This is a genomic window from Sediminibacterium sp. (genome assembly GCF_051861365.1).
GTDB lineage: Bacteria > Bacteroidota > Bacteroidia > Chitinophagales > Chitinophagaceae > Sediminibacterium.
On record NZ_JBHYCW010000008.1, the window covers coordinates 1 to 57671 of the forward strand.

The window sequence follows — 57671 nt, forward strand, 5'->3', positions numbered from 1 at the left end:
TTCACTACAATCCTTCGGTATATGCAATGATAATACTTCAGCACTGAGTAGGCGAAGAACTTCATTGAGCCGATTTAAACGATGATTATACGCCTGATAAGACGGGAGAAGTGGAAACCAACTGCGCAAATGCCTACTGGCAAAGCGGTGAATATCTTTGATCGTATGACGACCCTCTTCTATGGATACGTATAGGTATATCGTCAGAACCTCCTCATCGCTGAAGACTGGTTTACTATTATTACTATAACGTTGACAGTGATATTTTAACTCTTTGTCGTACTTTTCGCAAATGTAAAAGTAGAGAGCTATTAGTTTTGCTTCGAACACATTACTAAAACGCTCTTTGCTTTTACTTCATTTTACCCAATTTGACCATTTTCAACCCTTGATTCGCATTATTTACTTATGAAAACGAGTCCACTTGTTATTTTAGGATTACTACTCTTTGTTTATACTGCAAAAAGCCAATCTCGGTTTGGTGTAAAAACAGGTTTGAACCTAGCCAATCAAAGCAAAACCATCTCAATTCCTCAACTACCAAGCATTCAACAAAATACGAAGACATTGATTGGCTATCAATTCGGAGTTTTCTATAAGTCATTATTGTCTAAAAATTTATCTATTTCAGTCGAACCGGCCCTTTCTGTAATAGGTTCAAGTATGACCCTGATAGGTTCTGATGGTGATAGCTACGATACAGATGAAAAGCTAGGATACATAGAATTACCATTGACATTTCAATATGCGATTAAAAAACTTTATTTCGGTCTAGGTCCAAGCATGGGACTTAAACTGTTTTCCAAACTCTCAGGTTTTGAAAACAGAACTTTCGATATCACAAATTACAAGTCTATGGATGCAGCAGGGAATATTTTGGTAGGATATAGTTTATCAGATAAAATAGACCTCAATGCTCGATATAGCCACGGTCTTATAAACATTATCAAAAACATAGGCTACGCTGAGACAAAGAATAGATTTTTCAATTTCTCGGTTTTATTTTACTTGAAATGATCGATCATCAACTTTAGAAAGTTTTAAAAGTTCTCATACGATAAGCCAATGAAGACTCCTCTAATCATCATAGTTATCTTATTTACACTGACAATATCTGCAAAAGCACAAAAACGGATTTCGTACGCATATACAGAAATCACGAAAGTGCAATATGACACTTGTCGTCAGACTATCTATTTAGCAGTCAATAGAAAGATAAAGAAGCAAGCAGATCAACTCATCATTCCGATCATCGGAAAATCATCAATAGTTTTCAAAGACAATACATCAGATGAGAACTTTCATGAGTTTTCGTATTCTGGTGATATTATTGGAACTATGCTCTCGATGGTCAAGCGCATAGACCATCATAAAGAAGAACTTTACCTCATTAATCGTTCTACTGGAGCTGTTGACACCTTAATCGGAGAGCCTGTTTTTGCTGAAAACATGAAAGACTTTGTCTGCATCAGCAATCGGGGAACAGACGAAAAACAATACATACAAATCTGTGAATTAAGAAATGGCTCCATGAAGAAAAGGATATTACTGCCTGGTAAGCCGGATACTTTTTTTATGAACATTGGTTGTGTCAACCGGAACTTTTTTTCGGTAAAAGATAATAAGGATAGGTATTGGAAGTTAGACTTCAAAATTAGCGGCGAGTAGTAACGTGTCTTGACTATCAATATTTGGGAAGTTTTAAAAATTTCCAAATGTTCCAATATGAATAATAGTGAGTCATCACATAATAAAAGTTATCTTAAAGTATTCTTTATAGAAAACAGATTCACATGTCACAAGTAATTACTAGTATTTTAATACTACTCTTAATGACTGCCAGCGCGGTTGTAGCCCAACCCGATAAACGATCTCCCCTCTTCCTTGAACTCAAACAACAAGACAGTCTCTTCTTTGAACGAAGCTTCAATCAATGTGATATCGCTTATTTAGAAAGTCGGATGGCACAGGATCTCAAATTTTATCATGATCAAAGTGGATTTCAGGATAGAACAAAATTCTTCGAGAACATCCAACAATACATCTGTACCCCATCAAGTAAAAAACCTATTCGGAAAGTGGATGTAAACAGCTTGGAAGTATATCCACTAAATAACAACGGAAAACTATATGGTGCGATTCAAATGGGTATTCATCATTTTTATATCAGAGAACAGGGCAAAGAGGATATACATACCAGTACTGCCAAATTCACCCATGTATGGTTAATGCAAGAGGGTATTTGGAAATTGAGTGAAGTGTTGAGTTATGATCATCATGAGCCCAATAGTCATTAATTTTACATTATTATAAAACTTCATATTCTTGAAAACAGCTTAGGAAATGAAACAGACTATTTACTTGTTGATCAGTTTACTACTATTCTCTACTGATCTCTTCTCTCAAATCAATAACTGCAACTGTCTTGAAAATTTAAACCAAACGGTTCGTAAGACGGAAGAAAATTACGCCGGTTTTCCTGCCAAAGTGAATAAGAATACGCAATCTGCATATCAAGCGCTGGTTAATTCGCTTGAGAAAAAAGCTTCCAAGGAAACAAATCCAAAAGCTTGTTTCTATTTGCTCAAAGAATATATCAGGTTCTTTAAAGACAAACATTTTATGTTACGTTACATAAACGCCGATGACTATGATAGAGAAATGATTACTTTCTCGGATAAGTATTTTCAAGAGAAACATTTGAAGAAAGAACTATCTAATGTAGAAGGCATTTGGATCAATGCTGATAGCTCATTAAAATTAGCGATACAAAAAACACAACCGAATATTTATAAAGGGATTGTAATCGCTTCAAAAGATCCAAATATCCCTATTGGCTTGGTTTATCTGACTTTGAGCACATCTAAAAATGGCTTTATTGCAAAAGAGTACAACTACTTTATTACTACAGATATCCCTGCAAAACAAAAAGGCAACTTATTGCAAATATGGAATCAAAACATGTTTGGAAAAATTTATCCTACAGTATTAACAGAAGCAGAAAAGAAAGAATTGAATACCTGGCTCAATGATAACAATGGCCTCGATTTTCAAAAGCTATCTTCTAAAACAGCCTACTTAAAAATTCCAACTTTTTTGAATAATGATAATAAGATCCAACAATTGGTTACAAAAAATGATTCAATCATAAAAGCCAGTGATTACTTAATCGTTGACTTAACAGGAAATGGTGGTGGTAACACAGGTTGGGTCTCATTTTTATCTTATTTCATGACAAACCCCATTCTTCAATATGATACCTATCTACGTGTTACGCCTGAAAATGTACAGTTGAAGTTAAAAGATCTAGAACCCTACGTATTGACCCCTATACCAGATGAATATAAAAAATACTTCCCTGATGAAACGATTGCAGCTTATAAGAAAGCCTATCAGGAGCTTCCTACAACAAAGAAAACATTTTATCCTATTCCCGGTGTAACGTTTCCACTAGATTCGATCTTACAAAGACCTAAGAAAATAGCCCTGATCGTAGATGATCTTTGTGGTAGTTCCACCGAATATTTTTTCCATATCAGTAAACAAAGTAAGAAAACAACTACCTACGGTATTCCTACCATTGGTATGATGGATTATGAAGGCATGTCGATCCCAACTGCTTTGCCTTATGATAAATATTTTTTAACCATCCCCATTGTGAAGTCAAGTTGGACAGACAAAAAACCAATCGATCTAACCGGATTTCAGCCGGATATTCTGTTGAATAAAATAGAACAGAAGAAATGGGTTGAGTTTATTAGAAGAGATTTAGAAGGTCAATAGCTAACCGTTGTTATGAATAATCATCGACTTTTGGAAAGTTTTAAAACTTTCTAAAAATCAAGCACAATGACTGTTGACTATTCGAGCAAAAAATTAATCGTATATTTACTTAAAATGGTTCAAAATGGTTTTAGTCTTAAAAAAGGGCGCATCTAAAAAGCAGATAAAATTGCTTGAAAAAAAAATCAAGCTAAAAGCAGGTGTAGATGTCCTGAAATATTGCGGAAGCATCAAGCTAAAAACTGACGCGTTGGAAATACAAAAGAGTTTACGCAATGAATGGCAATAAACTCCTGTTAGATACAAACGCAGTTTTGTATTTATTAGGTGGCGATGAAACACTAGCCACTTTCCTTAACGGAAAAGATCTTTACTTATCCATCATCTCAGAGCTAGAACTTCTCTCTTACAAAAAGATCAGTCTGCGAGAGCAGAAAATCATTACTTCTTTTTAAGCTGAATTAAAAATTGAAAACATAACTGAGGAAATTAAAAAGAATACAATTGAAATTAGAAAGAATACAAATCTTAAATTACCTGACTGTATTATTGCAGCCACCTCTATAACACTTGATATTCCACTTATTACCTCAGACAAGCAGCTGAGTAATTTACACGGATTGAATATTATCCTATATGAAAAGTAAAAACAGATCATCAACTTTTCAAAAGTTCACAACATAAAAAAGGGAGATGATCACTCATCTCCCTTACTATAAAAATCTGAATTGAATTAACCTAAAGCCACACGCTTAAATCCGGTAACAGTTATATTACCTGCATTTTTCAGGTAAGCTTCTACGGTGATGCTACCATCTTTTACGAAAGCCTGTGCCAACAAAGTATTCTCTTTGAAGAATGCATTCAGTTTACCTTCTGCGATCTTAGCGATCATATCATCGGGTTTACCTGCCATTTTAGGATCTGCTTTCATGGTATCTACCACAATTGCTCTTTCTCTTTCAATGGTTTCAGCAGGAATGCTATTCGCATCTACCGCCAATGGATTCATCGCAGCAATTTGCATCGCCACATCTTTACCAGCCTCAGCAGCTTCGCTGCTTAAGCCAACCAATACACCCATACGGTATGCACCATGGATATAAGATGCTACATAAGGAGCTTCTACTCTTTCAAACTTGGCGATACCGATTTTTTCACCAATAGCAGCCAGTTTATCATTGATCATGTCCGCTACTTTAGAACCATTGATCACTACTTCACTCAGTTCTTCCGCACTTTTTACATTGTTAGCAACAGCTGCATCAGCAATGGTCTGTGCAAATGCAACGAAATCTGCATTCTTAGATACGAAATCTGTTTCGCAACTAATACAAACCACAAAACCGGTTTTGTTATCAGCTGAAGTTTTAGCGATGATCACACCTTCTTTTGCTTCACGGTCGCTACGCTTAGCAGCAACTTTCTGTCCTTGCTTACGCAACCAGTCGATCGCAGCTTCGAAATCACCATTGGTTTCAGTCAAAGCTTTTCTGCAATCCATCATGCCGGCACCTGTGGCCTGGCGTAATTTGTTGATATCAGCGGCTGTAATTGTTACAGTACTCATGGTATGTTGAATTTTGAATGTTGATTGAAATGTATCTGATGACGCGCAAAATTATGGGCTGTATCAGAACGCTTATTTTATGAAATGATGAACAAGTATTGTCAAATACGATGCCTGATCATCAAAAGACTGAAGTGTATATATAAATTGGGTCATTATGTCACTATCTGGAGAGATAATGACGCAATGACCCAATCTGATTACTTCATTATCTGCTTCCACCGCCACCGGCTGGACGACGGCTTCCCGGAACACGACGCTTAGGAGCTCCACTTCCTTCACCCGCACCAGCACCACCACGGCGACCACCACGTGCAGCTTCGGCTTGTGCTTCAGCTTCTAATCTGCGTGCTTTTGCTTCGTTCTCGTTGTTGCTATCTTCTGTTTCTTCTTCATCTTTTGAAGCCTGACGTTCAGCCAAACCTTCTGCAATAGCAGCTACGATATAGTTAGTGATGATGGCAATAGACTTAGTAGCATCATCATTCGCAGGAATAGCAAAATCTACTTTATTAGGATCGCAGTTGGTATCAACCATACCAAAAGTGGTAATGCCTAAACGCTTCGCTTCCGCCAATGCGATATGCTCATGACCGATATCAACCAAGAACAATGCTGCCGGTAAACGACCCAACTGCGCGATACCACCCAACACTTTCTCCATTTTGTCTTTATCACGACTCAATGTCAATCTTTCTTTTTTGGTCAGGCTTTCAGCACTGCCATCCGCCAGCATTTTTTCGATGCTCTGCATTTTCTTCACGCTCTTACGAACGGTGTTGAAGTTGGTCAACATACCACCTAACCAACGTTCTGTAGCGAAAGGCATGTTCACACGCTTAGCGCATTCACTCACGATTTCTTTCGCTTGTTTTTTGGTGGCCACAAACATGATCTTCTTACCGCTCTTCGCGATCTGCTTCACAGCCGCCGCAGCTTCCTGCAGGTGATCAACAGTTTTATTCAGATCAATGATGTGAATACCTTTCTTCTCAGCAAAGATGTAAGGCAACATCTTGGGATTCCACTTCTTTTTCAGGTGACCAAAGTGTACGCCGGCCTCCAGAAGTTGTTGCTGTAATGAAGTGTTATTTTCCATCTTGTATGATTATAAAATTTTAATTTTTTTTTGTTGTCCATAGACCATAGTCCATGGTCCATACCGATTGATAACCATGGACCATTGACTATGGACCATGGTCCGTTATTAACGCTTACTGAACTGGTAGCTTCTACGTGCTTTCTTGTGACCGAATTTCTTACGTTCAACACCACGTGGATCACGCTTCAGTTGTCCGGCTGCCTTCAATGAAGGACGGAAATCAGCGCTGATCTCTAACAATGCACGAGCAATACCCAATTTGGCTGCTTCAGCTTGTCCTTTCAGACCACCACCTTGTGCATTGATCACTACATCATACTTACCCAGTACTTCTGCAGTTTTTAAAGGAGCTTCTACCTGATTCTGCAGGTATACCAGCGGAAAATATTCTTTATAATCTTTATCGTTTACAGTGATCTTACCATCACCCTTGCTAATGAATACACGGGTAACAGCTTCTTTACGGCGACCAACTGCGTTTTTTTGTTTTTCCATTTATCAGGAATTTGTAATTAGCTAATTTGTTGTTGATTAGAACTTTAGTTCTTTAGGTTGTTGTGCACTGTGCGGATGTGCAGTACCTGCATACACAAACAATTTCTTGATCATTTTACGACCCAAACGATTCTTAGGGAGCATACCTTTTACAGCTCTCTCCATAATGACTTCCGGACGACGCTTGATCAGATCTTGTGCAGCTTCTTCTTTCTTACCACCTGGGTAACCGGAGAAGTTGATGTATTGTTTGTCTTCGAATTTGTTACCCGTGAAAACCACTTTTTCAGCATTGATAACAATTACGTAGTCACCACAATCAACGTGCGGTGTGTAATAAGCTTTGTTCTTACCACGAAGAACAGAAGCAATCTTAGAGGCAATACGTCCTACGGTTTGATTAGTACCGTCCACAACGTACCAGTTGTGCTGTACGGTAGCCGCATTCGCATGCTTCGTAGTGAAATGAAGTTTACTCATAATATTTCTTTTTAAGTGAACCCGGCGCTATCCCACCGGACTTATAATGATCCCAGAATTTGGGACGGCAAAGGTAGGTCTGATATAGATGATTTTCCAAAGAAATTGGGATGTATTTTTAATCGAACCTTTGTAATTAATTGATTTTCAATAAAAAATTTGGTTGAAAATTTCTATTGATGAAAAAATAAGCCACAGATGCACAGATTATAGAACAATAATCTGTGCATCTGTGGCTTATTATAACACTACTTTATCTCATTTCAATACAAACGACTTGTAGCTTGAACCTTGCAGCTTATAGCCTATTTCTTTAAAAAGCCCTGATACTCCATCCAAGCTGCAAGCTGATCAGCCCAAGCATCGGAAGGCTGTTGCTGCTTGCGGATACCAAAACCATGTCCACCTTTATTGTATACATGCAATTCAGCAGATCGTTTTGCATTGTTCCATTTCGAATACAACGCTACACTATGTGTTTGCAGACCGATCTGATCATCTGATGCCACTGCAATAAACATGGGGGGCGCATCCCCCGCGACCGTTCCTTGCATTTCCGGAGGTAGAAAAGCATAAATGGGTGCCACAAAATCAGGTTTATTTTCTGCGTTATATCCAAAACCCGCTGAACCGGCCACAGTTCCACCTGCAGAAAAACCCATGATGCCTATTTTATTTGGATCAACACCCAATTGCGCTGCATTTTTTCTGACATAAGCTATTGCCTGCTTTCCATCTGCAATCGCCATAGGAACAGATGCCATTTGTTTGGCCTGTAAATCCTTATCACCAAATGAGGCGTTGAAATCTTTGATCGGGTCATCGCCTGATGCTTTTGCCAATCTGTATTTTAACACAAAACAGGTAACGCCTTTTGTAGCCAGCCATCTTGCAACACCCAATCCTTCGTTTTCTATGGATAAAGCAAAGAAGCCTCCGCCCGGACAAATGATTACCGATGTCCCATTCGCTTTTCCTGCTTCCGGCTTGATCACTGTTAGCGTGGGCTCTGACACATTAAAAACCACCGGTGTATTCCATGCAGTCTTTTCGATATAAGCTTCAGACCATGTCCAATTTTCAGAACCTGGGGCTTTACCTTCGTAAATTTTGATCACTTCTTGCGCATTTGTAAACGAGCAACAGATCAAAAAGAGCAATGCATTGAAAATTGACTTTATCATTGTATTCAATATTTATTTGTTACAGATTAGATATTAACAAAGTTTCTCAGCCATTGTTGGTCATAAATCAACAGCATCATTTGTTTGAAAGAGTAACCAACACTTCACAGGGGGGTTCACAAAGGGTTCACTAAGGGTTCACTAGGGGTTCACCTATAGTTAACCTTATCCACATTTTAATTCAGCCATTGTTGATTGCCGGTCAATAGCATCACTAATTTATTTCCTCACGCAACATTTACACCAAACAAGTAACCTACCAATGCCGAAAGACCCATTGCAATAGTTCCCCAAAAAGTAACTCTTATAACCGCTTTCATAACTCCTGAGCCACCAGTCTTAGCCGCTAATGCACCAAGAATGATCAAAAAAATGATCGCTGATCCATACAATGTATACCTTAATGACTCCAAAGGAAGAAACAATGTAGCGAACAAGGGTAATACACCACCTGCAGTAAAAGCCGCACCTGATGCCAACGCAGCTTGAATAGGATTGGCCTGACTGATTTCATTCAATCCCAATTCATCTCTTAAATGTGCGCCCAATGCGTCATGTTCTGTAAGCTCTTTAGCAACCAACATCGCTGTTTCTTTTTTCAAACCTCTTTGTTCATAGATCTCTGCCAATCTCTGTAATTCCAGCTCGGGCATTTCTTCAAGTTCTTGCTTTTCACGAATAATATCTGCTTTCTCCACATCGGTTTGTGAACTCACGGAAACATATTCACCGGCTGCCATAGATAATGCACCGGCCACCAAACCCGCTACTGTTGCCAATACGATTGGGTCTCTAGTAACACTGGCAGAAGCTACACCAATGGCAATACTTGCAGTAGATAATATGCCATCATTGGCTCCTAAAACAGCCGCACGTAACCAATTACTTCGATTGATATAATGTGGCGCGAGATAATCATCCATGTGTGCTGACATAACTATATTTTTATCTTGACTCCTGTTCAAGTTACTAAACTATTGTAATAGAAGAACGAGTTATACAATAACTTAGCAATCGTAAAATGGCTTATAAAAAATTCAATGCTTCGCAACTTTTTACCGGCAAGGAAATGCTGGATGAAAATACTGTACTTATTACTGATACCTCAGGTAATATTGAAGCCATTGTTGTCAAAGAAGAAGCCGGAGAAGATGTACAAACGCTAGAGGGAATTCTCTGTCCCGGTTTTATCAATGCCCACTGCCATTTAGAACTAAGCCATTTAAAAAGCTATATTCCTGAAAAAACGGGTTTGGTAGATTTTGTTTTACAGGTGGTACAGCAAAGACATTTCCCTGATGAAGAAATATTAGCTGCCATCAGCAAAGCAGAAGATGATATGCTAAACGCAGGTATTGTAGCAGTAGGAGATATTTGCAACAACACCCACACTCTCTCACAAAAGAAGTTACAACGGTTACAATACCATCATTTCATTGAGATCAGTGGTTGGAATCCTGCTATTGCAGGAATCAGAATGCAGAAATCATTGGATTATTTCAAAGAGTTTCATACTGTATTTCCTGACCGGTCCAGTATTTCGCCTCATGCACCTTACTCTGTTTCCACTGCATTGTGGCAGGAAATGCAACCTTACTTTACAGATCAAATCATTACCATCCACAACCAAGAATCAGCGGCAGAAAATGAATTATTCAAATCTGATAGTGGCGATTTTAAAAGATTGTATCAATTGATGCAAATCAGTAATCCTTCTTTTACTGCTACCGGAAAAAACAGCTTGCCTTCGGTATTTCATTATCTCGAAGCAGCCAAGCATGTATTACTAGTGCATAACAGCTTTACCGAACAATCGGATATTGATTTTATCCGATCATCAAAAGCCCCTGTATCCTTTTGTTTATGCCCAAACGCCAACTTATATATCGAACAAATATTACCACCCGTTGATCTTTTTGTGAAAAATGATATCACATTGGTTATCGGAACAGATAGTCTTGCCAGTAATCATCAGTTGAGTATACTGGATGAATTGAAAACCCTTCATCAGCATTTTCCCCATCTCTCACTTTCTCTTTTACTGAAAGCCGTTACATACAATGGTGCTACAGCATTAGGAATAGAAAAAGAGTTAGGCAGTTTTGAAAAAGGAAAAAAACCGGGTGTTTTGTTATTGAAGGATATTGCAGATAAGATTACTGCTGATACTTCTGTTCAACGAGTATTATGAGACAACTAACTCAATATCTCCTGAAGAATAGCCAGTGTTTTCAACTCCCCAAAATCGGCAATATGCAATGCCATGTAATTTTGATACGATTCTAATAAAGCTCTTCTGGCAGAACGATTCAGTTTTAGATTCTCAAGCTCATTGTAAAAAGAAAGATCAATCAACTGCGAAGTCAATTCAGCCATTTGTCCATCTAGAAAATACGGATGCTGAGGTAAAGTATTCACAAAAACACCTTCTTGCAAATCCAATACCGCCGTATCCTTACCAAACTTTCCTTGTGGACGAAAACCCAATTCCGATGCAAGGTGTAGAACAAAATACAAAGGCAGATTCGCCGTTAAAGTTTCATTGCCTTTATCGAGCTGTTTCAAACTGTCTTCAATCAAATAAAACAATTCAGGATTGGCTTCCGGTTGTTTCAAACTGTGTTGTACCAGTTCAATCATATACATAGCAACAGAGTGCTTCACTACATCCGACAACACATGTTCATACAAATAACTCCACCGATATTCCTTCACAAATTGTAATTGCTTCAATTCATTGTGATACACTTCCATATCCAACAATGCAGAAGGCTGAAAATAACCCGCTTTACCTGCTGAAGTTTTGGTAGACTGTCGAACCCCTTTTACCAAATAACTCTGAATGCCAAACAACTCCGTATACACGGTTGTGATGACACTCGTATCACCATACTTAACCGTTCGCAGTACTATGCCTTTTGTGGAGTGGATCATGTGAGAGCAGTCCATGGTCCATAGTCCATGGTGAATGGTGGTTTAATTTTATGATGCAAATAACTTCCAAGTCCACAATACCATGGACCATGGACCCCAATCACACCGCCCCCGTAAACTGTTTCAAAAACCTTACATCATTCTGTGAGTAAAGGCGCAGGTCGTTTACTTGGTATTTTAATTGTGTAATTCTTTCTATACCCATACCAAAGGCGAAGCCGGTGTATTTATTGGAATCGATACCAAAGTTTTCCAGCACTTTCGGATGCACCATACCACTACCCAATATCTCTACCCATCCTGTATGTTTACAGATATTACAACCATCACCACCACAAATCTGACAGCTGATATCCATTTCAGCACTGGGTTCTGTAAAAGGAAAATAGCTCGGTCTGAAGCGCACTTTTACATGTTTACCAAATAGTTCTTGTACGAAAAAGTATAAGGTTTGTTTCAAATCAGCAAAGCTTACATTTTCATCGATGTATAAACCTTCTACCTGATGGAAAAAGCAATGTGCTCTAGCACTGATGGTTTCATTTCGATACACACGACCCGGACAAATCACACGGATCGGTGGTTTTTGTGTTTCCATCACTCGTGCCTGTACACTGCTGGTATGTGTACGCAATAACCAATCAGGATTCTGACTGATATAAAAAGTATCCTGCATGTCACGCGCAGGATGATCTTCTGGAAGATTCATGGCTCCGAAATTATGCCAGTCGTCTTCAATCTCCGGACCTTCCGCTACCGCAAAACCCAAACGACCAAAAATGGAGACAATTTGATTGCGAACAATATTCAATGGGTGTCTGGTACCCACAGGAAAGACTTCTCCGGGTAAAGTAATATCTCTTTGCTGATCACCACCAGCGGCTACACCTTCTGTTTGCTCTTTTAATGCAGTATATCTCGCTTCTGCAAACTCTTTGAACTCATTGAGTATTTGTCCGAACACCTTTTTTTGTTCATTCGGTACATTTTTCATCTCTCCCATAACAGTCTTTACCAAGCCCTTGGTTCCAAGGTACTTGATGCGAAAAGCTTCTACCTGAGCGGGGGTGGTAGCTTCAAAAGCCTGCATTTCCTGTTTGTATTGCTCAATTTGTTGCACAATCTGTTCCATATTGCGAAGATAAACAGCGTAGGGGAGTGATGAAAAAATGATTTGTTGAAGGCAATAACGTTAAAATACATCCTGAAAAGCCCTAATTACTTACATTTGTTCTCTTACTTATTATCGTTACATGGAATATAATACTTCGAGAAGTTATCTGGGAATGCGTGAATATGGTCGTCATGTACATAAAATGGTGGACTATTTACTGACCATTGAAGACCGCGACAAAAGACAGCAACAGACACAGGCTGTTATAGAATTGATGGGCTTTTTAAACCCACATTTGAAGAATGTGGAAGATTTCAGACATAAATTATGGGATCATCTCTTTTTTATCAGTGATTTTAAACTGGATGTGGATAGTCCGTACCCTATTCCTACCAAAGAAACCTATAAACTGAAACCTGATCCCTTACCTTATCCTAAAAGGCATCCTAAATATGCACACTTAGGTAAGAACCTGGAAGTGGTGATTGATAAAGCATTGAAAGAAGAAGATCCGGAGAAGAAAGCAGGTTTTGCGCATGCCATTGCTTATTATATGAAACTGGCATATAGCAACTGGCATAAAGAGTTGGTGCATGATGATGCCATTAGAACCGAACTCAACAGCATCACCGGTGGAGAACTGGAATTCAGCAATACTCCATATATCAAACATCGCAATCAGAATTTTGAACGTGATGAATATAGTAGTGGTGGTCGTGGTGGTCGCTGGCAGCAAAATTTTGGCGGACGTAACAATCGCAACAATAGTGGTGGCGGTGGACGCAATAACGGCGGCGGTAGAAACAATAACAACCGTAATAATGGCGGGGGAGGCAGAAACAATAATAACCGCAATATCAATGGCGGGGGCCAATTCAAAAAAAGATACTAATCAGATCTTCCAATATAGAGAAAGTCCACCAAGTGGACTTTTTTTATGGCTATCCATCAGACAATAAAAAAAATCACGGCGGCGTTTTATTACATTCGTGTCAACAAGCAATCAAACCAATTGTATGAGTTCCTTTGAAGTTCGCGGTGGTAATCGTTTACAAGGTGAGATCATCCCACAAGGTGCTAAGAATGAAGCATTACAGATTCTCTCTGCGGTTTTATTGACCGACGGAGAGATGATCATTTCCAATATTCCGGATATTTTGGATGTGAATCTGCTTATAGAACTACTGAGTGATATGGGCGTAAAAACCGCTCGTATCAACGATGATACGTATAGCTTTCGCGCAGATGATGTGAATATTGATTATTTATCTTCAGCAGAATTCAGAAAAAAAGGAGGAAGATTAAGAGGTAGTGTGATGTTGGCGGGACCGATGTTAGCGCGTTTCAAAAAAGCCTATATACCCAAACCCGGTGGTGATAAAATTGGAAGAAGAAGATTGGATACCCATATCATTGGATTTGAAAAACTGGGAGCCCAATTTGAATTTGATGAAGACAATAGTTGCTTCAAATTAACAGCTCCATCTTTACGCGGCACTTATATGCTATTGGATGAACCTTCGGTAACAGGAACTGCAAATATTGTAATGGCAGCTGTATTGGCAGAAGGTACTACACAAATTTACAATGCAGCCTGCGAGCCATATCTTCAACAATTGTGTACCATGCTCAATCGAATGGGCGCTAAGATCAGTGGTATTGGAAGTAATTTATTAATCATTGAAGGAGTTACTACATTAAATGGGACTGCGCATCGCATGCTACCCGATATGATTGAGATCGGTAGTTTTATTGGTTTGGCTGCCATGACACAAAGTGAACTCACCATTAAAAATGCAGGTGTGGATCATTTGGGAATCATTCCTGAAAAATTCGGACAACTAGGCATCGCTTTAGATATTCATGGAGATGATATCCATGTACCACAACAGGATGTATATGAAATACAAACTTATCTCGATGGTGGTATCCTCACCATTTCAGACCACCCCTGGCCCGGTTTTACGCCTGATCTGTTGAGCATTGTTTTGGTAGTAGCCACACAAGCAAGAGGTAGTGTATTGGTGCACCAGAAAATGTTTGAGAGCAGATTATTTTTTGTAGATAAACTCATTGATATGGGTGCACAGATCATTCTTTGTGACCCACATCGTGCAACTGTAATTGGATTGGGCAGAAAAAATAATTTGAGAGGTATTACTATGAGCAGTCCGGATATTCGTGCCGGACAAGCATTGCTGATTGCTGCTTTGAGCGCAGAAGGTAAGAGTACCATTCAAAATATTGAACAGATCGACAGGGGCTATCAAAAAATTGATGAAAGATTGAGAAATATCGGTGCCGATATTCGAAGAATTATATAATACTATTTAGCGTGAAGGTAGTTTTACAATCGATATCCAATATTCTTCAATGCTGCGTATCACTTCCATAAACTTATCCAAATCAACCGGTTTGATGACGTAACTGTTGGCATGATTCAAATAAGATTCTTGCACATCCGATTCTGCAGATGAAGTAGTGAGCATAATGACAGGAATGCTCTTTAATATGGGATCATTTTTCAATTCATGTAACACTTCTTTGCCATCTACCTTGGGCAAATTGATGTCCAGCAAAATGATATCCGGTGTCTGCACATCTGCATATGCTGCTTCTTTTTTCAAGTAGGCCAACGCTTCTTCCCCATCTCGCACCACACGTATATGATTCCTGATCTTAGCTTCTTTAAAAGCTTCAATGGTCAGTCGAATATCCCCCTCATTGTCTTCAACGAGAAGAATTTCCAAGTCCTCAAACGCAGACATATCTTTTTTATTTAAATGTTTGATATTTTAGGTAAGCTGAAATAAAAAGTACTTCCTTTTCCTTCTTCAGAAGCTACCCATATTTCACCATGATGCCTTTCTACGATCTTTTTACAAATGGCTAGTCCAATTCCTGTGCCGGAATAATTATCAATCGAATGTAAGCGTTGAAAAACTACAAAGATCTTTTCAAAATACCTTGGATTGATGCCTATTCCATTGTCTTTAACAAAGAAGACAAATCTGTTGGCTTCTTCTGTACATCCAATTTCAACGACCGGGGGTTTGTCGCTTTTATATTTCAATGCATTACCAATCAGGTTTTGCATCAACTGCTGTAACTGAGATGTATTTCCCTGTATGCTAGGTAATTGATCTACACGTAAAATTATCTTTTCTTTTTCAAATCTGGACTCAAATATTTGTACTACATTTTTTACCAAACCGTTCATATCCACCAGCTGAAACGGCTCATTTACGGTTCCTACTCTTGAATAAGAGAGTAAATCCAGTATCAAACGTTTCATTCTCTCTGCCCCACCTACCGCAAAATCGATATACTCTCTGGCTTTTTCATCCAGCCCTGCTGAATATTGGCGATCTAACAGTTGTAAGAAACTACTTACCATCCTCAAAGGCTCCTGCAAATCATGTGACGCTACGTAGGCAAAGCGCTCCAACTCTCTGTTAGACGTCATGAGTTCAGTAGCTCTTTTTTCCAATACCTGGTTTAACTCCTGTAACTGCTGTTCTGATTGTTTTAATGCAGAGATATCTTGTGTAGAACCAATCATGCGAATAGCGATGCCTTCTTTGTTCCTGATTACATAACCCCTGTCATATACAAAAGCATAAGAGCCATCCATTTTTTCAAACCGATATTCATCTTCCCAAAATTGATCTCTGGTTTCTTCTAATAGCTTTCTTCTTTTTTCAACTACTCTTTCTACATCTTCCGGATGTACATGCTTACGCCAAAAGTCATTATCATTAGAAGCTTCTTCTGTATTATATCCAAATAGTTTTTGTAACCCATCTCCTGAACGTACTACAACATGTGTACGCATGTCCCAATCCCAAATAGCATCGCTGGTGGCTTTAGCAACCAATTCATAACGTTCATTCGTTCTTCTGATCAGCGTTTCAGATTTTTTTCGTTCTGAAATGTCTCTGATGAATGCACAAAAGAATTCTTCACTTTCCTGTTTAATGGGTAATACAGTGAGTTCTATGGGAAACATGGTTCCTTCTCGGTTAATGGCATTCAACTCTAACAAGACATTCAATGCCGGACCATTTCTTGTTACCTTATATTGTTCCATTCCATGATCATGCATATGCCGATAAGGCTCAGGAATAATAATAGACGATAATCTTCTGCCCATTACTTCTTCCTGCTTCCAACCAAATATCTTTTCTGCCTGAGGATTCCAGAACGTAACCATTCCTTCAGGGTCAATACAAATAATGGCATCCAATGCAGCATTCATGATCAGCCTTCTCTTCTCCTCACTATCCCGCATCAAAGCATCTGTCTTCCTTCTTTCACTTACATCTCTTTCAATAGCTACCCAATGGGTATACCACCCTGATTCATTGGTAACCGGGGCAACCGTAAAATTGTTCCAAAAAGGCTCTCCATTTTTTTTATAGTTCAACACTTCTATTTCACAAGGTTGCCAATTTTTTAAAGCGTCTTTTAAACGAGCTAATTCATTTTTATCGGTATCCGGACCTTGCAATATTCTAGGTGTTTTGCCAACTACTTCTTCTGCTGCGTATCCTGTCATTCGCGTAAATGCCTGATTCACATAAAGGATTTTAGGTCCTTCCCCTTCAATAGGTTTAGCCTCTGTAATCAAAATAGCATCGTTGGTATTGGTAATCACCATATCCATTAACCTGAGTCGCTCTTCTTCTTCTTTCTTTTTGGTAATATCTGTTTGAATGGCAATATACTGATAGGGCTTACCTTCCTCATTTAGAAATGGAACGATGGTAGTATCCACCCAATAATAGGTTCCTGATTTGGCTTTATTCTTTAACTCTCCACGCCATACTTTTCCATGAGCGATGGTAACCCATAAATCTCTTAAGAACGCTTTAGTATGGTATCCTGAATTGATGAGACGATGATCTTGCCCAACCAATTCTTCACGGCTATACCCTGATATTTTACAGAAATTATCATTCACAAATTGAATGCTCCCCTTTTGATCTGTAATGGCTACAATACTTGATTGATCTAAAGCAAACTTATAATCGGATACTTCTTTAAACGCATTTCTAAGTGCAGTTTCACTTCTCAATCGCTCTGTAATGTCATTGATCAACACCAATACACAAGCTCTATTATTAAACTCAATATGATGTGCTGTAATCTCTACATCGATGAGTGTTCTATCTTTTTTATAGTGGCGCCAAATACCTTTGTGTGTTAGAATATCTCCCTCCTTAAATCTGGTTGCCTGTTCTAGTTTCTTCCAATCTTCCATTGGTCTAATATCTCTGATCGTAATATGCGAAAACTCTTCTCTGCTATAACCATAATGTTTAACAGCAGCATTGTTTACTTCCAGAAATTTGAAAGAGTATTCTTCATAAATCCACATCGGCATAGGATTCTCATAAAACAGCTGACGATAACGCTCTTCTGCCTTTTTAGAATCTGTGATATCCGTATAAAAAATCGTGATCCCGCCATCCGAAGAGGGATAAATTCGGTTTTCAAACCATCGTTTCCAGGGTGGATAATACTCCTGCATAACAATCGGTTCCCTTTCCTTCATTACTTTATGATAATTCCAATAAAAAGGCTGACCTACACCTTCAGGAAATAAGGTCCAGATATGTTTGCCTATCAGGTCTTCCGGTTTATGACCATTAAGCATTGCCGCACCTCGTTCATTTACATAGGTATAATTCCAATTGGTGTCTAATGCCACAAAACCATCAGAGATACTTGTTAGTATATTAGACATGAGTAACCTTGTTTTTTCAAGGTGGTCATCCAATGTTTTTTGTTTGAAGATCCTATCAGAAATATCTTCTACCGAATTGATGATTTGAATTACATTGCCTGCCCCGTCTAGTACCGGCGTATTAACAACTTTCCAATAGCGTTCTAAAAAATTACCCGTACCATCATTTAAAGGAATATCATACCGCAATTCATCAACCTGATTGGTTTGTTTCAGGCGAATAGCTTCGTCAAATAGATTTAATAGCAACTGTTTACTTTCTTTTGTATCGATGCCCGGTGTATCCGGAAAAACGGTAAAGACCGGTTTCCCTACTATATGCTCTTTCTCGGTAAATGTTGCTTGTAAATAGGCTTTATTGGCAGATATAATGGTATAAACAGGGACATCGGGTTGCAAGAAAAGATACATCCCGGGCAGGTTATCAAAAACAGATTGAAATTCTTGTATGGTCATTGCAATCGTTACTATGAAATTTGAAAAGAAAACCCGCGGATCAAAAGAAACAATCGTCAATATAAAACATTTTACTCATTCAACGAAATTGTTCAATACTGTACCGCTAATTTTGCAACATGAGCACACTCGAAAAAATTATTCGCGAAAGAAGAAGCGTGAAGCCTTCTTTGATGAATGGGAAAAAAATAATTCCATCTATTATCCAGCAGCTGTTAGCGCTGGCAGACTGGGCGCCTACACATGGCAGAACCGAACCTTGGCGTTTTATTGTTTTTAGTGGAAATGGGTTAGCGCAGTTTTCGCAACAACACGCCGATTTATATAAAAATCATACGCCTGAAGAAAGTTTTACCAATGCCAAGTATCAGAATATCATCCACAATGCTGAAAAAGCTTCGCATCTTATTGCCGTGTACATGAAAAGACAGGCAAGTCAAAAAATTCCACTCATAGAAGAGATTGCTGCTACTGCTGCTGCCATTGAACATATTTTACTAGGTGCGCAAGAACAGGGAATTGCTGCACTTTGGAGTACCGGAGGTATGACTTATCATAACAGCATGAAACAATTATTAGGACTTGAAGAACATGATCAGATGATGGGGCTGATCTATCTCGGATATTCCGATGAGCCTAGTCCCCCCGCCAAAAGAAATATTGCACTATCAGAAAAAACGGTCTGGAAGGATTAAGCCTTCTTAAAATTCTGTTTCTTTGCGCATGCAGGAAAACAAAGGCAAGATCATCATTATTACAGCCCCTTCGGGATCGGGTAAGACATCGATTACGCATTATCTGTTGAATAAGTATCCTCAACTTTGTTTTTCTATCTCCGCTACCACACGTTCTCCGAGAGGGAATGAGCAAAATGGTGTTGAATATTATTTCTTATCTGTGGAGGCATTTCAGTCCAAGATCAACGAACACGCATTCATTGAATGGGAAATGGTGTATGAGGGAAAGTATTATGGTACTCTCAAAGCAGAACTGGAACGCATTTGGAACGAAAATCGTGTGCCGGTTTTAGATATTGATGTGAAAGGTGCTATCCATGTACAAGGTGAGTTCCCCGGAAAATGTTTGTCGATTTTTATTCAACCCCCATCTGTAGAAGAGCTGAAAAGAAGACTGGAAAGCAGGGGAACAGAAACTGCTGAAAGTATTGCCACACGGGTAAACAAAGCCAGTTATGAGTTGTCATTCAATCATCATTTTCATCATATTGTAGTGAATGATGAATTGGATAAAGCCTGTACCCAAACAGAACAGCTCATCAAAGAATTCTTAGGTTGGTAAGACAGTTTTCCTGAAATTTAAGGTTCAGCAACAAACTACATTATGTCATTTCAGAACAGAACCGTTTTTATTACCGGCGCCAGCAGAGGTATCGGTAAAGCTATTGCCCTGCGTTTAGCCAAAGAAAAAGCCAACATTGTTGTTGCTGCCAAAAGTGTAGAAGAAGACCCCAGACTTGGCGGCACCATTTTTTCAGCTGCTGAAGAAATTGAAAAAGCCGGTGGTAAAGCATTGGCGGTACAAGTAGACATTCGTCATGAAGATCAAATTCAGGCTGCTGTTGAAAAAGCAGTAGCAAAGTTTGGAGGTATTGATGTTGTGATCAACAATGCTTCGGCTATTCAATTAACCCCCACAGAACAAACTGATACCAAACGCTTTGACTTAATGCACAGCATCAATGTCAGAGGTACTTTTCTGGTTGTCAAAAACTGTTTACCATGGCTTAAAAAAGGTAAAAATCCACATATCATAACCTTATCACCACCCATTAGTCTGGAACCCAAATGGATGGGTGGACATATTGCCTATACGCTCACCAAATACAATATGAGTATGTTGGCCTTGGGTTGGGCTGCAGAATTTAAAGGGATGGGCATCGCCTCCAATGCACTATGGCCCAGAACTACGATTGATACGGCAGCTGTCCGTAATCTGCTGGGAGGGGAAGCTTTAGCAAAAATGAGTCGTACCCCCGAGATCATTGCTGATTCTATTTATTATATCCTTCAAAAAACGGCTGATCAGTGTAGTGGCAATACTTTTATTGATGAACAGGTGCTGGCTGCTGAAGGTATTACAGATTTGGATCAATACGCAGTTGTGCCGGGCGGAATGTTGTACAATGACCTATTTATCTAAGTTTATGCAGATTTAAGGCGATTCGTTATTGAATCTGATCAAAACTGGGTATTATTACATACCCCTTATGCGAACCATTACTCTGCTTACCACTTTGCTGGTCATTTTGACCACTTATGCCCCTGCGCAATATCATGGCAGATGTGGCAGTTTTAGATACACCATTAATGGCCAACTAGCCAGTTCCGTAGAAACAAATAACATCATTACTAAAACCTATTATTCCATTGATCAAAAAAAGGGGTATATCTGGTTTTGGAAGGAAATTTCTGAGCCCGGAAATCAACAGGTAAATGAATTCTTGACATTGTGGGCAAGGTTATCTGACATAGACACTTCTTGTATTGAAGCATTGATAGCAGATCCTTCAACACTCAAAGTTCGATTGTCACAAAAACAAAATTTCTTCTTTGCTACAACATATGTACAACAAAAAAAAGGACCCTCATATGGGGTCCGTAATGATATTTTAATACCTTTTAAAAATATAGATGCTGCTACCGATTTCTTAAATCAACTCAAGCTTCAAATTCCTATCAGGAATTACTAACCTTCTTGTACATCCTGTACACGCTCGGGTCTCATTTGTGGGAATAATAACACATCCTGTATAGAAGGTTGATTGGTCATCATCATACACAAACGATCGATACCGATACCGATACCCGCTGTTGGTGGCATACCATATTCCAGCGCACGTAAAAAGTCATGATCAATGAACATGGCTTCATCATCACCTCGCTCCATCAATTTCAACTGCTCTTCAAAACGTTCACGCTGATCAATAGGGTCATTTAATTCTGTGTATGAGTTAGCAATTTCTTTTCCGTTTACCATCAACTCAAATCTTTCTACTAGTCCGGCTTTACTTCTATGCTTTTTGGTAAGCGGACTCATCTCTACCGGATAATCGATGATAAAAGTGGGTTGAATAAAAGTATGCTCACTGGTGGCACCAAATATTTCATCAATGAGTTTTCCTTTTCCAATATTGCCCGGAACATCAATCTTCAATTGCTTACATACTTCACGTAAACCAGCTTCATCCATAGCACTCACATCAATCCCGGTATTCTCTTTAATAGCATCATGAATGCTGATTCGTTTGAATGGTGCCTTAAAATTGATGATCTTATCACCCAAAGGCACATCTGTAGTTCCATGTAAAGCAATAGCGATTTTTTCAAACAATTGCTCCGTGGTTTCCATCATCCAGAAATAATCTTTGTAAGCAGTATACCATTCCAGTACCGTAAATTCAGGATTATGAGTTCTATCCATTCCCTCATTTCTGAAGTTGCGACTAAACTCATACACCCAATCAAATCCTCCTACAATCAATCTCTTCAAGTATAACTCATTCGCAATTCTCAAATAAAAAGGAACATCCAATGCATTGTGATGTGTAATAAATGGGCGCGCAGCTGCACCCCCCGGAATAGCTTGTAATACCGGCGTGTCTACTTCCAATGCCCCTTGTTCATTTAAAAAATCTCGGATGGTATTGATAAGCTTGGTTCGTTTAACAAAGGTTTCTTTTACATCCGGATTAATGATGAGATCTGCATAACGTTGACGATAACGAAATTCCGGATCAGTAACTGCATCAAAAACATTTCCTTCTTCATCTCGCTTTACCACCGGAAGTGGCTTTAAAGATTTAGTTAGTAAGGTAAACGTTTGTGCATGAATAGAAGTTTCACCTGTTTTGGTTATGAATACAAATCCGGTCACACCAATGATGTCTCCCAGATCCAATCCATGTTTTACGACTGTATCCCAAAAGGATTTGTCTTCATCCGGACAAATATCATCGCGCTTGACATACAATTGGATGATGCCTTTACTATCCTGGATCTTGATAAAAAACACTTTTCCCTTATCATTGATACTCATCACCCTTCCCGCAACACAGACGTTGGCAAAAGCTTCCTTACTTTCTTCTTTGAACTGTTCCTTGATATCGATTGAATAGTGACTTACGGGATATGACGGAGCCGGGAATGGATCGACCCCTGCTTCTTGTAATTTGGTCAGTTTCTCACGACGAACCAGTTCCTGCTCAGATAAATGTGCTTGACTCATATATACTCAATTGTAAAGAGCAGCAAAATTAACGGTTAGCGGGGAAGAATTGCTACTCTGTTACTGATTATTGCTGTTTTGAGCAGAAGCTTTCCCCCTTTGCTAAATATTCGGCGGATGTATTTACATCAACCGCCCATCACAGCTTTAGGAATCAGCTACCAGGCAAATTGTTGGTATAAACCATGAAGTTCAGGGTAACTATAACCCTTGTTCAACAAATGCCGGTATTTATTCATGGAAAAGTTGTTGGTATAGTTGTTTACGAGTCATACTGACCAAGTCTCCGGGTTGTAAACCTTCCATCGTAATATTTTCTATTCGGTAACGAATCAATCTTAATGTAGGGAACCCCACCTGTGCAGTCATTCTTCTTACTTGTCTGTTTTTACCTTCTTTCAATACCATGCGGATCCATGGTGCCGGAATTTCTTTACGGAAACGTATCGGTGGATTTCGAACTGGAACAGATGGTTCATTTTCAAAAACAGAAACCTTAGCAGGTAACGTTTTATGTTTTTTTCCATCGATTGAAATCGTTACACCATTTTGTAATTGTTGAATAGCTTCACCGGTAATCGCTCCATCTACCTGAACCCAATATTCTCTTTCATGTTGAAACGAAGGATGCAATAAACGATGATTGAGTTGTTTATCATTGGTAAGAATCAGTAATCCTTCACTATCATGATCTAGCCTGCCAACAGGATATACATCTTTAGATACATCAAAAAAATCAGCAAGCGTTTGTTTTCCATCAACCGGAGAAAACTGCGATTGAACGAGATAAGGTTTGTAAATAATGAAGTAGTAATTCATATAAAACAAAAGTCCCGCAAAAGCGAGACTTTGTATATGGATGGGTTAGTAAGTACTGGGAAATAAATTTCCCTACACAATATTAAAAAGAGTTTTATCGAAAGCAAAAAAATTTTTAAACAATTTTATTCACATTTTAGGTCCCTTTGTGAATACCTGATCCTTATTCAACGCTGATTCCCATTGCATTTTATAGAACAAAAAGAATGCGTTAAAAATTTTATTTCGCTGAAACATTGATGAATAAAGGTTTTCATAAGACTTGATTTTTTTATACAAGAAAATAAATAGTGATAAAAGCAGTGTCAACAGCTTCATTTCACCTGTTTTTATGGGCTTAAAAAAAACTAAAATAATGGAGGGTGAATAGCTCTTAGTACCTTTGTTTTTAACAAAAAACCTTGTTATGAAGTTTTCTGCACCTGTTTCTGCCGGTTGGATCGCATCATTGATCAACGCAGAATTAATCGGTAATCATGATGCATTGGTAACCGGTATCAATGAAATTCATAAAGTAGAAACAGGCGATCTTGTTTTTGTAGATCATCCTAAGTACTATGATAAATGTTTAAACAGTGCTGCTGATTTTATTATCATCAATACAAATCAAGTAACCATTCCTTCCGGTAAAACAATTTTAGTAACTTCAGATCCGTTTGAAGCATACCTCACCATCGTCAATCATTTCAGACCTTTTGTTCCGGCACAAAAAGCCATCAGTGATTCTGCTGTTATTGGTGAAGACACTGTCATCATGCCCAACTGTTTTATTGGCAATCATGTTCAGATCGGCAAACATTGTATCATTCATCCCAACGTAACCATATTAGACCATACCATCATTGGAGATCATGTGATCATCCAAGCCGGAACAACAATTGGAAGTGATGCTTTTTATTACAACACGAAAAAAAATCGAGATGTATGGTATAAGAAAATGCAGAGCTGTGGCAACGTAGTCATCGAAGACCATGTAGAAATTGGTGCCGGATGTACCATTGATAGAGGCGTTACAGCAGAAACCAGAATCGGACAAGGAACACGCATGGATAATATGGTGCACATTGGTCATGATACGACCGTTGGAAAGAATTGTCTGTTTGCCGCTCAAGTGGGTATTGCCGGAGGTACCATTATTGAAGACGGCGTCACCTTATGGGGACAGGTAGGTGTGAGTAAAACATTAACCATTGGTGCCAATGCGGTGGTATTGGCACAAAGTGGTGTTCCCTCTTCCTTGGAAGGTGGCAAAACCTATTTCGGGTACCCCGCAGAAGATGCTTCGCTCAAAAGACGAGAACTCGTTTGGATCAAACGTATTCCTGAGTTGTGGAAGAAGGTGATGGAGGGGAAATCGTGAATTGTGAATGGTGAATGGTGAATTGTCAATAATAACGTAAACCATTGACAATTCACCATTCACAATTCACGACTGACCATTCACATCATTTCATCGAACCATAATTCGGCACATAGTTTTCCCGTCTTAAAATCGTTAACAGGTCTTTTTCTAGAGATACTACGGGATATTCTATAACCCTTCCTATTTCTTTTTCATTTTCATACACAATCAGTGTTGGTACTCTTTTAATATTTTTTCCTGCTTCTTCATGTTGCGGACTTTGCTTATAGCTATTTGACTCATTGCTGACGAATATGAGTCTGATCTGTTGCTGCTGAACACCTGCTTGTGTCAATATTTTCATCATACGAGGAACTTCTCTTCTGCTATCTCCGCACCAAGTGCCCAGAAAAATATCAATCTGTTTTCCCTTTAATAATGGGGTTAGGAATGGAATGGCGGAAGAGTCGGGTATATAATGGTCATAACCAGGCTGATACCAGTTTTTTTAACCCCCTTGTTGTAAAAAAGAAACATCACAATGACCTAGCAACATAAGTTCGCCGTTACCATTCTTAACTTCTATGTTAGCAAAAGGAGTAGTGATTTGAGCATTAACACATGGTTGGGTCATCACTATGAATAGCACAGCGATCACCAAAAAAGATGATTTCATATGAGTTGAATTAATTACATAAATGAATGAGTAGCCCCCTTCGGAGGAAGCATAACAAGACGGTATATGTAATCAATGAAGCGGGGGATGAAAAACTGCTTTCTGATAAGGATCTAAAAGTGCATCAGGAATAAATACTGTTGGGGTTTGATGGAACGAGCCCATTAAATAAGCCTGATTGTAAGAGTCGATGCTGGTATACTTCCAGTCTGTTTTAAAAGCAATGTCTTTTTGTTTTTCGGTTGCAGGAATACCGTCAGTATCCGTATCAGGTGTCAACATACAATCACACCAGTTTTGATCTGCTTGTGAAATTGCCAAGGCCGAACATTCTGCATAAGCCAATATTTTTGCTACCGATGGCGCATACAGTGAAAAGGATAATATGATGGCTACTACATATTTCAAGTATTACAAGTTACCGATTTTTAAGAAAGGGCCAAACAGATTAGGGTAGACGGTATTTCAATTTCAATTCTTCACAAATACGCACGATGGATTGTTCCATAGCTGCATATTGAAATCCGGGAATGGCCTGTAATAGTTTTTCGTTATTGAAACGGACTTTCGCTCTGGCTGTTTTAGCAGTTTCTTTTGTCAGTAGCGGTGACTTCCCGGTAAATTTAGATTTGATGGCTTCCAAACGCCAAACAATGGCTGCTATCCATGCTGTAACTTTCTTATGTGGAGGTTTTTTCCCAAATGCCTGAGCAATCATGGTAAAAACAGAACGGTAGGGTAGGTTAGCACCACTAATCACAAATCGTTGTGCAGTAATATTACTTTCCATCAATGCGATCATTGCTTTTACTACATCTTGTACATCTACAAAACCACTCATACCTTCTGTATACCAGGGAAATTCTTCATAGGCTGATTTAAAAATAGCTGTGGACCCACTGTTCCAATCACCGGCACCCAGAATAATAACAGGATTTACGATCACGGCATTCAATCCCTCACCAATACCCCGCCACACTTCCATTTCAGCCATGTATTTACTCTTGCCATATTCACTATTACTGGTTTCAGGTGTCCAGTTCATGGTTTCATCAATCATCACATCTTCCCTTATACGACCTAAAGCTGCAACTGAGCTCATGAAAACCATTTTGGAAACTCCGGCGTCTAAAGCAGCATTCACCACATTGGCAGTACCCTCAATATTCACATGATGGAGATTCTTTTTTTGCGATGGGTGAAATGAAACTACTGCAGCACAATGATATACTTGTTGAACACCTTGCACGGCTTCTTCTAAAGAAAGTACATCCAGAATATCACCTTTTACCCAATCCACTTTTTCTGCATTGGGTATTGTTGGAATGATGGAACGATACAGCGCACGAACTTTCTCCCCTTTGTTCAGCAATGCCTGTAACAAATAAGCGCCTACCAAACCTGTTGCACCGGTAACAAGAATCATGTAATAGATTTCAACGAAGTTAACCCAATGATGCGGATAACTGAAAAACAGTGAAGAACCATTCTATTGAGAACATTTATTACAAAGTCCACTCACGACCAGGTCTTTTTGAATGGCTTTGAATCCATCGGGTAGTGCTACTTTAGGAACAGTTACATGATCCAGACAATAAGTAGTTCCACAGTTATCGCACATAAAATGAACATGATCATCGTGGTGATGACCTGCTGAACATTCGTCTTTACACAAAGCATATCGAACAGAGTTATCGGCAGTGGGAATGGTATGGATGATGCCTTTTTCTACAAAAGTTTGTAGCGTACGGTAAATTGTTACCCTATCGAATTCTGTACCACTTCTACTTTCAATATCTGCATGCGCCAATGCACCATTTGCATCCAGAAAATGATGCAAGATTTTTTTCCTGCTTTCTGTAACGCTGAGGTGATTTTTCTTCAACAGATCTACAATTCTCTCTTGCATGATTTAGTTAGGATTGTTTGTAAAAATGCCATTCACAAAATTACCCGTTGCTTTCTCTTTCAATAATATCCCAATATCTTTTTTCAACTTCTCCAGTTCATCCGCTTTTAGTCCATCATAAATCTGTGCACGCACTTTTCCTGATTTGTCTACCAATGCAAAAAACTGTGTATGGATGAACTGATCTTCTATCTTCTCAAAATTATTCTTTGGATCATCCAACAAATACGAGTTACGTGCCATCTGATACAAGCTATCTTTTCTACCGGTCAGCAACACCCATTTCTTGGTGTCTATCTTCATGGAGTCAGCATAAAATTTTAATCGGGGTACAGAATCTGTTTCAGGGTCACAAGTATGTGCCACGATCATAAAGTCGGGATTGTCTTTATAAGCATCATACACGCCTTTCATTCCCACATGCATTTTCGGACAAATACCTTTGCAGGTCGTAAAGAAATATTCTACCACGGATACTTTGCCCAACATATCTTTTTCAGTGAAGGGCACACCATCCTGGTTACGAAACATAAAAGGTTTCACATAACTCAATTGCGGCAATTTCACTTTCCAATTATCGGTGCCCTTAAAAAGGAAATAATAGAAAGCAGCTACTAAAACTGCGAAAAACAACAGATAACCTATTAACTTCTTACTCATAATCAATACTAAAGGACAAAGTTACACCCCATTCGGTTCAATCGGGGGGATGTAAAAAATATTGAAATTAATTTTGCAACACTGTTGCATAGTTGTATTTTTGTCGCCACATGAACTTTAAGATCAATTGGGATGCTTTTGGAATTGCCACATCGGTAGCTTGTGCTATCCATTGTGCCTTACTTCCATTATTCATTAGCAGTCTCCCTCTTTTTGGCCATAATATCATTGATAACAATGGGTTTGAATATGCCATGATTGCTTTGGCTTTTGCAGTAGGTACTTACTCATTGTATCATGGCAGAAAAAAACACCATCACAGCTGGATACCGATGATCTTCTTTACAGTAGGTATTCTTCTTTTACTCGGTAAAGTCATCTGGCATTCCTGGGAACTGTGGTTATTGATCCCTTCGGTAGCTTGTATCATTACAGCACATTACCTGAATTATCGCATGTGCAGGGTGCATAATCACGCACACAGTGACGACTGTAATCACTAAGCTTTTTTCTTTGCTGTCTTTTTATTTTTTTTCTCGCAATCCTCACATACAATCACAATATTCTCTGCAAAACGCGGACTAACACTGGATTGTTTCCCATTCACTTCAATCTCTATCAATTCATCATAGGTTTGTCTGGCTAGTACTTTGATATGATTGTGCATACTCAAGCCTACCTTATCTACATACTGTAAAAAGGCAGCGGAGTTGTCTTTTACACCAATCATTTTACAATTGTGTCCCACCTCTTCTTCATTCAAGGTTTTCTTTACCGGCATTTTCATTTCACCGGTAGCTGTTGGAATGATATCGCCATGCGGATCAAAACTGGGATAATTCAAAAGCTTATCCAATCGATCAATCAGTTTCTGACTTTGAATATGTTCCAGTTGCTCTGCTACTTCATGCACTTCATCCCAAGTAAAACCCAACTTCTCGTATAGGAAAGTTTCCCATAAGCGATGTTTACGAACCACTTCGATGGCCAATTTGCGCCCTTGGGCAGTTAGCGAGGACTTTCCATACTTTTCATAATTGATCAGCTTTTTTTCCTTCAGCTTCTTCAACATATCATTTGCCGTAGCCGGTTTTACACCCAAATGTGCCGCCAACTCATTGGTACCGGCCTCGGTTTTGGGTGATTGCTCCAATGTTAATTGCAACAAAGCTTTGAGATAATTCTCCTCCGTAGTAGATAACATGGCACAAAGATAGCTGAAATGACAAACTTATTTTGTTAGATAACTCTAACTTTTATACTTTTACACATCGAACAGCGTAAATGTTATTTTGTGAGACAGCTTTTGTATGTATTCTTTTGGGGATTCTTTTCTTTTTCGTCGAGTGCTCAACAAGCATCGGTAGCGGGAAGAATCACACAATCGGGCAGTCCGATTGAACTGGCTACTGTTCGGTTATTAAATACGGATATACAAGCCAGTTCAGATAGCAATGGATTTTATCAGTTACAAAATCTGAATGCGGGAACTTACACTTTAATCGTAGAACAGGTGGGCTATCAATCCTTTCGCAAAAAAATTCAACTCAATAACGCACAACCATTATTGCTGGATATTCAATTGATACCGATGACCAGCCAGATTGCTGATGTGGTAGTAACCGGTACACTAAAAGAAGTAAGAAAAACAGAAAGTCCGGTTCCGGTAGAAGTGTATACACAGACTTTCTTTAAAAAAAATCCAACTCCTAATATTTTTGATGCCTTACAACAGATCAATGGCGTAAGACCACAACTCAATTGTAATATCTGTAACACCGGCGATATCCATATCAACGGATTGGAAGGACCTTATACCATGGTATTGATTGATGGGATGCCCATCGTAAGTAGTTTAGCTTCCGTGTATGGTTTATCAGGTATTCCCAATGCATTGGTGGAAAGAGTGGAGATTGTCAAAGGTCCTGCTTCATCCTTGTACGGTAGTGAAGCGGTGGGTGGACTCATCAACATCATCACAAAAAAACCACAGCATGCACCTTCGGTCTATGTTGATTACATGCATACGAGTTGGAATGAAAAAAATGCAGACCTCGGTTTTGTTTGGAAGCCTTTACGCAAGGCACAAGTATTAACAGGTATTAACCTGTATCACTATAATACACCGATTGATCATAATAAAGATGGATTTACAGATGTAACGCTACAACAACGAATTTCTGTTTTTCAAAAATGGAATTTTCAACGCAAAGAAAACAGATTGCTCAGTTTAGCAGTGCGTTACTATTATGAAGATAGATGGGGTGGAGAAATGAACTGGAACAAAAAATTCAGAGGAGGCGATAGTATTTATGGGGAAAGTATTTATACCAAACGATGGGAGCTCACCGGACAATACCAGTTACCGGTAAAAGAAAAGATATTGTATTCGGTTTCATTCAATGACCATGATCAGGATAGTAGGTATGGAACAACTTCGTATATCGCCCGACAAAAAATTTTCTTCCATCAACTCACTTGGGATAAAAAAATGGGTGATCATGATTTATTAGCAGGTATCACCGCGCGTTATACATTTTATGATGACAATACCCCTGCAACAAGTGATCCTGTTTTATTAAAAAATCTCCCTACAAAAAATTGGTTACCCGGTATTTTTATACAAGATGAAATTCGGTTGAATACAGCGCAACAATTGTTATTGGGATTACGCTATGATAAACATGATGTACATGGAAATATCATCACTCCCCGCTTGGCATTCAAATGGAAAACGGGAGATCAGGAAAGTCTGCGTATCAATGCAGGTAGTGGTTTCAGGGTGGTGAATTTATTTACAGAAGATCATGCCGCATTAACCGGCGCTAGAAAAGTGGTGATCAAAAATGAATTGAAACCGGAACGTTCGTACAATATCAATCTAAACTATTCTAAAAAACTGCTCAGTAAAAGAGGTGTGATTTGGAACTTTGATGTTTCTGCTTGGTATACGTATTTTAATAACCGCATCATTGCAGATTATGAAACCAATCCGAATGAGATCAATTATGATAACCTGAACGGACATGCCATCAGCAAAGGTATTACCCTCAATACGGAACTGAGTTTATTAAATGGTTTAAAAGGCATGGCGGGCATTACCTTACAAGAAGTAGCTACTGTTGATCGGGGAGTAAAAACCCAACAAATTCTTACTGAAAAAATAACAGGTACCTGGTCCATTTCCTATCGTATCAAACCGTGGAATCTGGGTATTGATTATACCGGAAATTTTTATGGTCCGATGCGATTGCCTTTACTCGGTCCATTAGACCCACGTAAAGCTACTTCACCACTTTGGAGTATTCAGAATATCCAATTCGTATTTTCCGGTATGCGTTCTGTTGAGTGGTATGGCGGTGTAAAAAATTTACTGAACTGGACACCCAACAAAGGCAACCCCTTTATCATTGCCCGAACCAACGATCCTTTCGATAAGCAAGTGGTGTACAATGCCAATGGACAAGTTGAAGCAACACCTGATAATCCTTATGCGTTAAGTTTTGATCCCACTTATGTCTATGCACCCAATCAGGGAATTCGTTTCTTTTTGGGAATGAGGGTTTCTATAAAATAATCATTCCCTGTCCTTGTTGGTCGCTGACCAATAAGAGCAGGGAATGATGGGCCGCAGATTTTTTATGATTGTTATGATCTGCGCTGATAATATTTTAGTGTTGGTCAGGCGACAAACAAGGGCAAAAAAATCTATCTACAAATCCGACATCAGACATCTGAGATCTGACATCTTCAAATTCCTACTGAATCGTATAACTCACCCCACCATCTTTTTCATCTTTCAATTGCACCCCCAACGCTGCCAGTTCATTACGGATCTTATCGCTTGTCATAAAATCTTTTCGCTGTTTCGCTTCTTTGCGGATATCAATCAATAATTGCAATACACCATCGAGTTTACCATCATCAGTTGTTCGTTCAGCAGTGAGACCGAAAATATCTTCGATGTATGTTTTCATTTGTTGTTGCAGCAATTGAAGGGTAGCTCCACTAATAGCATTAACAGCAATATGTTTGTCCTTGATGGAGTTGATGACTGAACTCAATTCAAACATATTAGCAAGCACTTTTGCAGTATTCAAATCATCATTCATGAACTCATCAAATTCACGGATCTGTGTAGCCGTTTTTTCGTCTAGTGTTTTATCCGAAGCAGTTACCTGCGCATCAAAATTTTGCTTTGCTAACCATTCATAGGCCTCCCAAAGTCGACGTAATGCTTTTTCGGATGCCTGTAATGCTTCATTGCTAAAGTCGAGTGTACCGCGATAATGACTTTGCAGAATAAAGAAACGCACTGTCATTGGGTGATAGGCCTGTGTGAGAATGGTATGCGTTCCTTCAAACAGCTCGCTCAGCTTGATCACATTGTTATAGCTCTTACCCATCTTCTTACCGTTGATGGTGATCATGTTATTGTGTAACCAATAACGAGCGGGTGTTTTATGATTGCAAACCGTACTCTGTGCTATTTCACATTCATGATGCGGGAACTGAAGGTCCATACCACCTCCATGAATATCAAACTGATCTCCGAGGTACTTATTACTCATGGCAGAACATTCGATATGCCATCCCGGAAAACCTTCTCCCCATGGACTTTGCCAACGCATGATATGTTCAGGTGGCGCGTTCTTCCATAAAGCAAAATCACTTTTATTTCTTTTTTCTTCCTGATTATCCAGTTCACGAGTGGTATCCATTTGATCGTCGAGTACCCTTCCGCTCAGCATCCCATAAGGCAGCCCCTTTTTTGAGAAATCAGTATTGTACTTTTCTACATCAAAATAAACCGATCCGTTGGCTTCATATGCATATCCATCCGCAATGATCTTTTTGATCATTTCAATTTGTTCAACAATATGTCCCGTAGCAGTAGGTTCAATACTGGGTGGCAAATTGTTGAAACGAGTCATAGCCCAATGATACAGATTGGTATATTTCTGCACCAACTCCATGGGTTCCAGTTTCTCCAATACCGCTTTTTTACTGATCTTATCTTCCGCTTCTCTTCCTTCTTCTTCAAAATGTCCGGCATCCGTAATATTTCTTACATAACGAACCTTATACCCCAAATGCATGAGATAGCGATAGACCACATCGAATGTAATAAAGGGACGTGCATGTCCGAGATGACTCTCTCCACTCACGGTTGGTCCGCATACATACATACCCACATAGGGAGGGTTGATGGCTTCAAAAACTTCTTTCTTACGGGTTAGTGAGTTATAAACTTTTAGTGACATGCTTGCGAATTAGAGAAAATAAAAGATACTGAAAATAATGAAACAACGGAACCGGAATAGCTCGTATTAACAGCAACAGCAGCAAGAAATAGACATTCGTTTCATGATGCTGCGAAGATATTTAATTTTTCAATTGTAAATCAGCCACCAGCATAATATGATCGCTCAAACCCTCATCAATCATGTCAAACATCTTAACCTGAAAAGATGGAGCCGGAAGGATATAATCAATCCGCAGGGTGGAAGCCAAGGAAATAAAGGTTCTTCCGATCCCAAATCCTTTTTTCAAGAATGCATCTTGGTAATTACCACGGATATGAAAATAGGTGTACGAGTTGGGCACATCATTAAAATCACCGCAAATAAGGGATGGATAAGGGCTTTCATTCATGGCCTTTCTAACGATTCCGGCTTGAACACCTCGTCTCTTAAAAGCCAATCTCATTTTACGAATGATGTTTTTTGATGCCCGCAATGTTTCATCATCCTGCTCTTTGATTTTTTCCAAATCGGAGTAATCTGCTTGTTTGAATTTAAAAGATTGTAGATGGGTATTAAAAACGCGAATAGTATCATCATCTTTTAAAATATCTGCATAAATCAGACTCTCCGCTACCGGAAATTTGATTTTGTTCTGATGAATGATGGGATATTTTGAAAAAATGATACAGCCCGATTGATAGTTACCACCGTTTCGCTGATAATCTTTTGAAAAGAAATGATAAGGATATGCTTTTTTAAAAAGTGATAAGTTATCCGACTCTGAGTTGTATCCGTCTGTATGATTGAATTCCTGCAAGCATACCACATCAGCATTCAATCTTTGTATACTTTCTGCAAGCTCGGTTCTGGCTAATTGTTTAACAGCTTTGTTTTTATTATTCCCATTGAAACTTTGGATATTCCAACTGATCACACGTAAAACATGCTCAGGTTTATTTTCTGAAACCGAAGGTCCCGGTTTCCAGGCAAATACCACATTGAGTTGTTGAAAGCCAATCAGTAGAGCAAGCGCGGGAATCAAAGCCAGCTTAGGTTTCACAAATAACCAAAAAACAAGAAAGATGATCAGTCCGAGTATTAAATAAGGGACCATGAGCCCCACAAAACCTATCATCCACCAGGTGGCAGTATTCAGAAAAGGGGTGAGACAAGAGATCAGCCATAAGACAACAACTACTAAATTCAGTATCAGAAATACTGTTTTAGTAACACGTCTGAAAATGCTCTTGGCCATGAGCTAAAATACTGATAAAAAAGACGTACTTATAAGTAAAATGCCACTGAGGGCACAGAATGGCACTAATATCCTTTTAGAGATCTTCTTTGCTGGCTTTTTTTAGGAACTCTTTTTCTTCATCGGTGAGGAACTGGTATCCTTGTTGGTTGATCTTATCCAGAATCTCGTCTAAACGCTGTTGTGTGAGATTGGGTTTTCTGTCAAAAGGTTTGGCTTCGGCTTTATAAAAGTGACGTTCGCTACTAGTTTTTTGCTGATGTTTTTTTTCAGGATTGAATAGATCATCTAACCAATCTGCAAATCGATTCATCCAGGCACCCCAATCGTTTCCTCTTCTTAGCTGGCGAATAAACAAATAACCTACTACCCCTGCAGCCAAATGTCCGGCACCAATTCCGGCATTACTACCGGCGAGCGTTGCAAAATCAATGGCCACAAAAATCAGCGTGATGACCCAAAGTGGAATACCCCCATTGATCAAAGGGAAAATGCGATAATCAGGTGCCAATGTTGTGGTAGCAACGGCTATTGCCATGACTGCAGAACCTGCTCCCAATAAAGGGGCAGCCGTTCCTACCTGATTGGCCAATACCGGAACCATATTGTTCATCAATACAAAAAACACACTCCCGGTAATGCCTCCGTAGATATAAATGGGAATCAGTTTGTTATTGCCTGCCAGGTCTTGCAAAATATAGCCAAAACACCATAACCATAGCATACTGCTGATGAGTTGCCAAATACTATGATGCGTGATCATGGTACTGATAAAAGTCCATGGACGTGTAAGTAGTGTGTCTGTTTGCGGAGGCAAACTCAACCAATTCAATACCTGACGGTAGAAGAATTCATCGGGGATTTCAGACAGATAATAAACGATCTTAATGAAATTCACGATCACAAACATCAGTGCATTCACGGCAAACAGGAATACAAGGGCATTGTTATCCTGTCCTAATAAGATTTTTTTGTTTGCTTTATACGGTCTGGTTTCCATACGCACGGTTCTTGGTGACTATTAATACAACGTTTTTTTGTTGGTTTTGTTCCAAGTGATAACGATCAGTAAGCCTACAATCGCTCCACCAATATGTGCCCAGCGAGCTACATTATCACCGGCTGAGTTTTGCAGCGCAAAGAACAGTTCATAAGAAAAATACAATAAACCCAACCATTTGGCTTTTACCGGTATCAGAAAATATAGATAGATATAGGTGTTGGGGAATAAGTACACAAAAGCAGCCAGAATACCGAATACAGCACCACTAGCCCCTAAAGTAGCTGTATTGATCCTGTTATTATAATAAGTAGTTACGGCTTCCAAAACTTTATCTGTCATGAGGTTATTGGTAGGATCCGCTTTTAAAAAAACCAAAGCTTCTTCATTAAAACCCATGTTGTATTTACGTCCAAAGCTTGTCATGGCATCTACAAAAGCCATCGGATCATTTTGCTGTTGTAAAACCAGTGCATAATCCTTCATGATGGGCGTTAATTCATAGGAGAGAAACAACAGATGTATGAATGCAGCACCCAGCCCACAGATCAAATAAAACGTAAGGAATCTTTTAGCCCCCCAAACATTTTCCAGAATAGATCCAAACATCCACAAAGCGAACATGTTTCCCAGGATATGGTAGAAGTCGCCATGCAAAAACATATGTGTAATCAACTGCCAGGGTTTAAACAGATCACTCTGCCAAGCATGTAAAGCCAGCGTGTCTTCAAAAGAAAAAATGGGAACAGCGCCTTTAGAAAAAGTAACCTGTGCCAAATAGAACAAGCCATTAATGATCAGCAGGTTCTTAACAATAATCGGTAATATCTCAAATCTACTGGGTCTGAATTCTGTCATGCAGTCAACGCTTAAGCGTATTTAAAATGATAAGTTATGCTTCTTTTCTCAGTTTCAGTTGAACTACGTTTTCAATATGCAAGGTATGCGGAAACATATCAACCGGCTGAATTTTTGTGACTTCATATTTTTCATCCAACAATGCCAGATCTCTTGCCTGTGTTGCCGGATTACAACTTACATACACGATTAACGGAGCTGCAATATCTAGTAACTTTCTAACCAGCTTCTCATGCATGCCTGCTCTGGGTGGGTCTGTAATGACCACATCCGGTCTGCCATGCGCAGCAAAAAAAGCATCATCACAGATATCGATCACATCTCCTGCAAAAAAAGCTGTTTGTGTGAGTCCATTCAGCGCTGCATTTTCTTTTGCATCTTCAATCGCATCTGCTATCACTTCCACACCTACCACTTTTGCCGCCTGTTTACTCACAAAAATACCGATACTCCCTGTTCCACAATACAGATCATATACCGTTTGTGTACCATTTAGTTCAGCAAAATCACGGGTAACCCGGTAGAGCTTTTCTGCTTGCTTGGTATTGGTCTGGAAAAATGATTTCGGACTAATCTTAAACTGAAAATCTTCCAACTTTTCAATGATGTATCCTTTGCCTGTATAGATCTGTGGATGCAGATCAAAAAGACTGTCGTTCTTTTTTGTATTGATGGTGTACAGTAAAGTGGTGATCTGCGGAAAAGCTTTTAGCAGTTGATTCAACAGGTCTTCTCTCAATGCCACATCTTCATAACCGAAAATGATATTCACCATCAATTCCCCCGTACTGGTATTACGTACGAACATGTTACGTAGCCAACCCTGATGTTCTTTGATATTATAAAACGGAACGCCTTTTTCAATAGTATAAGCTGCTGCAAACTTTCTGATCAAATTGGTAGGCTCTTCCTGAAGATGACAGGTATCAATTTCTACAACCTTATCAAAAAAGCCACGGGCATGAAATCCGGCAGCACCGGGTAATGCATCCGGGTCAATGCCTTCTGCTTTGAGTTTTCGAAACTCATCGGAAGGAATGTATTTCCTTGTGGCAAAAGTGTATTCCATTTTATTCCGATAATACCTAGTATCATCGGCCCCCACAATGGGCATGATTTCAGGCAACCGGATACGCCCAATTCTGGTGAGGTTATCGGTTACTTGTTTTTGTTTGTATTTCAGTTGTTGTTCATAAGGCAGCATTTGCCACTGACAACCACCACAAACCCCAAAATGACTGCAAAAAGGTTGTACCCGATCAGGGGAAAAACTTTTGATGAAAAGTGTATGTCCTTCCGCCCAATCGCTTTTGTTTTTGGTGAGCTGTACATCTACAACATCACCGGGTACGGCACCTTCAATAAATACCACTTTCCCATCTACCCTTGCCAGAGAGCGACCTTCCGCGGCATAGTCTTCCACCAGGATATTTTCCAGAATGATTCTTTTCTTTTGTTTTCTCACCGTGCAAAGGTAACCATGATCGATGAGACCTTTCTAGTCTTCAGTAATTGAATGACAATTTATTGTCAGAAGCCTCGGGAAATTTGTGTCTTTGTTAAATCGAGTTCATGGCTTTTAGTATTTAACTAACTTGTTCCCGAATTTTGGGTTATGAAAAAATATGTATTACTATCCGGCTGGATCCTTTCTTGCTTACTATCTGTGGCACAGACAAAAACAGCTACCAAGTCTGTTCCTAAGCCTGCTAGCGGACGAAATATTCCCATCACACTCACTCCTTTAAAGAACTGTAAGGTATATCTGGGCAGTTATCTGGGTACCGGAAGAACATTGGTTGATTCTGCTATGCTCAATGAGAAGAGTCAGGGTGTATTTAAGGGCGATAAAAAACTGCCGGGGGGTATCTATTTTGTAGTGTCTCCACAAATGACCATTCAGTTTGAATTACTGATGGATGATATTCAACAGTTCACGATAAAGGGCGACACTTCTTTAAAAGATCAGGCAGAAATTATAGGTTCAAAAGACAATGATCTTTTTAAAACGTATACCGCTTATTCTGTTGAAAAAGGGCAACTGAGACAACAACTGAGTACTGCTTATAAAGCAGCTACCAATAAAGCCGATTCTACGCGTTTATACAATTCATTGACGACTTTGGATAAGGAAGTACAGCAGTATCGGACGAATATTATACAGCAACATCCAAATTCTTTGCTGGCTATGTTTTTCAATACCATGAAAACACCCGAAACACCGGCTATTCCTGTTGTAAACGGGAAACCTGATTCTACTTATCCCTTCCGATATGTAAAAGAACATTTTTGGGATGATGTAGCGTTTAATGATGATCGTTTGTTGCGCACCCCATTCTTTGAACCCAAACTCGATGATTATTTCAGGTATTATGTATCTCCCGAACCTGATTCTATTATTGAAGAGGTAAAGTATATTTTATTATCTGCAAGAACAGGTAAAGAGATCTATCCTTATTTATTGACGAAGTTCACCAACAAATACATGAATCCTGAGTTCATGGGGCAGGATAAAGTTTTTGTATACCTTTTTGAAAATTTTTATGCCAAGGGAGATACCATGATCCTGAATCCGGCATCACGAAAAACAGTAACAGAAAGAGCCTATAGTCTTATGGCCAATCAATTGGGCAAACCTGCGCCGGTATTGAATTTAACAGATACTACAGGAAAGACTGTTTCCTTATACAATTTGAAGTCCGAATTTACTGTTGTTGCGTTTTGGGATCCCAATTGCGGACATTGTAAAGACGAAATGCCTAGACTTGATTCATTCTATCAAAATAAATGGAAAGCTTTGGGTGTAGCTGTGTATGGTGTCAATATTTATGAAAATGAAGTGCCGGCTTGGAAAAAATTTATTACAGAGAAAAAACTATCCGGCTGGACGCATGCATACCAGACCAAAGCGGCTAAAGATGCAGAAGAACGAGCGGGTGTACCGAATTACAGACAGCTATATGATATTTTTAAAACTCCTACGCTGTACTTACTCGATAAAGAAAAAAGGATCATTGCCAAACAATTGAGTTTGGAACAGTTTGATGATTTGATCACAACAAAATCTAAGCTTTAAAAGATAAAGCCACAGATTCAACGATAACAAAATCTATGAATCTGTGGCTTTATTTTTATAAATTATTGAGCTACACCAACTCCTTCACTACATTCCAAATCACCTTAGGTTTACCTAAAGTGTAATAGTGTAATACCGGAACACCGAATTCTTTTAATTCCTTGCTCTGTTGAATCAACCATTCGGTACCCACCTGCTCACATTCTGCATCTGTTTTGCATTTCATAATAGCATTGGATAGATCAGAAGGAATATCTACATGAAAAATTCTGGGAAGTACTGATAACTGTTTTTTATTGGTCAATGGTTTTAAGCCCGGAATGATGGGAACATTGATTCCGATTGCTTTGCAGGATTTGACAAACTCAATGAATTTCTGGTTATCGAAAAACATTTGTGTCATTATGTATTCAGCTCCTGCATCTACTTTTTGTTTTAATTTTTGAAGATCAATATCCAGATTCGGTGCTTCAAAGTGTTTTTCGGGGTAACCGGCCACACCAATACAGAATTTGGTTTTTCCGCCATTTTTAATATCATCATCCAAATAGATACCATTGTTCATGTTATTGATCTGTTGCAACAAATCAATCGCATAATGATTGCCTTCCGGTTCCGGTTCAAAAGAAGCTTCATTTTTAGCGGCATCACCTCTTAGCGCCAGCACATTATCGATACCCAAAAAATCCAAATCAATCAATGCATCTTCTGTTTCACGTTTGGTAAATCCGCCACAAATGATATGCGGTACCGCATCTACCTGATAATGGTTCATGATGGCCGCACAAATGCCTACCGTACCCGGACGCTTACGAACTTCCACTTTCTCAAAAGTGCCATCACCCTTTTTCTTGAACATGGTTTCACTACGGTGATAGGTGACATTGATCCAGGAAGGCTTGAATTCCATCAAAGGATCTAAATGGTCATAGAGCGATACAATGGTTTTTCCCTTAAGTGGCGGCAGTACTTCAAAAGAGATCAAAGTATCTTTTGCCTGTTGTATATGTTCTGTAATTTTCATGCTGGGTACTAAATGGCTGCAATATACAGCCTTGTATTTGTTACAAAAACATCTGTTAATCCATGATAGGCTTTACGGCATGCAAAACAGATGCATTAGTTTTGTAGAAAACCATTCCACTTGAATATTACCATACATACCAAAGACCTGCTCAAAAGTTACAAGGGAAGAACCGTTGTTAATAATGTAAGTATTGAAGTTCGTCAGGGAGAAATCGTGGGGCTGCTCGGACCCAATGGGGCCGGTAAGACAACAACCTTTTATATGGTAGTAGGTCTAATTAAGCCGGATGAAGGGAGTGTATTCCTGAATGACCTTGATATTACACGTTTACCCATGTATAAAAGAGCCCAAATGGGTATTGGCTACCTGCCTCAGGAAGCCAGTGTATTTAGAAGTTTGAGCGTGGAAGATAATATTCTCTCTGTACTGGAAATGACGAAACTCACTAAACAAGAGCGTTTAAATAAGCTAGAACAATTATTGGATGAATTCAACCTACATCATGTCAGAAAAAACAATGGCGATAGTTTAAGTGGAGGGGAAAGAAGAAGAACAGAGATAGCCCGTGCATTAGCGGTGGATCCGAAATTCATTTTATTGGATGAACCTTTTGCGGGTGTTGATCCCATTGCGGTTGAAGATATTCAGGGTGTTGTTGCCCGATTGAAATACAAAAATATTGGTATCCTGATCACAGACCATAATGTGAATGAAACCCTCTCCATTTGCGATCGGGCTTATCTATTAATTGAAGGTAAAATCTTTAAACACGGAACTGCAGAACAATTGGCCGATGATGAGCAAGTGAGACGCCTCTATCTGGGAACCAATTTTGAGCTGCGGAGAAAAGACTGGATCATTGAAATGGGTAAAACACAAACCGCCCCTGCGGAATAGTAATGTTATCAACTTACCATTACACATGAACGTGTTTTTCTATTTAAATTAATCCCTCTAATTGCCGAAACTCTATTTTGCTCCTGGGCCGTATGGCCCCATCCTTGTTCCTCCACCTCAGGCGGACATTGGCCTCTGATCATCCGCCGCGGCGGATGATCTGTCTTCGCTACGCTTGACACCGACCCCAATGAGGCCCGTCCACAAGGACTGATAAAAAATTATTTATTGAAAACCATTGGTGCTTTGCGTACTTTTTAGGTTATCTCTCTATTTTCTGAATATATGAATAGCACACCCCACTACATATTAGCATTTTTCGCGGGTATTCCTTATTTTGCTGGCATCAACCATGAAACTGCTCAGTCCTGCAATATCCCGTTTGGCCCGCTTTAGGCACTGGCGCATTGAACAATGGGTAAATGAGCCGATTTCGGCACAAAGGGAAGTGTTACAAGATCTTGTAACACATGGGCAATACACTGAGTTTGGCAGGAAATATGGTTTCACCTCACTCTTCAATATCAGAAAATTCAAAGCGGCAGTACCCATTCATGAATATGATGATCTGAAACCTTATATCGAAAGATTGATGCAGGGCGAGCAGAATCTCTTATGGAATACACCCGTGAATTGGTTTGCCAAGAGTAGTGGTACCACCAGCGATAAAAGCAAGTTCATTCCAATTACACAGGAAAGTCTGGAAGACTGTCACTATCAAGGCGCCAAAGATGTGCTGACATTGTACTATCACCAACACAACGAAAGTGATTTATTGACAGGAAAAGGATTGGTCATCGGGGGCAGTCATCAAATCAGCAAAGTGAATGAAGAAGTGAATTATGGCGACCTCAGTGCCGTACTTCTACAAAACACACCCATTTGGGCCAACTGGATCAGAACACCGGAATTATCCATTGCACTGATGGATGAATGGGAAGAAAAAATTGAAAAGCTCGCTCAATCTACCATACCTGAACCTGTTACTTCTATATCAGGTGTACCTACCTGGACATTGGTGTTGATCAAAAGAATATTAGAGATCACGGGTAAACAAACTTTAAAAGAAGTATGGCCCGGATTGGAATTGTACATACATGGAGGTGTCTCTTTTACGCCTTATCGCGAACAGTTTGAAAGATTGATCGGAGAAGGCTGTACTTATTTGGAAATGTACAATGCCAGTGAAGGTTTTTTTGCGGCACAGGATGATCCAAATGAAGAAGGAATGTTATTGTTTCTGGATCATGGAATTTTTTATGAGTTCATGCCTGTGGAAGAATATGGCAAAAAAGAGCCCATCACCATTGGTTTGGATAAAGTAGAGATCGGGAAAAACTATGCACTGGTTATCAGTACCAACGGAGGCCTATGGCGTTATCTGGTGGGGGATACGGTGCAGTTTACCACTTTATATCCTTTCAGAATAAAAGTAAGTGGCAGACTAAAACAATACATCAATGCATTTGGCGAAGAAGTAATTGCAGACAACAGTGATAAAGCCATTGCCATTGCCTGTGAAAAAACCGGACTCTTTGTAAAAGATTATACTGCTGCTCCTGTATACTTCGGCGATCATAGTAAAGGTGCGCATGAGTGGTTGATTGAATTTCAACAAGCCCCGGCTTCTACTGATCAGTTTGCTTATGAGTTGGATTGTGCATTGAAAACACTTAATAGCGATTATGAAGCCAAGCGATACAAGGATATGGCATTGACACTTCCGCAGGTACATGCAGTACCTGAAGGTTTATTTCATCAATGGCTGAAGAGTAAAGGAAAATTGGGCGGTCAGCATAAAGTGCCGCGCTTGAGTAATGACAGAAAATACATTGATGATATTAAAATGCTGATGCAGCAGTATGGATAACAATCAATCGCCTCAAACAAAGGATACGAGCATCGTATGTAAAAACTGCAGTAATCATTTCAGTGGCAAATACTGTAACCAATGTGGTGAAAAAGTATATAAAGAAACGGATAGAAAAATTGTTCATCTTTTTGAAGAGGCTTTTCATTTTATTACACATTTCGAAGGAACCTTATTTACAACGCTAAAAACCATCTTTAACAGTCCCGGACAACTTTCAACTGACTACTGTAATGGGATCAGAAAAAAATATTTTAAACCATTATCACTCTTCTTATTACTGGTGGTGCTTTACCTCTTATTTCCGCTTGCCAGCGGTTTGAATATGCCATTAAAAAATCACGTAGATCAAAATGACTATGGTGAATTCGCAACTAAAAAGGTAGCATTATATATTCAACAACATCCCGGTACAACTTATACCATGTTGGAAGAAAAGTTTGCAGCAAAAAGTGAAAAATTATCCAAGCTTTTATTACTGATGATTGTTCCCTTTGTAGCATTGATACTTTGGGCATTATCTTTCTTCAAAAGAAAATATTTCTTTGATCAAATGGTACTTTCTGCAGAAATCAATAGTTTCTTTTTAATCGCAAATTTCTTTTTACTACCCTTGGTCATTGCTTTGATTTATTTAATAGCCCGGGTATTTGATTTCTCTGTTGCCTGGGTCACAGACGACAGGTATACATTTATTGGGCAGGCAGCTACCGCTCTTTTTACGGCATTCGCCATGAAAAGATTTTATGGATTCAAGCTTTGGTATCGAATCATCGCATCGCTTATTTTTATTTACTTCCATGGCCTGATCGTCTATACCTTGTATAAATTCACTTTATTTGTGGCAGTATTTTATCAAATACATTAACTATGAAACTACTTGAAGGAAAAGTATCGATCGTTACAGGCGCTGCCCGTGGAATTGGTGCAGCCATTGCATTGAAACTCGCTGAGCATGGCAGTCATATTGCATTTACCTATGTAAGTGATAGCAGCGCCGAAAAAGCAGCTGCATTGGAAGCCGAATTAAAAGCCATGGGGGTAAATGCCAAAGCATGGAAAAGCAATGCGGGTGAATTTGCCGAATGCGAAAGCTTTGTGAATGAAGTCATGAAAGAATTTGGTACTGTAGATGTATGTGTGAACAATGCCGGTATCTCCAAAGACAATCTCTTGCTTCGTATGACCGCAGAACAGTGGGATGATGTAATGGATATCAACCTGAAAAGCGTCTTTAATATGACCAAACAGGTCATTCGCCCAATGATGAAAGCCAAAAGCGGAAGTATCATTAACATGAGCTCCATCATTGGCATCAGAGGGAATGCCGGACAAAGCAGTTACGCAGCCAGTAAAGCCGGTATCATTGGTTTTACTAAGTCTGTAGCACATGAGCTGGGCAGTAGAAATATCCGCTGCAACGCCATTGCACCCGGATTTATCGAAACAGATATGACCCATTACCTGAAAGATGGTGAAGGGGCTGCTGAGTTTTTAAAGAAAATTCCATTGGGCAGGTTTGGAAAAGCAGAAGAAATTGCCAATACCACTTTGTTTTTGGCTAGCGATATGAGCACTTATATGACCGGTCAGGTACTGAGTGCTTGTGGTGGTTTAAACATCTAATTCCATTGATCAATTTTACTTCTAAAGCTGCTATTTATAGAGACTTTTCATCAAAATAGCTTGCTTGTATAATTTCAATTGTCTGATTTTCAGTATATTAGAGAAATTGTTGCGGCTTATTTTTTTGTTAAACAAATGTTTACGCTTGCAATTTGTGTGAACGCCTGTTACATTTGCAACGCTCTATGACTAAGCGAATTATAAATATTTTTCTGATACTTGTTTTGTCGGTACAGATCCTTCCCGTTCAACAAATGGGAAAAATGCTATACTGCAATCAGTTTACAGAAGAAATTCCACATAGCTTAGACCATACCCCCGAGAATGCAAAACAATCGGAATCAAAAAGCGATTTCATTTCTACTCCTGAAGTAGCGATTTGCTATGTAAACGGTTCTTCGAATTTAATACGTCCTATTACATCGGATGTAATTCCACAGAACCATACAAATGAAATCCACGTTCCCCCACCCAATTGCTAATCTTCTCATCTAAGATTAGTAACTTTTACTTCTTCCTTAATTCAAATCATTGCATGAAGAAATATTTAAAGCATGCAGGTGCTGATGTATCTGCATCAATTGTTGTCCTGCTAGTAGCATTACCTCTATGCTTGGGTATTGCACTTGGTTCAGGTGCTCCACTTTTTTCCGGTATCATTGCCGGTGTGGTGGGTGGTATTGTCATTGGTGCACTCAGCGGATCACAACTTAGCGTTAGTGGTCCGGCAGCCGGACTTACTGTTATTGTGGCAACAGCCATCACCAAGCTTCAGGTTTATGAAGCATTTTTATTGGCTGTCGTTATCGGAGGTTTATTACAAGTTATTTTAGGCTTTCTAAAAGCCGGTGTCATTGGTGATTATGTACCCAATGCAGTCATCAAAGGAATGTTGGCAGCCATTGGCTTAATTCTCATCTTGAAACAATTCCCACACCTTATCGGTTACGATACCGATTTTGAAGGAGACGAATCATTTATTCAGTCCAATGATCAGAATACTTTTACGGCGATGTTCGAGGCAATAAAATATATCACACCCACCGCCTTGGTCATTGGTGTATTATCCATTTTACTCATGATATTTTGGGAAAGTAAATTCATCAAAACAAAAAAATCCTTGAAGCTATTTCCCGGCGCATTAATGGTTGTTTTGGTTGGAACCATTGTGAATGAATACTTACGCTTATCCGGCAGTAGTTATGCTTTGGAACAAAAGCACCTCGTTACCTTACCCGTAGCCGAGAGTGCAGGAGCATTTTTTTCATTTTTTACTTTTCCGGATATTCAGTTCTTGAAAAATCCAGATGTATGGATGTCGGGAATTACACTGGCTATAGTAGCAAGCCTAGAAACATTATTAGCGATTGAAGCAGCAGATAAATTGGATCCCTTAAAAAGAGTTACTCCAACAAATAGAGAACTGAAAGCTCAAGGTATAGGCAATATGGTATCCGGAATGATCGGTGGTCTTCCTCTTACTTCTGTTGTAGTAAGAACTTCTGCAAATATTTCCGCAGGTGCTAAATCAAAAATGTCTACCATTTTACATGGATCAATGATGTTACTCTGCGTCATGTTTGTTCCTATGATTCTAAACAAAATTCCTTTATGTTCATTAGCCGCTGTATTGATCTTTACAGGATATAAACTCGCAAAAGTTTCACTCTTCAAAGAGTTTTATGTAAAAGGATGGAATCAGTTTATTCCCTTTGTTGCAACAATCATTGCAATTCTGTTTACCGATCTATTGATTGGTATTCTTGTAGGTATCTGCGTAGCATTATTCTTCCTGATTAGAAGTAATTTCAGATCAGCCGTAATGGTAGTGAATGATGATCATAATTATCTCATTCGTTTCAGAAAAGACGTTTCTTTTCTCAATAAACCCATTGTAAAAAAGAAATTAGAAGAAGTACCCAAAAACTCCTTTGTAATCATTGATGCAGAAAGAGCTGATTTTATCGACAAAGATGTAATTGAGGAAGTCAATAATTTCTTATGTCATGCTCACCTGAAGAAAATCAGGGTTGAGGTGAAAACAGGTCAAAACAAATCCACTAAAAATATTTTTTCCATCCCACAAATCACTGAAGAATGAAAATCTACGAAAAATTACTCTTAGAAAACAAAGCATGGGCTTCCGAAAAAGTACAGGATGACCCTGAATATTTCAGTCGCCTTGCAGACATACAGAAACCCGATTTCTTATGGATCGGATGCAGCGATAGTCGTGTACCTGCCAATGAAATCACTAATACACAACCCGGTGAAATATTTGTACACCGCAATATCGCTAACATGGTTGTGCATACAGATGTAAACCTCTTAAGTGTTCTTGATTATGCAGTCACACATTTGAAGGTAAAACATGTAATCGTTTGCGGACATTATGGTTGCGGTGGTGTGAAAGCAGCCATGACCAATCATGATTATAAGCAGGTATTGAATATGTGGTTACGTAATATTAAAGATGTATACCGTAACCACAGAGATGAACTGAACAATATCGAGGATGAGCAAAAAAAATTCGATCGTTTGGTTGAATTAAATGTTCAGGAACAAGTGCTCCACCTGGCTAAGACTTCGATCATCCAAAGGGCTTGGAAAAATGAGCAGCGACCGCACTTACATGGCTGGGTATATGGTTTGAAAGATGGTGTGATTAAGCCTGTATTTGAAATGCCCGCTAATACCAATATTGATCATTTATATGAATATGATGATCTGTAAATAACACAGGGAACAGCGTTTTCTACACGCTGTTCCCCACTTTTAGTTCTTAAATATGCGTTAAAGACTTTGTTTATCAGGCGTTCAGAGAACAATACGTCTAAAGTTCTGTTGTAGAACGGGCTCATTTATTCATAACTTTCTTTGACAAACAATCATTATGGCCAAAGAGGCAAACAGCTCACCAGCGGGTGCAGCACGGAAATTTTTTGCATTGTTGAATCTGGACAGGAAGGACGTTTCTGCCGTATACGCATTCGCCATCCTTGCCGGACTGGTTCAACTATCCCTTCCCTTGGGAATTCAAACCATTATTAGTTTTGTAATGGCCGGATCTATTTCTACATCTATTGTAGTATTGATTGTTTTAGTAGTAACAGGTGTTTTTCTATATGGTTTGCTGCAGGTTAGACAGATGCAGATCATTGAAAAGATCAAACAGAAAATATTCACCCGCTACTCTTTAGAATTTGCTGATCGTATCCCCAAACTCAATATTGAAAAACTCGACAACTATTATCTGCCTGAACTGGTAAACCGTTTTTTTGATACCATCTCTTTACAAAAAGGTATTGAGAAAATACTATTGGATATACCTACTGCATTGATACAAATTGTTTTTGGTATTGTATTGCTCTCTTTTTATCACCCTGTATTCATTGGCTTTGGTTCTGTATTGTTGCTGTTGTTATATATCATTTTGCGTAACACACTTCCCAACGGGTTCTATGCCAGTATGCAAGCCAGTGATTACAAATACAAGACCGCTTCTTGGTTAGAAGAAATTTCCAGATCCATTAAATCATTTAAATATTCTCGAGGCACATCCCTCAATGTAGAGAAAACAGATATTCTGGTTACGAATTATCTCAATTCAAGAACCACTTATTTCAATATCTTATTGGCGCAATTCTGGAGCCTGATTGGTTTTAAAGTAGTGATTACAGCAGCTATGCTCATTGTAGGCGTTGTATTGCTGGTGGATCAACAGATCAATATCGGACAATTCATTGCAGCAGACATTGTGATCATAACAGTGATGAACTCTATTGAAAAATTAATCGTGAATCTGGACAATGTATATGACTCTTTAACTTCTATTGAGAAAATGGATGCGGTAACCGGTGCAGAAACTGAAAAATCAGGAACTGAACTGATCAGCAAAACCGGCGATGCTATCCGTGTCCGCTTTTCCAATGTGAGTTATCATTATCCCAATGGAGATAATGTTCTACAAAACGTAAGCTTTCTTTTAAACCCGGGAGAGAAATTGTGTATCATGGGAAATTCGGGTTCTGGAAAATCAACTGCCCTCAGATTATTGACCGGTGCTTTCAAAAATTTTGAAGGAAGTGTACTCATCAATGATATTCCCATTGGCAACTATAGCGTTGGCTCATTAAGAGCATCCACCGGTATTTTATTAAGCCAGCAGGACATTTTTCAAGGTACTTTGTGGGAAAATATTACCATGGGCAATAAAGATATTTCTGTTGCAGAGATCACGGATACTTTGAAATTATGTGGACTTACGGATTTTCTGGAATCATTGCCTGATGGACTGGATACTTCTTTGGATCCAACAGGAAAAAGATTACCCATGAAAGTAAGACAGGGTATTTTATTGGCGCGTGCATTGGTTGGACACAGAAAATTGGTGCTATTGGAAGATCCTTTTCATGGTTTGGAAGGGAAAACCAGGCAAGAAGTATTATCATTCTTGAAAAGTGATACAGAATCAACAGTTATCATTACATCTACAGATACTGAAGTAGCTAAGAATTGTGATAAAGTACTTTACCTGAATCGCGGAGTTGCCGAATCATTTGGTAGCTGGGATGCGGTATCTAATCAACTTAATGCATAATCGTATGAGCAAATACCTGACTTGTGAACCTGAAAAAGAACTCGAAAAAAACGAATTGCCTTCATTTCGCAATATCTATCATATCAATCGTACCAGCCGGGTGCGCAAATGGTTATGGGGATCTTTGATCATCATTATTCTGGTCATGTTTCTTCCTTGGACACAAAATATACGTGCTCGAGGATTGATCACAACTCTTAGACAAGAACAAAGACCACAACAATTGAATTCCATTATTGGTGGTCGTGTAGAAAAATGGTTTGTTAAGGAGGGCGACTTTGTTCAAAAAGGAGATACCATTCTGCAGTTAGGTGAGATAAAAGTTGAATATTTTGATCCGGCCTTATTGGAAAGAACCGGATTACAGATTGATGCCAAGCAAAATGCTGCAGAAGGATATCAGAATAAAGCACTTACTGCATCACAGCAGGTGGCTGCTTTAGAAGAAGGTAGAGAACTGAAACTTTCGCAAATAGACATCAAGCTCAAGCAACAACAATTGAAAGTAGAGAGCGACAGCATGGATCTGAATGCGGTACAAAATGAATTAGCCGTTGCTAAAAGACAAATTGATGCAGCAAAAGCCATGTTAGATAGTGGCGTTATTTCATTGGTTGATTTTGAAAGACGAAAAATTACTTTTCAAAATGCTACTGCTAAAAGAATCGGTGCGGAAAATAAATATTTACAATCTAAACAAGAGCTTACAGCACTAAGGATTGAGAAAAATACGGTGATACAAGACTACACAGATAAAATCGCCAAAGCAAAAGGTGACCAGTTCAGCGCACTTTCAGATAAAGCTTCCAGTGATGCAGAAGTAGCAAAACTAAAAAATGCATATTCGAACTATGATATGCGGAATCAATTATACTATGTTACTGCACCCCAAAGCGGACAAATCACGAAAGCAAGAAAAGCAGGTATTGGTGAGATATTGAAGGAAGGAGATATGATTGTTGAAATTGTTCCGGATAATATTCAGTATGCCGTTGAATTGTTTGTAGAGCCAATGGATATGCCGCTTTTATCAAAAGGACAAAAAATACGTTTTGTATTTGATGGTTTCCCTGCCATCGTATTCAGTGGATGGCCCGCCAGTTCTTATGGAACTTTTGGTGGACTGGTGACTGCCATCGAAAACTCAGTGAGTAGTAATGGTAAATTCAGGGTATTGGTAACAGAAGATCCTTCTGATAAAGCATGGCCCAGACTTCTGAGAATAGGTGGAGGTGCCAATGGTATCGCCTTGTTGAAAGATGTATCTGTTGGTTATGAGCTATGGCGAAATATCAATGGATTCCCGCCTGAATATTATCAACCGGCTAGTAGTACCACCATCAAACAGAATAAAGAGTCAGCGAAATAAAGCATGTTCATGAAAGGAATTGTATTCATTTTAGGATTGGTATTCACCCTTCAAAGTGCCGCTCAGGTATTAAACGCTGATGCGTTTATCAAGCTGGTGCGCAATAATCATCCGTTGGCTAAACAGGCGTTGATTGGCATTCGTAAAGCAGAAGCAGATTTATTAAGCGCAAAAGGTGGATTCGATCCTTTAATTGCTATGGATGCCAGCAGAAAAACATTTGATGGTAAAAATTATTATTTCTATACCAATCCTGAAGTCAAAATCCCTACCTGGATTGGAGCCGATATTAAAGCTGGCATTGAAAACAATGGTGGTGATCTTTTAGCGAGAGAAACAACTCCCGGACAAACCAGTTATCTCGGTATTGAAATGCCTGTTGCAAAAGGATTATTACTGGATAAAAGAAGAGCTACGCTACAACAAGCTCGCATTTATCGTGATATGAGTGAGCAGGAACAATTGAACGCCCTGAATAATTTGTTGTTTGATGCTTACCAGATTTATTGGCAATGGGCGGGTTCTTATCAATTATACAATATCTACTCAAAATTTGTAAAGATTGCTCAAGACCGTTTTCGATTGGTAAAAATTGCTTTTGAGAATGGAGACAGGGCTACTATTGATACAATAGAAGCACTCACACAATTACAACAATTTCAATTGGTGCAAAACGAAGCACTACTTCAATTAACGAATACAACACTGGAACTATCGAATTATTTGTGGGATGAACAAGACAGTGTTTATTTATTGCCACCCAGGGTTACACCTGATACTTTACAGTTCATGCAGTATGCACAACTTCCTGCGGAAAATGAAATCTTACAACAGGCTCTTACGATTAACCCATCAATCAGATCCTATGATTTTAAACTGAATGCACTGGAAGTAGACAGAAGACTCAAACAACAAAACCTGTTACCTAGCATCAACCTGAAAGCGAATTTACTCAACAGCGGATACAATGTGTTCAAAGGATGGAATGGCGCACTGTTTCAAAACAATTATGTGTGGGGCGTTGATGTAAAATTCCCACTGTTCCTGAGGGAAGGACGGGGAGACTATAAAAAGTCTGTATTGAAGATCAAAGAAACCAATTATGAACTTTCATTAAAAAGAAGAGAGGTTGAAAATAAAGTAAGGACCTATCTCAATGAAACTATTCAGCTACAACAACAATTATTGATTGCGCAAAGTGCCTATAAAAACTTTCAATCTTTATTGAATGCAGAATACTTCAGATTTCAAAATGGTGAAAGCTCTTTATTCTTAGTCAATACCCGAGAGAATAAAGTGATAGAAACAGCCGAAAAAATGATTTCACTTCGTATTAAATACTTGAAATCTCGTTATGCCATCGACTGGGCTTCGGGTTTGTTACGCTGATTCGAATACAATCTTTTTTCTACAGATATACGCATGCCATAACATAAATGCAGCCACTGTTCGATAAGGTTTCCATGGTTCAGTGATGGATTCTAAATATACCCCATCGGTATCGCTCGTAAGATGCTTTACATGCTTTAAGCTGTTGACCAAGGCAATATCACCAAAAGGGAAAAGATCTACACTGTGCAAACACATCATTAAAAAAACATCTACCGTCCAGTTACCAATACCTTTAATAGCTGTGAGTATTTTTCTAATTTCCTCATCAGTTGAATGGATAAGTTGTTGAACGGTAATGCTTTCTTCAACGAAAGCCTGCGCAAGACATTTTGCGTACTTGGTTTTTTGTCTACTGAAATAACACTGTTTCAATTCTTCATCAGAAAGCAGTAATACTTTTTCAGGAGTGATTTCACCAATGTAAGATTTCAGTTTTACAAAAGCTGCTCTTGCAGAAGCTAGTGACACTTGTTGTTCTAAAATGATATGGATCAAAGTTGCAAAAGAAACTTCCCGACTCCAAAAAGGCGGATATCCATAGTCTTTTAGAATCTGCAATAAATGTGGATCTCTTTCAGACAATCGATCACAAATAACGACAAGATCTTTTTCATTAAATCTTGATACAATTGTCATGATTGTTTTTCCTTGAACTTAGCTATCGCATTTTTACTGTATTCACTCAAGATCAATCGACCGCTGATTTTAGCACGCTCCTTTAATAATTCATCCCAATGATCGGTACCTGCCCAAAATATTTGTTTCATTTCACGCATCGCATCAGAGCTGGAATTGGACAGTGTAGTCGTCATTCTTGTAATAGAATCATCCATTCCTGCCACATCAGCATGCAGTTCAGCAAACAATCCTTTTCTTCTTGCCCAGTCTGCAGGTCTCCACATTGTTGCATCAATAGCCAACTGAGAAAATGCAGAAGTACCAATCTTTCTTTCAACAGCCGGACCCACTACAAACGGACCAATCCCCACCGCCAGTTCACTGAGTTTAACATCAGCACCATCTACTGCAATGGCATAGTCTGCAGCAGCAGCAATACCCACACCTCCTCCAACACATTTACCCTGAATTCTGGCAATGATTAATTGAGGCGCTGTTCGCATCGCATTGATGACCTGTGCGAAACCATTAAAAAATTTAGAACCTGTTACTTCATCTGTAATAGAAGATAACTCATCAAATGAAGCGCCTGAACAGAATACTTTTTCACCGGCAGATCGAAGTACAATTACTTTGGTTTCTGTATTCAATCCTTCACTATGAATAGCTTTTGCCAATGCATCCAGTATTTTTCCGGGCAAAGAGTTTCTTTGTGGATGATAGAATTCAATGGTAGCAATCCCATGCTCACGCTCCACTTTCACATAACCTTCTTTTATTTCTTCAATCATAACAATATTTTTTCGAGTGAATGATTCAAGCTGTTTCAGCCTTAGTTCTTCCTTTCTACCATCGTAAGAATGGTAGCTACTCCGGTGATCTCCCCCATTTCATCCATGATCTCAACCAACCATTTCACAATACCTTTATCAATATCAGTAGGTTCTTTCTTTTCTTGTCTTGTTTTCTCTTTACAAGTAAATCGAACCTGTATCTCTGATCCGGGATATACCGGCTTGGTAAATCTCAACTCATCAATACCATAATTCAGCAATACCGGATTTTTATCATAACTGCTCACAAAAAGTCCGGCAGCGATACTCATGATCAGATAACCATGTGCTACCTGCTTTTCAAACATGGTACCAGAGAAATCAGTATCACGTAAATGTGCATAGAAATGATCTCCACTTAAATCTGCAAACTGATCAATATCTTCTGCAGTAATCAATCTTTTCTCTGTCAATAACTGATCACCGATTTGCAATTCATCAAAATACTTTTTGAAAGGATGTACATCACCGATATTTCCTTTTGCCCCCGGCTGATAAATATTACTGATGGCAGTGATCATATCAGGTGAACCCTGAATAGCCACTCGTTGCATATAATGTTTCACACCACGTATGCCTCCCATTTCTTCACCACCACCGGCTCTACCCGGACCACCATGTACCAACAATGGCAATGGAGACCCGTGTCCGGTACTTTCTTTGGCGCAATCGTTATTCAATACCAATATTCTTCCATGATACATTCCTGCACCCAGCACATATGATTTTGCAATGTTCTTGTCTGCTGTAACGATAGAGCTTACCAAAGATCCTTTACCCATTTTAGCCAGTTGTATGGCGTCTTCTACATGATCATAGGGCATAAGCGTTGACACCGGTCCAAATGCTTCCACCTCGTGTACTTCTTTAGACTGAAACGGATTTTCATTCAACAATAACAACGGACTCATGAATGCTCCTTTCTCTGCATCTGCATCAATGACTTGCACACTATCCAAGGACCCATAAATCAATTGAGAAGAAGCCAATAATTTTTGAACCTGTGCTTTTACTTCTGCTCTTTGTGATTCACCTGCCAGAGATCCCATTCTCACTTTTTCATTCAATGGATTTCCGATCGTTGTTTGCGACAGGTATTTACCTAAAGCAATCTGTACATCTTCTATTTTATCAGCAGGTACAAAAATTCTTCGGATAGCGGTACATTTTTGTCCGCACTTGGTAGTGATTTCTTTTCTTACCTCTTTTAAAAAAATATCCCACTCAGGCATTTCCGGTGTTACATCCTTACCCAACACAATACAATTCAAGGAATCTGCTTCCATGGTGAATGGTACGTTCTGTGAAAGAATAGAGGGTGTTGACTTCAACATCAATCCGGTAGATGCCGAACCTGTAAATGTTACTACATCTTGCGCTGTAACATGCTGCAACATATCACCGGCACTTCCACACACCAGTTGTAAAGCGCCTTGAGGAAGAATGCGGGATGCAATGATTTCACGCACCACCGCTTCTGTAAGAAAAGAAGTAACCGTTGCAGGCTTTACCACTGCAGGTATTCCTGCCAAAAGGTTAACAGCAATTTTTTCAAGCATGCCCCATACCGGAAAGTTGAAAGCATTGATATGAACCGCTACACCTTCCTTGGGTACCAGCAAGTGATGTCCCATAAAAGTATGGGCCTTACCCAATACATGATGTTCACCATCCAGACAATAAGGCTCATCCGGAAATTTTCTTCTGAGTGAAGCATAAGAAAATAAATTACCGATTCCGCCCTCAATATCTACCCAACTATCTGCTTTGGTGGCACCGGTTTGATAACTGATCTGATAAAACTTATCGAGGTGATTACGAAGGTGCAATGCCAAATTTTTAAGCATCAATCCACGCTCATGAAAACTCATTTTTCTAAGCGCCGGATTGCCCGTTGTTCTGGCATATTGTAAAATATCTTTAAAGTCAATTCCTTTGGTAGAAGCAGTAGCAATCTGTTCTCCCGTAACTGCATTAAATAAAGGTTGTCCTTCACCATCTCCGGTAATCCATCTTCCCAGAATAAAATTCTCAAGCTTAGCCATAGCAATCGTTTAGTTTACAAAGCTAACGATTGATCGCTTTGTTTGTTGACCGGTTTAACATATTTAACGTGGCAGCAAACTGAACTGTCGGGCATGATGAGTCACATGCTTATAATGCAATAATATCCATTCTTCAAAATTCAGTGGACCGAATACAGGGTGTATAATTTTTTTATCCGGATAGCGTTCATAAAATGAAAAAAAGTTTTCGATCGCTTCTTTCAAATGCGCTTTTGCTGTGTTGAGATCCGGTTCTCTAACGGGTAATGGCTCTTCAGGGAGTACCGGCGCCTTAGTATTTTCACGAAACTGCTTATCACTCCTTAAAAACTCTTTGTATTTTGGCAAGTGTTCTTCCGGTGTAACCAACGGGAAATGAATCTGATCGGTGGATACTTTGAAAAACCCCGTCACATGTTCTACCATTTGCTGAACATTCATTTTACCCCAAAGTGGCGTTGTATCCGCAGGTAAATGACTGATCCATTCAGGAAATGTAGTTTTAATGAATGAGGCTTTATCCTGGTCCATTTTTTCTGCTAAGGTAATCCTGTAAAAGTTTACAGAAAAGCAATCTTTGTTTTTTATATTGCAATACCAAGATGTTGAACTGCCTAAACTGTAACGCTCCGCTTACTACTACACAAAAATTTTGTGGTGAATGTGGTCAGAAAACTGCATTGAAGCGTGTGAATTTGCATGATGTATTCCATGACGCCATTCACTATTTCACCCATGCCGATAAAGGAATTTTTACCTTATTAAAATCGCTGATCATACAGCCGGGATTGGTTGCCAAAGAATATGTAGAAGGAAAAAGAAAAAAGCATTTTCCTCCTTTGAATTTCTTTTTAATTGTAGCGGCTGTATATATTGTTATGGGAGGTATTACATCAAAATATAGCAATACTACACTTCAAAGAAATACTCGGGAAAACAGTTATACATCTGCTCCGAAAACAAGTATGCCGGATAACTTTCAACAAGCAGAAAGTATCAAACGAATGGAGAAGATGGCGAATATGGGTCGTTTTTTTTCCAAGTACTCCAATTATGTAGCCATGCTTGCTGCCCCGCTGATCAGTTTTTTAATCTGGTTATTGTACCTAAGAGGACGGTATAATTATACTGAGCATCTTGTGGCCAACTTATACCTGATTGGCTTTACCAATTTATTTCGATGTTTAATTGTTGCACCGATAGCGATATTCTTGAGTATAAGATCGGAAAACAGAAATGTACAACTTGCATTTGTACTATTCGAGGTCGTGTACAGAACGCTATTCTATTACCGCTTTATGGGCGAATACAATTGGGCAGGAAAAGCCAAAGCCTTTTTAGTATCAGCAGGTACAGCTATATTCTGGAGTGCGCTGATAGGCACTATATTTTATGTTTATATGCGATGGGGTTGATGGCTTGCACCTAAACAATCGGTAAT

Annotated in this window: 56 protein-coding genes (1 of these 56 running past the window's edge); 27 read left to right on the forward strand and 29 right to left on the reverse strand. The window is 39.1% G+C overall.

Features of this window, described 5'->3' with window-relative positions:
* Positions 1 to 408: 408 nt before the first annotated feature.
* The 6 genes from ACTIEV_RS05095 to ACTIEV_RS05120 all read left to right on the forward strand — a co-directional run bounded on the left by ACTIEV_RS05095 (position 409) and on the right by ACTIEV_RS05120 (position 4430).
* Positions 409 to 1017: a porin family protein gene (locus ACTIEV_RS05095; RefSeq protein ID WP_322196129.1), complete on the forward strand. Its 609-nt coding sequence runs from the start codon at positions 409 to 411 to the stop codon at positions 1015 to 1017.
* A gap of 48 nt (positions 1018 to 1065) precedes the next feature.
* A complete protein-coding gene (locus ACTIEV_RS05100) occupies positions 1066 to 1668 on the forward strand; it encodes a hypothetical protein (RefSeq protein ID WP_322196128.1) in 603 nt (200 codons plus the stop codon).
* A gap of 125 nt (positions 1669 to 1793) precedes the next feature.
* Complete coding sequence (locus ACTIEV_RS05105; protein ID WP_322196127.1) at positions 1794 to 2297, forward strand: nuclear transport factor 2 family protein; 504 nt, start codon at positions 1794 to 1796, stop codon at positions 2295 to 2297.
* Between the two features lie 46 nt (positions 2298 to 2343).
* Positions 2344 to 3783, forward strand: coding sequence for a S41 family peptidase (locus ACTIEV_RS05110; RefSeq protein WP_322196126.1), 1440 nt, complete (start codon positions 2344 to 2346; stop codon positions 3781 to 3783).
* A gap of 124 nt (positions 3784 to 3907) precedes the next feature.
* Positions 3908 to 4072, forward strand: coding sequence for a hypothetical protein (locus tag ACTIEV_RS05115; RefSeq protein WP_322196125.1), 165 nt, complete (start codon positions 3908 to 3910; stop codon positions 4070 to 4072).
* A gap of 178 nt (positions 4073 to 4250) precedes the next feature.
* Complete coding sequence (locus tag ACTIEV_RS05120; RefSeq protein ID WP_416194676.1) at positions 4251 to 4430, forward strand: PIN domain-containing protein; 180 nt, start codon at positions 4251 to 4253, stop codon at positions 4428 to 4430.
* An 86-nt stretch (positions 4431 to 4516) separates the two neighbouring features.
* Here ACTIEV_RS05120 and tsf read toward each other — a convergent pair whose 3' ends face one another.
* From tsf to ACTIEV_RS05150, 6 genes are all read right to left on the reverse strand, one after another.
* Positions 4517 to 5353: a translation elongation factor Ts gene (tsf, locus tag ACTIEV_RS05125; protein WP_322196124.1), complete on the reverse strand. Its 837-nt coding sequence runs from the start codon at positions 5351 to 5353 to the stop codon at positions 4517 to 4519.
* Between the two features lie 208 nt (positions 5354 to 5561).
* Positions 5562 to 6452 carry a 30S ribosomal protein S2 gene (gene rpsB, locus ACTIEV_RS05130; protein WP_178888698.1) on the reverse strand — a complete coding sequence of 297 codons (891 nt, stop codon included), beginning with the start codon at positions 6450 to 6452 and terminating at the stop codon, positions 5562 to 5564.
* 108 nt (positions 6453 to 6560) lie between these two features.
* Positions 6561 to 6950: a 30S ribosomal protein S9 gene (rpsI, locus tag ACTIEV_RS05135; protein WP_178888699.1), complete on the reverse strand. Its 390-nt coding sequence runs from the start codon at positions 6948 to 6950 to the stop codon at positions 6561 to 6563.
* Between the two features lie 36 nt (positions 6951 to 6986).
* Positions 6987 to 7430, reverse strand: coding sequence for a 50S ribosomal protein L13 (gene rplM, locus ACTIEV_RS05140; RefSeq protein WP_322196123.1), 444 nt, complete (start codon positions 7428 to 7430; stop codon positions 6987 to 6989).
* Positions 7431 to 7735: 305 nt separating this feature from the next.
* Positions 7736 to 8614: an alpha/beta hydrolase gene (locus tag ACTIEV_RS05145; RefSeq protein ID WP_322196122.1), complete on the reverse strand. Its 879-nt coding sequence runs from the start codon at positions 8612 to 8614 to the stop codon at positions 7736 to 7738.
* 227 nt (positions 8615 to 8841) lie between these two features.
* Positions 8842 to 9549: a VIT1/CCC1 transporter family protein gene (locus ACTIEV_RS05150; RefSeq protein WP_322196121.1), complete on the reverse strand. Its 708-nt coding sequence runs from the start codon at positions 9547 to 9549 to the stop codon at positions 8842 to 8844.
* Positions 9550 to 9635: 86 nt separating this feature from the next.
* On the opposite strand from ACTIEV_RS05150, the gene ACTIEV_RS05155 reads away from it, so the two are divergent.
* Positions 9636 to 10805: an amidohydrolase family protein gene (locus tag ACTIEV_RS05155; protein ID WP_322196120.1), complete on the forward strand. Its 1170-nt coding sequence runs from the start codon at positions 9636 to 9638 to the stop codon at positions 10803 to 10805.
* Positions 10806 to 10810: 5 nt separating this feature from the next.
* On the opposite strand, the gene recO is transcribed toward ACTIEV_RS05155, so the two are convergent.
* On the reverse strand, positions 10811 to 11548 hold the full coding sequence (recO, locus tag ACTIEV_RS05160; RefSeq protein WP_322196119.1) for a DNA repair protein RecO: 738 nt from the start codon (positions 11546 to 11548) through the stop codon (positions 10811 to 10813).
* 100 nt (positions 11549 to 11648) lie between these two features.
* Positions 11649 to 12680: a phenylalanine--tRNA ligase subunit alpha gene (pheS, locus tag ACTIEV_RS05165; protein WP_322196118.1), complete on the reverse strand. Its 1032-nt coding sequence runs from the start codon at positions 12678 to 12680 to the stop codon at positions 11649 to 11651.
* A gap of 121 nt (positions 12681 to 12801) precedes the next feature.
* Here pheS and ACTIEV_RS05170 point away from each other — a divergent pair, with 121 nt between their 5' ends.
* Both ACTIEV_RS05170 and murA read left to right on the forward strand, forming a co-directional pair.
* Positions 12802 to 13554: a DUF4290 domain-containing protein gene (locus ACTIEV_RS05170; RefSeq protein ID WP_322196117.1), complete on the forward strand. Its 753-nt coding sequence runs from the start codon at positions 12802 to 12804 to the stop codon at positions 13552 to 13554.
* 124 nt (positions 13555 to 13678) lie between these two features.
* The gene (gene murA / locus ACTIEV_RS05175) at positions 13679 to 14986 is read left to right on the forward strand and encodes a UDP-N-acetylglucosamine 1-carboxyvinyltransferase (protein ID WP_322196116.1); all 1308 of its coding nucleotides are present in this window, start codon (positions 13679 to 13681) and stop codon (positions 14984 to 14986) included.
* Between the two features lie 6 nt (positions 14987 to 14992).
* Here the strand turns inward: murA and ACTIEV_RS05180 are convergent, their stop codons facing one another.
* The gene (locus ACTIEV_RS05180; protein ID WP_322196115.1) at positions 14993 to 15430 is read right to left on the reverse strand and encodes a response regulator; all 438 of its coding nucleotides are present in this window, start codon (positions 15428 to 15430) and stop codon (positions 14993 to 14995) included.
* Between the two features lie 11 nt (positions 15431 to 15441).
* Positions 15442 to 18867: a PAS domain-containing sensor histidine kinase gene (locus ACTIEV_RS05185; RefSeq protein ID WP_322196114.1), complete on the reverse strand. Its 3426-nt coding sequence runs from the start codon at positions 18865 to 18867 to the stop codon at positions 15442 to 15444.
* A gap of 119 nt (positions 18868 to 18986) precedes the next feature.
* On the opposite strand from ACTIEV_RS05185, the gene ACTIEV_RS05190 reads away from it, so the two are divergent.
* The 4 genes from ACTIEV_RS05190 (at position 18987) to ACTIEV_RS05205 (ending at position 21577) form a co-directional block, all read left to right on the forward strand.
* The gene (locus ACTIEV_RS05190) at positions 18987 to 19562 is read left to right on the forward strand and encodes a nitroreductase family protein (protein WP_322196113.1); all 576 of its coding nucleotides are present in this window, start codon (positions 18987 to 18989) and stop codon (positions 19560 to 19562) included.
* 28 nt (positions 19563 to 19590) lie between these two features.
* Positions 19591 to 20166: a guanylate kinase gene (gene gmk / locus ACTIEV_RS05195; RefSeq protein WP_322196112.1), complete on the forward strand. Its 576-nt coding sequence runs from the start codon at positions 19591 to 19593 to the stop codon at positions 20164 to 20166.
* Positions 20167 to 20208: 42 nt separating this feature from the next.
* Entirely contained in the window at positions 20209 to 21027 is an 819-nt protein-coding gene (locus tag ACTIEV_RS05200) for an SDR family oxidoreductase (RefSeq protein WP_322196111.1), read from the forward strand.
* Positions 21028 to 21094: 67 nt separating this feature from the next.
* Positions 21095 to 21577, forward strand: coding sequence for a hypothetical protein (locus ACTIEV_RS05205; protein ID WP_322196110.1), 483 nt, complete (start codon positions 21095 to 21097; stop codon positions 21575 to 21577).
* Here the strand turns inward: ACTIEV_RS05205 and lysS are convergent.
* Positions 21574 to 23112: a lysine--tRNA ligase gene (lysS, locus tag ACTIEV_RS05210; RefSeq protein ID WP_322196109.1), complete on the reverse strand. Its 1539-nt coding sequence runs from the start codon at positions 23110 to 23112 to the stop codon at positions 21574 to 21576. The genes ACTIEV_RS05205 and lysS overlap by 4 nt on opposite strands.
* A 231-nt stretch (positions 23113 to 23343) precedes the next feature.
* Positions 23344 to 23931 carry a pseudouridine synthase gene (locus tag ACTIEV_RS05215; RefSeq protein ID WP_322196108.1) on the reverse strand — a complete coding sequence of 196 codons (588 nt, stop codon included), beginning with the start codon at positions 23929 to 23931 and terminating at the stop codon, positions 23344 to 23346.
* 406 nt (positions 23932 to 24337) lie between these two features.
* Here ACTIEV_RS05215 and ACTIEV_RS05220 point away from each other — a divergent pair, with 406 nt between their 5' ends.
* Positions 24338 to 25291, forward strand: coding sequence for a UDP-3-O-(3-hydroxymyristoyl)glucosamine N-acyltransferase (locus ACTIEV_RS05220; protein WP_322196107.1), 954 nt, complete (start codon positions 24338 to 24340; stop codon positions 25289 to 25291).
* A gap of 85 nt (positions 25292 to 25376) precedes the next feature.
* Here the strand turns inward: ACTIEV_RS05220 and ACTIEV_RS05225 are convergent, their stop codons facing one another.
* The 5 genes from ACTIEV_RS05225 to ACTIEV_RS05245 all read right to left on the reverse strand — a co-directional run bounded on the left by ACTIEV_RS05225 (position 25377) and on the right by ACTIEV_RS05245 (position 28518).
* Positions 25377 to 25640 (reverse strand): hypothetical protein, encoded by a 264-nt coding sequence (locus ACTIEV_RS05225; protein ID WP_322196106.1) that lies wholly within the window; start codon positions 25638 to 25640, stop codon positions 25377 to 25379.
* Between the two features lie 381 nt (positions 25641 to 26021).
* On the reverse strand, positions 26022 to 26357 hold the full coding sequence (locus tag ACTIEV_RS05230; RefSeq protein WP_322196105.1) for a hypothetical protein: 336 nt from the start codon (positions 26355 to 26357) through the stop codon (positions 26022 to 26024).
* A 40-nt stretch (positions 26358 to 26397) separates the two neighbouring features.
* Entirely contained in the window at positions 26398 to 27375 is a 978-nt protein-coding gene (locus tag ACTIEV_RS05235; RefSeq protein WP_322196104.1) for an NAD-dependent epimerase/dehydratase family protein, read from the reverse strand.
* A 63-nt stretch (positions 27376 to 27438) separates the two neighbouring features.
* Positions 27439 to 27858 carry a Fur family transcriptional regulator gene (locus ACTIEV_RS05240; RefSeq protein ID WP_178888721.1) on the reverse strand — a complete coding sequence of 140 codons (420 nt, stop codon included), beginning with the start codon at positions 27856 to 27858 and terminating at the stop codon, positions 27439 to 27441.
* Between the two features lie 3 nt (positions 27859 to 27861).
* On the reverse strand, positions 27862 to 28518 hold the full coding sequence (locus tag ACTIEV_RS05245; protein WP_322196103.1) for an SCO family protein: 657 nt from the start codon (positions 28516 to 28518) through the stop codon (positions 27862 to 27864).
* Between the two features lie 110 nt (positions 28519 to 28628).
* On the opposite strand from ACTIEV_RS05245, the gene ACTIEV_RS05250 reads away from it, so the two are divergent.
* The gene (locus ACTIEV_RS05250) at positions 28629 to 29021 is read left to right on the forward strand and encodes a MerC domain-containing protein (RefSeq protein WP_178888723.1); all 393 of its coding nucleotides are present in this window, start codon (positions 28629 to 28631) and stop codon (positions 29019 to 29021) included.
* Here ACTIEV_RS05250 and ACTIEV_RS05255 read toward each other — a convergent pair.
* On the reverse strand, positions 29018 to 29722 hold the full coding sequence (locus ACTIEV_RS05255; protein WP_178888724.1) for a metal-dependent transcriptional regulator: 705 nt from the start codon (positions 29720 to 29722) through the stop codon (positions 29018 to 29020). The two genes, ACTIEV_RS05250 and ACTIEV_RS05255, sit on opposite strands and share 4 nt — an antisense overlap.
* A gap of 90 nt (positions 29723 to 29812) precedes the next feature.
* Here ACTIEV_RS05255 and ACTIEV_RS05260 point away from each other — a divergent pair, with 90 nt between their 5' ends.
* Complete coding sequence (locus ACTIEV_RS05260) at positions 29813 to 32095, forward strand: TonB-dependent receptor (RefSeq protein WP_322196102.1); 2283 nt, start codon at positions 29813 to 29815, stop codon at positions 32093 to 32095.
* Between the two features lie 181 nt (positions 32096 to 32276).
* Here the strand turns inward: ACTIEV_RS05260 and cysS are convergent, their stop codons facing one another.
* The 5 genes from cysS to rlmD form a co-directional block, all read right to left on the reverse strand.
* Positions 32277 to 33782 carry a cysteine--tRNA ligase gene (cysS, locus tag ACTIEV_RS05265; RefSeq protein WP_322196101.1) on the reverse strand — a complete coding sequence of 502 codons (1506 nt, stop codon included), beginning with the start codon at positions 33780 to 33782 and terminating at the stop codon, positions 32277 to 32279.
* A gap of 121 nt (positions 33783 to 33903) precedes the next feature.
* Positions 33904 to 35019 carry an endonuclease/exonuclease/phosphatase family protein gene (locus tag ACTIEV_RS05270; protein ID WP_322196100.1) on the reverse strand — a complete coding sequence of 372 codons (1116 nt, stop codon included), beginning with the start codon at positions 35017 to 35019 and terminating at the stop codon, positions 33904 to 33906.
* Positions 35020 to 35095: 76 nt separating this feature from the next.
* Positions 35096 to 36019, reverse strand: coding sequence for a rhomboid family intramembrane serine protease (locus ACTIEV_RS05275; RefSeq protein ID WP_322196099.1), 924 nt, complete (start codon positions 36017 to 36019; stop codon positions 35096 to 35098).
* 21 nt (positions 36020 to 36040) lie between these two features.
* A complete protein-coding gene (locus ACTIEV_RS05280; RefSeq protein ID WP_322196098.1) occupies positions 36041 to 36877 on the reverse strand; it encodes a rhomboid family intramembrane serine protease in 837 nt (278 codons plus the stop codon).
* 34 nt (positions 36878 to 36911) lie between these two features.
* Positions 36912 to 38342 carry a 23S rRNA (uracil(1939)-C(5))-methyltransferase RlmD gene (rlmD, locus tag ACTIEV_RS05285; RefSeq protein WP_322196097.1) on the reverse strand — a complete coding sequence of 477 codons (1431 nt, stop codon included), beginning with the start codon at positions 38340 to 38342 and terminating at the stop codon, positions 36912 to 36914.
* A 150-nt stretch (positions 38343 to 38492) separates the two neighbouring features.
* On the opposite strand from rlmD, the gene ACTIEV_RS05290 reads away from it, so the two are divergent.
* Positions 38493 to 39953, forward strand: coding sequence for a redoxin domain-containing protein (locus tag ACTIEV_RS05290; protein WP_322196096.1), 1461 nt, complete (start codon positions 38493 to 38495; stop codon positions 39951 to 39953).
* Positions 39954 to 40023: 70 nt separating this feature from the next.
* Here the strand turns inward: ACTIEV_RS05290 and metF are convergent, their stop codons facing one another.
* Positions 40024 to 40977 carry a methylenetetrahydrofolate reductase [NAD(P)H] gene (gene metF, locus ACTIEV_RS05295; RefSeq protein ID WP_250686833.1) on the reverse strand — a complete coding sequence of 318 codons (954 nt, stop codon included), beginning with the start codon at positions 40975 to 40977 and terminating at the stop codon, positions 40024 to 40026.
* A 120-nt stretch (positions 40978 to 41097) separates the two neighbouring features.
* On the opposite strand from metF, the gene lptB reads away from it, so the two are divergent.
* The 9 genes from lptB to ACTIEV_RS05340 all read left to right on the forward strand — a co-directional run bounded on the left by lptB (position 41098) and on the right by ACTIEV_RS05340 (position 52731).
* Complete coding sequence (gene lptB, locus ACTIEV_RS05300; protein ID WP_178888733.1) at positions 41098 to 41877, forward strand: LPS export ABC transporter ATP-binding protein; 780 nt, start codon at positions 41098 to 41100, stop codon at positions 41875 to 41877.
* Between the two features lie 352 nt (positions 41878 to 42229).
* Positions 42230 to 43747, forward strand: a complete 1518-nt coding sequence (locus ACTIEV_RS05305) for a GH3 auxin-responsive promoter family protein (RefSeq protein ID WP_322196095.1) — start codon at positions 42230 to 42232, stop codon at positions 43745 to 43747.
* Positions 43740 to 44615 carry a DUF3667 domain-containing protein gene (locus ACTIEV_RS05310; RefSeq protein ID WP_322196094.1) on the forward strand — a complete coding sequence of 292 codons (876 nt, stop codon included), beginning with the start codon at positions 43740 to 43742 and terminating at the stop codon, positions 44613 to 44615. Before ACTIEV_RS05305 ends, ACTIEV_RS05310 begins: the two co-directional genes overlap by 8 nt.
* Positions 44616 to 44617: 2 nt before the next feature.
* Positions 44618 to 45373: a 3-oxoacyl-[acyl-carrier-protein] reductase gene (gene fabG, locus ACTIEV_RS05315; RefSeq protein WP_322196093.1), complete on the forward strand. Its 756-nt coding sequence runs from the start codon at positions 44618 to 44620 to the stop codon at positions 45371 to 45373.
* Positions 45374 to 45908: 535 nt separating this feature from the next.
* The gene (locus ACTIEV_RS05320; protein WP_439516221.1) at positions 45909 to 47474 is read left to right on the forward strand and encodes a SulP family inorganic anion transporter; all 1566 of its coding nucleotides are present in this window, start codon (positions 45909 to 45911) and stop codon (positions 47472 to 47474) included.
* Positions 47471 to 48106 (forward strand): carbonic anhydrase, encoded by a 636-nt coding sequence (locus ACTIEV_RS05325; protein ID WP_322195259.1) that lies wholly within the window; start codon positions 47471 to 47473, stop codon positions 48104 to 48106. The genes ACTIEV_RS05320 and ACTIEV_RS05325 overlap by 4 nt, the downstream gene beginning before the upstream one ends.
* A gap of 160 nt (positions 48107 to 48266) precedes the next feature.
* The gene (locus ACTIEV_RS05330) at positions 48267 to 49973 is read left to right on the forward strand and encodes a peptidase domain-containing ABC transporter (RefSeq protein WP_322195257.1); all 1707 of its coding nucleotides are present in this window, start codon (positions 48267 to 48269) and stop codon (positions 49971 to 49973) included.
* Positions 49974 to 49977: 4 nt separating this feature from the next.
* Complete coding sequence (locus tag ACTIEV_RS05335) at positions 49978 to 51342, forward strand: HlyD family secretion protein (RefSeq protein ID WP_322195255.1); 1365 nt, start codon at positions 49978 to 49980, stop codon at positions 51340 to 51342.
* Between the two features lie 9 nt (positions 51343 to 51351).
* Positions 51352 to 52731, forward strand: coding sequence for a TolC family protein (locus tag ACTIEV_RS05340; protein WP_322195253.1), 1380 nt, complete (start codon positions 51352 to 51354; stop codon positions 52729 to 52731).
* Here the strand turns inward: ACTIEV_RS05340 and ACTIEV_RS05345 are convergent.
* The 4 genes from ACTIEV_RS05345 to ACTIEV_RS05360 all read right to left on the reverse strand — a co-directional run bounded on the left by ACTIEV_RS05345 (position 52723) and on the right by ACTIEV_RS05360 (position 56761).
* Positions 52723 to 53370 carry a DNA-3-methyladenine glycosylase family protein gene (locus ACTIEV_RS05345; RefSeq protein ID WP_322195251.1) on the reverse strand — a complete coding sequence of 216 codons (648 nt, stop codon included), beginning with the start codon at positions 53368 to 53370 and terminating at the stop codon, positions 52723 to 52725. The genes ACTIEV_RS05340 and ACTIEV_RS05345 overlap by 9 nt on opposite strands.
* Complete coding sequence (locus ACTIEV_RS05350) at positions 53367 to 54143, reverse strand: enoyl-CoA hydratase/isomerase family protein (RefSeq protein WP_322195249.1); 777 nt, start codon at positions 54141 to 54143, stop codon at positions 53367 to 53369. The genes ACTIEV_RS05345 and ACTIEV_RS05350 overlap by 4 nt, the downstream gene beginning before the upstream one ends.
* Positions 54144 to 54184: 41 nt before the next feature.
* A complete protein-coding gene (paaZ, locus tag ACTIEV_RS05355; protein ID WP_322195247.1) occupies positions 54185 to 56230 on the reverse strand; it encodes a phenylacetic acid degradation bifunctional protein PaaZ in 2046 nt (681 codons plus the stop codon).
* Positions 56231 to 56293: 63 nt separating this feature from the next.
* Complete coding sequence (locus tag ACTIEV_RS05360) at positions 56294 to 56761, reverse strand: DinB family protein (protein WP_322195244.1); 468 nt, start codon at positions 56759 to 56761, stop codon at positions 56294 to 56296.
* A gap of 71 nt (positions 56762 to 56832) precedes the next feature.
* Between ACTIEV_RS05360 and ACTIEV_RS05365 the strand changes: the two genes are divergently transcribed.
* On the forward strand, positions 56833 to 57645 hold the full coding sequence (locus ACTIEV_RS05365) for a DUF3667 domain-containing protein (protein ID WP_322195242.1): 813 nt from the start codon (positions 56833 to 56835) through the stop codon (positions 57643 to 57645).
* A 10-nt stretch (positions 57646 to 57655) separates the two neighbouring features.
* On the opposite strand, the gene ACTIEV_RS05370 is transcribed toward ACTIEV_RS05365, so the two are convergent.
* Positions 57656 to 57671, reverse strand: the 3' end of a protein-coding gene (locus tag ACTIEV_RS05370) for a GAF domain-containing sensor histidine kinase (protein WP_322195240.1). It continues 1187 nt past the right edge of the window; 16 of the gene's 1203 nt are visible here — the last part of the coding sequence; its start codon lies beyond the right edge, outside the window — the gene reads right to left on this strand; its stop codon occupies positions 57656 to 57658.

What these genes read in the sequence shown, in the direction of transcription:
- ACTIEV_RS05270 (WP_322196100.1), bottom strand. Translation starts at nt 35,019, where the DNA reads ATGGCCAAGAGCATTTTCAGACGTGTTACTAAAACAGTATTTCTGATA.
- rpsI (WP_178888699.1), bottom strand. Translation starts at nt 6,950, where the DNA reads ATGGAAAAACAAAAAAACGCAGTTGGTCGCCGTAAAGAAGCTGTTACC.
- ACTIEV_RS05280 (WP_322196098.1), bottom strand. Translation starts at nt 36,877, where the DNA reads ATGACAGAATTCAGACCCAGTAGATTTGAGATATTACCGATTATTGTT.
- ACTIEV_RS05320 (WP_439516221.1), top strand. Translation starts at nt 45,909, where the DNA reads ATGAAGAAATATTTAAAGCATGCAGGTGCTGATGTATCTGCATCAATT.
- fabG (WP_322196093.1), top strand. Translation starts at nt 44,618, where the DNA reads ATGAAACTACTTGAAGGAAAAGTATCGATCGTTACAGGCGCTGCCCGT.
- ACTIEV_RS05110 (WP_322196126.1), top strand. Translation starts at nt 2,344, where the DNA reads ATGAAACAGACTATTTACTTGTTGATCAGTTTACTACTATTCTCTACT.
- ACTIEV_RS05250 (WP_178888723.1), top strand. Translation starts at nt 28,629, where the DNA reads ATGAACTTTAAGATCAATTGGGATGCTTTTGGAATTGCCACATCGGTA.
- ACTIEV_RS05225 (WP_322196106.1), bottom strand. Translation starts at nt 25,640, where the DNA reads ATGATGAAAATATTGACACAAGCAGGTGTTCAGCAGCAACAGATCAGA.
- ACTIEV_RS05255 (WP_178888724.1), bottom strand. Translation starts at nt 29,722, where the DNA reads ATGTTATCTACTACGGAGGAGAATTATCTCAAAGCTTTGTTGCAATTA.
- ACTIEV_RS05220 (WP_322196107.1), top strand. Translation starts at nt 24,338, where the DNA reads ATGAAGTTTTCTGCACCTGTTTCTGCCGGTTGGATCGCATCATTGATC.
- ACTIEV_RS05245 (WP_322196103.1), bottom strand. Translation starts at nt 28,518, where the DNA reads ATGAGTAAGAAGTTAATAGGTTATCTGTTGTTTTTCGCAGTTTTAGTA.
- ACTIEV_RS05215 (WP_322196108.1), bottom strand. Translation starts at nt 23,931, where the DNA reads ATGAATTACTACTTCATTATTTACAAACCTTATCTCGTTCAATCGCAG.
- tsf (WP_322196124.1), bottom strand. Translation starts at nt 5,353, where the DNA reads ATGAGTACTGTAACAATTACAGCCGCTGATATCAACAAATTACGCCAG.
- ACTIEV_RS05150 (WP_322196121.1), bottom strand. Translation starts at nt 9,549, where the DNA reads ATGTCAGCACACATGGATGATTATCTCGCGCCACATTATATCAATCGA.
- ACTIEV_RS05155 (WP_322196120.1), top strand. Translation starts at nt 9,636, where the DNA reads ATGGCTTATAAAAAATTCAATGCTTCGCAACTTTTTACCGGCAAGGAA.
- metF (WP_250686833.1), bottom strand. Translation starts at nt 40,977, where the DNA reads ATGAAAATTACAGAACATATACAACAGGCAAAAGATACTTTGATCTCT.
- murA (WP_322196116.1), top strand. Translation starts at nt 13,679, where the DNA reads ATGAGTTCCTTTGAAGTTCGCGGTGGTAATCGTTTACAAGGTGAGATC.
- ACTIEV_RS05330 (WP_322195257.1), top strand. Translation starts at nt 48,267, where the DNA reads ATGGCCAAAGAGGCAAACAGCTCACCAGCGGGTGCAGCACGGAAATTT.
- ACTIEV_RS05340 (WP_322195253.1), top strand. Translation starts at nt 51,352, where the DNA reads ATGAAAGGAATTGTATTCATTTTAGGATTGGTATTCACCCTTCAAAGT.
- ACTIEV_RS05170 (WP_322196117.1), top strand. Translation starts at nt 12,802, where the DNA reads ATGGAATATAATACTTCGAGAAGTTATCTGGGAATGCGTGAATATGGT.
- rpsB (WP_178888698.1), bottom strand. Translation starts at nt 6,452, where the DNA reads ATGGAAAATAACACTTCATTACAGCAACAACTTCTGGAGGCCGGCGTA.
- paaZ (WP_322195247.1), bottom strand. Translation starts at nt 56,230, where the DNA reads ATGGCTAAGCTTGAGAATTTTATTCTGGGAAGATGGATTACCGGAGAT.
- ACTIEV_RS05325 (WP_322195259.1), top strand. Translation starts at nt 47,471, where the DNA reads ATGAAAATCTACGAAAAATTACTCTTAGAAAACAAAGCATGGGCTTCC.
- ACTIEV_RS05200 (WP_322196111.1), top strand. Translation starts at nt 20,209, where the DNA reads ATGTCATTTCAGAACAGAACCGTTTTTATTACCGGCGCCAGCAGAGGT.
- ACTIEV_RS05275 (WP_322196099.1), bottom strand. Translation starts at nt 36,019, where the DNA reads ATGGAAACCAGACCGTATAAAGCAAACAAAAAAATCTTATTAGGACAG.
- ACTIEV_RS05290 (WP_322196096.1), top strand. Translation starts at nt 38,493, where the DNA reads ATGAAAAAATATGTATTACTATCCGGCTGGATCCTTTCTTGCTTACTA.
- pheS (WP_322196118.1), bottom strand. Translation starts at nt 12,680, where the DNA reads ATGGAACAGATTGTGCAACAAATTGAGCAATACAAACAGGAAATGCAG.
- recO (WP_322196119.1), bottom strand. Translation starts at nt 11,548, where the DNA reads ATGATCCACTCCACAAAAGGCATAGTACTGCGAACGGTTAAGTATGGT.
- rplM (WP_322196123.1), bottom strand. Translation starts at nt 7,430, where the DNA reads ATGAGTAAACTTCATTTCACTACGAAGCATGCGAATGCGGCTACCGTA.
- ACTIEV_RS05235 (WP_322196104.1), bottom strand. Translation starts at nt 27,375, where the DNA reads ATGATTCTTGTTACCGGTGCAACAGGTTTGGTAGGCGCTTATTTGTTA.
- gmk (WP_322196112.1), top strand. Translation starts at nt 19,591, where the DNA reads ATGCAGGAAAACAAAGGCAAGATCATCATTATTACAGCCCCTTCGGGA.
- ACTIEV_RS05190 (WP_322196113.1), top strand. Translation starts at nt 18,987, where the DNA reads ATGAGCACACTCGAAAAAATTATTCGCGAAAGAAGAAGCGTGAAGCCT.
- ACTIEV_RS05350 (WP_322195249.1), bottom strand. Translation starts at nt 54,143, where the DNA reads ATGATTGAAGAAATAAAAGAAGGTTATGTGAAAGTGGAGCGTGAGCAT.
- ACTIEV_RS05360 (WP_322195244.1), bottom strand. Translation starts at nt 56,761, where the DNA reads ATGGACCAGGATAAAGCCTCATTCATTAAAACTACATTTCCTGAATGG.
- ACTIEV_RS05310 (WP_322196094.1), top strand. Translation starts at nt 43,740, where the DNA reads ATGGATAACAATCAATCGCCTCAAACAAAGGATACGAGCATCGTATGT.
- ACTIEV_RS05095 (WP_322196129.1), top strand. Translation starts at nt 409, where the DNA reads ATGAAAACGAGTCCACTTGTTATTTTAGGATTACTACTCTTTGTTTAT.
- lysS (WP_322196109.1), bottom strand. Translation starts at nt 23,112, where the DNA reads ATGAGTCAAGCACATTTATCTGAGCAGGAACTGGTTCGTCGTGAGAAA.
- ACTIEV_RS05335 (WP_322195255.1), top strand. Translation starts at nt 49,978, where the DNA reads ATGAGCAAATACCTGACTTGTGAACCTGAAAAAGAACTCGAAAAAAAC.
- ACTIEV_RS05105 (WP_322196127.1), top strand. Translation starts at nt 1,794, where the DNA reads ATGTCACAAGTAATTACTAGTATTTTAATACTACTCTTAATGACTGCC.
- ACTIEV_RS05240 (WP_178888721.1), bottom strand. Translation starts at nt 27,858, where the DNA reads ATGCAAGAGAGAATTGTAGATCTGTTGAAGAAAAATCACCTCAGCGTT.
- ACTIEV_RS05145 (WP_322196122.1), bottom strand. Translation starts at nt 8,614, where the DNA reads ATGATAAAGTCAATTTTCAATGCATTGCTCTTTTTGATCTGTTGCTCG.
- ACTIEV_RS05115 (WP_322196125.1), top strand. Translation starts at nt 3,908, where the DNA reads ATGGTTTTAGTCTTAAAAAAGGGCGCATCTAAAAAGCAGATAAAATTG.
- ACTIEV_RS05100 (WP_322196128.1), top strand. Translation starts at nt 1,066, where the DNA reads ATGAAGACTCCTCTAATCATCATAGTTATCTTATTTACACTGACAATA.
- ACTIEV_RS05205 (WP_322196110.1), top strand. Translation starts at nt 21,095, where the DNA reads ATGCGAACCATTACTCTGCTTACCACTTTGCTGGTCATTTTGACCACT.
- ACTIEV_RS05185 (WP_322196114.1), bottom strand. Translation starts at nt 18,867, where the DNA reads ATGACCATACAAGAATTTCAATCTGTTTTTGATAACCTGCCCGGGATG.
- ACTIEV_RS05305 (WP_322196095.1), top strand. Translation starts at nt 42,230, where the DNA reads ATGAAACTGCTCAGTCCTGCAATATCCCGTTTGGCCCGCTTTAGGCAC.
- ACTIEV_RS05365 (WP_322195242.1), top strand. Translation starts at nt 56,833, where the DNA reads ATGTTGAACTGCCTAAACTGTAACGCTCCGCTTACTACTACACAAAAA.
- ACTIEV_RS05345 (WP_322195251.1), bottom strand. Translation starts at nt 53,370, where the DNA reads ATGACAATTGTATCAAGATTTAATGAAAAAGATCTTGTCGTTATTTGT.
- ACTIEV_RS05180 (WP_322196115.1), bottom strand. Translation starts at nt 15,430, where the DNA reads ATGTCTGCGTTTGAGGACTTGGAAATTCTTCTCGTTGAAGACAATGAG.
- cysS (WP_322196101.1), bottom strand. Translation starts at nt 33,782, where the DNA reads ATGTCACTAAAAGTTTATAACTCACTAACCCGTAAGAAAGAAGTTTTT.